Source organism: Embleya sp. NPDC055664 (assembly GCF_053618075.1).
This window is the reverse complement of sequence record NZ_JBSHGZ010000004.1, coordinates 167,493-225,163: the sequence shown is the minus strand read 5'-3', so window position 1 is coordinate 225,163 and position 57,671 is coordinate 167,493. Positions and strand designations below refer to the sequence as shown.

Below are 57,671 nucleotides of genomic sequence, written 5' to 3'. Positions count from 1 at the left end.
GGGGCTACAGGGTTCGGGTGGGGGGCATTCCGGAGTGGCCTGTGGGTGGGGTTTTGACGGCGAGGATTTGGTTCACGCCGATCCGGTTCTGTTCGAAGGCCAATGCCGAGGCGGCCATGTACAGGCGCCAGACGCGGGCTCTGCCCCGGGTGGTCAGGCGGGCTGCTTCGTCCTGGTTGGATTCGAGGTTGGTTACCCATGCGCGCAGCGTGGTTGCGTAGTGTTCGCGTAGGGCGTGTACGTCGCGGACTTCGAGGCCGGCCTCCTCCAGGACCGACACCGTGGTGCCGATCGGGGCCAGTTCGCCGTCGGGGAAGACGTAGCGGTCGATGAACTCGTCGACCTGGTAAGCCTCTTCGTTCGGCACCGGGCGGCGGGAGATCTGGTGGTTGAGCAACCGGCCGCCGGGGCGCAGGAGTTCGTACAGCGCGTCGGCGTAGGCGCGGAACTGCACGCGGCCCACGTGTTCGGCCATGCCGATCGAGGAGATCGCGTCGTAGGGGCCGTCGGCGTGCTCGCGGTAGTCCTGGATCCTGATCTCCACCCGCCCCGTCAGACCCGCCTCGGAGACACGTTTGCGGGCCAGGTCGGCCTGTTCGTGCGAGATGGTGATCCCGACCACCTGCACGCCGTAGTGCTCGGCGGCGTGCAGCGCCATCGAGCCCCACCCGCAGCCGACGTCGAGCAGCCGCATGCCGGGGCCGAGCGCGAGCTTGCGGCAGATCAGGTCCAGCTTCGCCCGCTGGGCGTCCTCCAACGTCGCGTCGGGGCGATCCCAATAGGCGCAGGAGTAGACCATCGACGGACCCAGGACCAGGGCGTAGAAGTCGTTGCCGACGTCGTAGTGGTGCCGGATCGCCTCCTGGTCGCGGCGCACGCTGTGCAGCACGCCCCGGCGGCGCCGGATCTCCTCGGCGGGCGCCGGCGGCGGCACCGGCAGGCCGGTCAGGGAGAGCATCGTGCCCAGCGGGCGGGCCGCGTCGCGCGCGGTACGCCCGGCCTCGCGCAGCCGGGCGGCGGGCCCGCGCGGGGCCGCCCCAAAGACGCCGGCCGGCGGCCCCGCCGGCACCGGCTCGTCGCGATTGAGCGCCAGTCCGGACAGCCGGGTCAGTGCGTCGTAGAGGTCACCGTCCACGTCGAGATCGCCCGACACCCAGCCGCGGGCGAAACCGAGTTCGCCCGGCGACCACATCAGTCGGCGCAGCGCGCGGCGATTGCGCACGACCAGCGCCGGACCGTCCGGCGGACCGGCCTCGCTGCCGTCCCAGGCCCGGATCCGGATCGGCGACGGGCGGCCGAGGACCTGCTGAGCCAGAGCGGCGAGGCGGTCGGCGGTGTGCGGCATGACGGATTCCTCCGCGGTGGTGGATCCCCGGACTCCCGAGCCGGGCGACACCGATGCCCCTACCCCACGCGCGCCACGCCTCGAACGGAATTGCTCCGTCCGGGCCGGCGAGCCGCCCCGGACGGAGCAGGACGGCCGCCGGCCCGACGAGACACGCGCTACGCCGAGGTCACAGCACCTTGGACAGGAACGCCTTCGTGCGCTCGTGTTGCGGGTTGGCCAGTACCTCGCGCGGATGACCCGCCTCGACGACCAACCCGTCGTCCATGAACACCAATGAGTCGCCCACCTCGCGGGCGAAGCCCATCTCGTGGGTGACCACGATCATCGTCATGCCGTCCTCGGCCAGCCCGCGCATGACCTCCAACACCTCGCCGACCAGTTCGGGGTCGAGCGCCGAGGTGGGCTCGTCGAAGAGCATCAGCTTGGGGTCCATCGCCAGTGCCCGGGCGATGGCCACCCGCTGCTGCTGGCCGCCGGACAACTGCGAGGGGTAGGCGTCGGCCTTGTCGGCCAGACCCACCCGCGCCAGCAGCTCGTGCGCGCGGGCTCGGGCCTCGGTCTTGCTTATGCCCTTGACCTGGGTGGGCGCCTCCATGATGTTGCCCGCGGCGGTCATGTGCGGGAACAGGTTGAAGCGCTGGAAGACCATGCCGATGTCGCGCCGCTTGAGCGCGACCTCGCTGTCCTTCAGCTCATAGAGCTTGCCGTCCTTCTCCCGGTAGCCGACGAGATGGCCGTCCACCCACAACCGCCCGGCGTTGACCTTCTCCAGGTGGTTGATGCAGCGCAGGAAGGTGGACTTGCCGGAGCCGGAGGGGCCGACGATGCACATGACCTCGCCGGTCGCGACCTCCAGGTCGATGCCCTTGAGCACTTCGAGCGGGCCGAACGACTTGCAGACGTCCTGGGCCCGGACCATCACCCGACCGGGCTCGGTCGGGCGGGGGGCGGGCTTGTCGAGATTGGTCGTCATCGGGTCTTGACCCCCGTGCGCCGGGTGCTGAACACATTGGCCATGATCCGCTGGAGCGGCGTGGGCGGCAAGGCTCGACTGGATCCACGAGCGAAGTAGCGCTCGAGGTAGTACTGGCCGATGCTGAACACCGTGGTCAGCAGCAGGTACCAGAAACATGCGGCGAAGAGAAGTTCCATCACCGCGAGGTTGTGCGTGTACACGTCCTTCGCCTTCTGCAGCACTTCGGGATAGACCACCGCGCTGGCGAGCGAGGACGTCTTGAGCATGTTGATGAACTCGTTGCCGGTCGGCGGCACGATCACCCGCATCGCCTGTGGCAGCACGATCCGGCGCAGGGTGCGGCCCTTGGACATGCCGAGCGCGTGCGCCGCCTCGGTCTGGCCCTCGTCCACCGACTGGATGCCGGAGCGCACGATCTCCGCCATGTAGGCGCCCTCGTTGATGCCGAGGCCGAGCAGCGCCGCCATGAACGGGGTGATCACGTCGTTGGTGTTCTGGCCGAGCATGGTCGGGAAGACCAGCGCGAGGTTGCCCCAGATGAGCAACTGCACCAGGACCGGGGTGCCGCGGAAGAACCAGATGTAGACCGAGGCGACGGTCGAGGTGACCGGGTTGCCGGACAGCCGCATGATCGCCGCCAGCACACCGAGGACGAGCCCGACCGCCATGGCCGCCAGGCTGATCAGCAGGGTGTTGCCGGCGCCCTTCATGATCTGGGCGTCGAACAGGTAGTCGCCGGTCACGTTCCAGTGGATCTTCGCGCCGGCGAACGCGTTGATCAGCAGGCCGACCAGGGCGAGGACCACGACGGCGGCGACCCAGCGGCCGTAGTGCGGTACGGGGATGGCCTTGATGGGCTCCCGCTTGACCGGCTGTTTGTCGGCAGGGGGTGTTGCGGGCGTGGTCACGGTCGGGTGACCTCCTCTTGGAGCACGAGTACGGACGCGGTCGGGCGGGCGCGGTTCGGGTCCGGCCCGGCCGCCGGGCGACGGCGCGGGCCGGACCCGGCGATCAGGAGGTGGCGCCGTTGATGGTGACCTCGGTGACGGCGCCGGCTTCGACCTTCCAGTTGGCCAGGATCTTGGCGTACTCGCCGTTCTTGATCAGTGCCTCCAGGGCCGACTTCAACGCCTGCTGGAGCTGCGTGTTGTCCTTGCCGACGCCGATGCCGTACAGGCCGGCGTCGATCTGGTCGCCGGTGACCTCGAAGTCCTTGCCGTCGCCGGAGGTCTGCGCGTTGTACGCGGCGACGGGGAAGTCGTTGAGGTCGGCCGCGGCGGCGCCGCTCTTCAGCTTCAGCAGGGCCTCGCCGTCGTGCTCGTACTTCTGGATGGTGATCGCGCCCTTGCCCGATTCCTCACACTTCTTGGACTGGGCGGCGGCGACGTCCTCGTTGGTGGTCGCCTGCTGGAGCGCGACGGTCTTCCCACACAGGTCGTCGAGCGACTTGATGTGCTGCGGGTTGCCCTTCTGCACCAGGATCGAGGTGCCCGCGCGGAAGTAGTCGACGAACGACAGGCCCTGGCCCTGGCGTTCCTTCTTGTCCGTCATCGCCGACATCACGATGTCGAAGCGCTTGGACGTGATGCCGGTGATCAGCGAGTCGAACTGCGAGTTCTTGTAGTCGTACTTGACGCCCAGCTGCTTGGCGAGCGCCGCGGCCAGCTCGGGGTCGACGCCGACCGCCTTGCCGTCCTTCATGAACTCGATGGGCGCGTAGGCGACCTCGGAGCCGATCGTGATCTTGCCGGACTTCTGGACGTCGGGCGGCAGCATCTTGAAGAACGGGGCGTTCTCGTCCTTCTTGCCGAGCGCGCTGTCGCCGCCGCCGTCGCCGCAGGCGGTCAACAGCATGGATCCCGCGATCAGGGTCGCGGCGGACGCGATCAGACGGCGGTGGGTGAAGCGACCGCTCATGTGCGGGTTCCTCCAGTGTGAGGGGACAGAGGTGCCGGCACGGCACGAGCTGGCTCGGGGTGACCGATCTGCGGGCGGTTTGGACTGATCCTGGATCGAGCTATGGGCATGAATGATTTCCTGATGCTCTGAGCGGGACAATGGGACAGATTGTTAAATACGAAGATCCAATTTGACAGACTGTCAAGCAGCGATCGCTCTATTTCATCCCATCAGCCCTTTTTCAGGGCATACCGAAACAGCTCTGGCGGGGACGGGTCTACGCGCATTGGCGTGATGATCGTCCGACGTCACGCGAACCGGCCCGTGCGATCCCGGTACCCCGGCGGAGCAGCAGCGCAACGTCGATCGCGGCGACCGCCACGGAGGACGCGAAGGGGATCCGGGGCCGCCGGCCGCCGAGCAGGGCGCCGGCCGCGGCGAGCGTGCCCGCGCCGAGCAGGGCGAGTCGGCCCGCGCGATCCGGCCGGCCGTACGCGAGCAGCGCGGTGGCGGCGAGGAGCGGCAGCGGGGTGAGCGCCCGCACCCCGGTCGAACCGAGCCGGTGCGGCAGGCCGTGCACCCCCGTCGCACGATCGCCGGCCAGGTCCGGCAGCGCGTCCGCCAGATGCGCCCCGCACCCCAGCAGCGCGGCGGCGCCGACGATCCACCAGGTGGGCCCGGGCCGGCCCGGCAGCCCGAACGCGACGAACGCCGGCAGGCTGCCGAATCCGATCGCGTACGGCACCCACGACCCGGCCGTGCCCTTGACCCCGAGGTCGTACGCCCAGGCCGCACCCACGCCGACCAGATGCGCGGTGCCGGCCGCGGGCCCGGACGCGTAGGACAGCGGAACGCACACCACGAGCGCGCGGCGGGCGGCGCGCGCCACCCGATCGGCCCCGACCAGGCCGGCCGCCACCGGCTTGCCGCCGCGCTCCGCCGCCCGGTCCCGTTCGGCGTCCACCGCGTCGTTGCACCAGCCGACCGACAACTGCCCGGCGAGTACGGCCGCGCCGACCAGTACGCAGCCGCGCGCGTCCCGGCCGGCGGCGCGGGCGAGCCCGGTGGTCAACGCGGTGACGGCGACGGTCGGGCCGGGGTGGCAGGCGAGCAGGAGGCCGACGACGGGGGTCCGTTCGGGGTGGTCAGGGGTGCCGGCGCGGCGGCGGGCGCGCAGACGGGCGAGGGGACGGCCGAGGGGGCGCGGGGTGGGGTGGTTCGGCGCTGCGGTGTCACTCACGTGGGTGTCCTTCGGGCGAGCAGGCGGTGGGACCGGACGGGTCGGAGCGCATGCGGGCGGCAACTACGGGCAAACGACGTGGGTTCCGTGTTCCCGCTGGGCACTGTTCCAGCGTTCCCTACCTCTCCCGCCTCCCGATACGTGCCTTTTCACCCGCTATTCCAGCCTCGCCCCCTAATCCAGCAGGGGAATCGCCATGACCCGCATCGCCGCCGTCCGTGGTGCACTGCCGCCGCACCGATACCCGCAGGCCGAGATCACCGACACGTTCGCGGCGCTGTGCCTGCCGACCGGCGCCGATCGGCGCGTACTCGACCGGGTGCACGCCAGTGCCCGGGTGGACACCCGCCATCTGGCGCTGCCGCTCGACCACTACGCCAAGTTGGCGAACTTCGGCGCGGCCAACGACGTCTGGCTGGAGGTCGCGGTCGACCTCGCCGCCGAGGCGATCGAGTCCGCGCTCGGCGCCGCCGGGTTCGGCGCGCGGGACGTGGACCTGATCCTGTTCACCACCGTGACCGGCCTGGCGGTGCCCTCCGTCGATGCGCGCCTGGTCGGCCGGCTCGGCCTGCGCGAGGACGTCAAACGGCTGCCGGTGTTCGGCCTGGGCTGCGTGGCGGGCGCGGCCGGGATCGCCCGATTGCACGACTACCTGCGCGATCGGCCCGACGAGGTCGCGGTGCTGGTTTCGGTCGAGTTGTGCTCGCTCACCCTCCAGCGCGACGACGCGTCGATGGCCAACGTGGTGGCGAGCGCGCTGTTCGGCGACGGCGCGGCGGCGGTGGTGGTCTGCGGGGACGACCGCGAGCCGGGACACGGGCGCGGGCCCAAGGTGATCGCCGCCCGCAGCCGGATGTACCCCGACTCGGAGCGGGTGATGGGCTGGGACGTGGGCGGCTCCGGCTTTCGGATCGTGCTCGGCGCCGACGTCCCGGAGATGGCCCGCACCCATCTCGGCGGCGACGTCCGGGACTTCCTCGCCGACCACGGCCTGACCACGGCCGACATCACCGCATGGGTGTGCCACCCCGGCGGCCCCAGGGTGCTGGAGGCAGTCGCCGAGACGCTGGACCTGCCCGCCGGCGCCCTCGACATGACCTGGCGCTCCCTGGCCGCGACCGGGAACCTGTCCTCGACGTCGGTGCTGCACGTGCTGCGCGACACGATCGCCGCTCGGCCAAAACCCGGGACCCCGGGCCTGATGATCGCGATGGGTCCCGGGTTCTGCTCCGAACTCGTCCTGGTGGAGTGGTAGGTCGCGATGTATTGGTATTTCGCCCTGGTCGGCCTGGTCGCCCTCGAACGGCTCGCCGAACTCGTGGTCGCGCGGCGCAACCTGGCCTGGAGCCTGGCTCGGGGCGGCGTGGTCAGCGGGCGGGGACACTATCCGCCGATGGTCGTGCTGCACGTGGGTCTGCTGGCCGCATGCGTACTCGAAGTCGGCCTGGCCGACCGGCCGTTCCTTCCCGCGCTCGGGTGGACCATGGTCGCGCTCACGGTGGCCGCGCAGGCGTTGCGCTGGTGGTGCATCACCGCGCTCGGGCCGCACTGGAATACCCAGGTCGTGGTCGTGCCCGGGTCGCCGCTGATCCGGCGCGGGCCGTATCGGCTCTCCTGGCTGCGCCACCCCAACTACGTCGCGGTGGCGGTCGAGGGCGCGGCGCTGCCCCTGGTGCACGGCGCCTGGATCACCGCGCTTGCCTTCACCACCCTCAACGCCGCGTTGATGGTGGTCCGGATCCGCTGCGAGTCGGCAGCGTTGTCGGCGGCGACCGCGTGATCGACCTGCTCGTCGCGGGTGGTGGGCCGGCGGGGTTGGCCACCGCGATCCACGGCGCGCTCGCGGGGCTGCGTGTGGTGGTGGTCGAACCGCGCCCGATGCCGGTGGACAAGGCGTGCGGCGAGGGGCTGATGCCGGCGGGGGTGGCCGCGCTCGCCGCGCTCGGGGTGGCGCCCGCCGGGCGGCCGTTGGCCGGGATTCGGTACGTGGACAGCCGGCACGCGGTGGAGGCGCGGTTCCGGGCCGGGCCGGGGCTCGGGGTGCGCCGGACCACGCTGCACGCGGCGCTGTACGAACGAGCCCTGGCCCTCGGCGTGGAGCACCGGATCGGCCGGGTCGGCGAGGTCCGCCAGGACGCGCACTCGGTGACCGCGGCCGGATCGACCGCACGCTGGCTCGCGGCGGCCGACGGCCTGCACTCGCCCGTGCGGGCCGCGCTCGGCCCCCCGCCGCGCGATCGGCGGGAGCGGCGGTACGGGCTGCGCCGGCACTACCGCATCGCGCCGTGGACCGATTTCGTCGAGGTGCACTGGTCGCCGCGCGGCGAGGCGTACGTGACTCCGGTCGGCCCGGACCTGGTGGGCGTCGCCATGCTCGGCCCGCGCGGTCGCACCTACGCCGACCACCTCGCCGCATTCCCGGCCCTGCGCGAACGGCTCGCGGACGCGGCGGGCGGCGAGGTACGCGGCGCGGGACCGCTGCGCCGGCGGGTGCGCAGCCGCGTTGCGGGCCGGGTGCTGCTCGTGGGCGACGCGGCCGGCTACACCGACGCGCTCACCGGCGAGGGCGTCGCGCTGGCCCTGGCCTCGGCCCGCGCCCTGGTCGCGGCCGTGCGGGCGGGCCGCCCCGAGCGCTACGAGCGCGACTGGCGCCGCCTCTCCCGCCGCCACCGCGTACTCACCGAAGCCCTCCTCACCGCCCGCGCCCACCCCCGAACCGCCCGCCTGATCGTCCCCGCCGCCCACCGCCTCCCCACCGCCTTCACCACAATCGTCAACGCCCTCGCCTGACCGGTCGGCGAGCAGGCCGAAACCGCGAGGCGCTGCCACCGTCCGCCGAGCGTTGGGTGCGGGGGCGGGCAGGGCTTTCCGGATTCGGGTTCGGCGTTGTTTGGGTGCGCGGTTACCCCGTTGCCGTTGCCAGGGCTCGGCACAGTGCTGTCAGGGCCGCCGGGTATGTGTGGTCCGGGGGTGTGGCGTAGCCGACTACCAGGCCGTCGCGGGCTGGGGAGTCGGTGTCGGGGTGGCGGAAGGTGGACAGGGCGTCCAGGGCCAGGCCCTCGCGTTCGGCCGCGGCGATGGCGGCCGGCTCGGTGCCGGGAGGTAGTTGCAGCACCGCGTGCAGGCCGGCGGCGATTCCCGTGGCGCTCACCTGCGGCGCGTGTTCGGCCAGCGCCGCCACCAGGTGGTCCCGGCGGGCCCGATAGCGCTGCCGCATCCGGCGGATGTGCCGGTCGTAGTGGCCGCCCTCGATGAAGTCGGCCAGCGTGAGCTGATCGGTGACCCCGGCCCACGCCTCGCGCTGCCCCTTCACCGCGAGCACGTCCTCGACCAGGTGCCCGGGCAACACCATCCAGCCGAGCCGAATCGCGGGGGACAGGCTCTTGCTCACCGAACCGACGTAGATCACCCGGTCCGGATCCATGCCCTGGACCGCGCCCACCGGCCGCCGGTCGTAGCGGAACTCCCCGTCGTAGTCGTCCTCCACCACGATCCCGCCGGCCGCCCGCGCCCAGTCGAGCGCGGCGACCCGACGCTCCGGCGGCAGCGGCCCGCCCGTGGGGAACTGGTGGGCCGGAGTGAGTACCGCCACCCGCGCCCGCGCCAACGCGGCCGACCCGGCCGTGTCGGCGCCGTGCTCGTCGATCGCCAGCGGCAACGTGCGCACCGACGCCGCGGCCAGGATGGAGCGATGGAAGGCGAGGCCGTACGCCTCCACCGCGGCCGGCCCCCGCAACACCCCGCCGAACAACAACCGCAACGCATGCGCGAACCCGGAGCAGACCACGATCCGGTCCGGATGGGTACGCACGCCCCGCACCCGCGCGAGGTAGTCCGCCAGCGCGGCCCGCAACTCCGGGCGCCCCTGCGGATCCCCGGGCCCGAACGCCTCGCTCGGCGCCGCGTTCAACGCCCGTCGCGCCGACGCCACCCACGCCGCGCGCGGGAAGGACGCCGCGTCGGGCTGCCCCTGGCGCAGGTTGTACGTCGGCCCCGCCGGATTCCCGGCGACCGGCCGCACCCTGGCCCGCCGGCGCGGCGCGGCCAACGGCTCGGCCCGCCGGGCCACCCGCGTCCCGGACCCCTGCCGCGCGGTCAACCAGCCCTCGGCGACCAACTCCGCGTACGCGTCGGCGACGGTGTTGCGCGCGATGCCCAGATCCGCCGCGAGCGAACGATACGGCGGCAACGGCGTGTCCGGCCCCAGCCGTCCGCTGCGGATCGCCTCCCGGATCGCCCGGATCAACCCGGCCCGCCGCCCGCCCGCCCCGGACACCTCCAGATGCAGATCCCGCCCGATCCACCGGGCCGGATCGTCCGCGATCGGCGTGCTCATGGCCTCATCGTATGCATCCCACGAACACCGCCCCCGCACCACCGCCACCCGCCGACGGGTAGCCCGGCCCGCCGGGCCCGCTATGGCTTGCGGGCGACCGCGCCGAGGACCAGGCGTTGGCTGACCGTGAGGTCGGCCTCGTCGACGGGCTCCTCCGGGCGCCACAGGTCGACGTACACCAGCCCCGGGTCGGCCGGCTCCAGGCCGTCGAGGTAGGCGGCGATCTCCGCGCGCTCGCGGAACCGGCCGCTCTTGTGCGAGCCCTGCATGACCCGCTCCATCTGCTCCGACTCCGGACCGCTGCGCAGGAAGTGGGTCAGGAACAGCCAACTCCCGGACGGCAGCGCGTCGAGATAGGTGCGCAGCAGGCCGGCCGGGTCCTCGTCGTCGTTGATGTGGTGGATGACGCCCAGCAACATCAGCGCGACCGGCCGATCGAAGTCGATCAGGCGCAACACCTCGGGGTTCTTCAGGATCGACCCGGGCTCACGCAGGTCGGCCGTGATCACCGTGGTCCGCTCGTTCTCGGCCAGCAGCGCACGACCGTGCGCGAGCACGATCGGGTCGTTGTCGACGTAGACCACGGTGCTGTCCGCCGCCACCGCCTGGGCGACCTGGTGGGTGTTCTGCGCGGTCGGCAACCCGGACCCGATGTCGAGGAACTGCCGGACACCCTGCTCGACCAGGAAGCGCACGCCCCGGTGCAGGATGCGCCGATGCGCACCGGCGTCGCGCGCGAGGTCGGGCGCCACCGCGATCAGCTTCCGGGCCACCTCGCGGTCGGCGGCGTAGTTGTCCTTGCCGCCGATCAGGAAGTCGTAGATGCGGGCGACGCTGGGCACGGTGACGTCGATGCCGGCCGGCGCGGGCGCGCCCTCCGGGTCGGTCGACCACAGTCGGGATTCCGCGTTCTCGGTCATGATCTCAACACCTCGTGGTCGCCGGAGGGGCCGAACGGCTCACCGCCGATGGTAGGCGGCGACCGGCGGGCTCTCGCGGTCGACTCCCTTGCCGCACGCGGGAGTTCGCGATCGGCGGAGGGGACGAGTCGGCCGATGTCCGCACTTTGCGGGATCGGCCGGGGTGTCGAGGTGGTGTTTCGGCGCGGGGATTGCGCCGGGTACGGACGGAGGGCGCCGCCGTGGCGGTCCGTCCGTACCCGGGGTCCTGCCTCTTAGTCCAGGTAGTCGCGCAGCACCTGGGAGCGGGACGGGTGGCGCAGCTTGGACATCGTCTTCGACTCGATCTGCCGGATGCGCTCGCGCGTCACCCCGTAGACCTTGCCGATCTCGTCCAGCGTCTTGGGCTGTCCGTCGGTGAGCCCGAAGCGCATCGAGATCACCCCGGCCTCGCGCTCGGCGAGGGTGTCCAGGACCGAGTGCAGCTGCTCCTGGAGCAGGGTGAAGCTGACCGCGTCGGCCGGTCGGATCGCCTCGGTGTCCTCGATCAGGTCACCGAATTCGCTGTCGCCCTCCTCGCCGAGGGGGGTGTGCAGCGAGATCGGCTCGCGCCCGTACTTCTGGACCTCGACGACCTTCTCCGGCGTCATGTCGAGTTCCTTGGCCAGCTCCTCCGGGGTGGGCTCGCGGCCCAGGTCCTGGAGCATCTGGCGCTGCACGCGGGCGAGCTTGTTGATCACCTCGACCATGTGGACCGGGATGCGGATCGTCCGCGCCTGGTCGGCCATGGCCCGGGTGATCGCCTGCCGGATCCACCAGGTGGCGTAGGTGGAGAACTTGAAGCCCTTCGTGTAGTCGAACTTCTCGACCGCACGAATGAGACCGACATTGCCCTCCTGGATCAGGTCCAGGAAGAGCATGCCGCGGCCGGTGTAGCGCTTGGCCAGCGAGACCACCAGGCGGAGGTTGGCCTCCAGGAGGTGGTTCTTGGCCCGCTTGCCGTCCTCGGCGACGAGTTCCAGCTCGTGCCGGAACTGCGGGGTCAGGCCGGGCTCGGTGTCCAGCTTCTCCAGCGCGAACAGGCCGGCCTCGATGCGCTTGGCGATCGACACCTCCTGCTCGGCGTTGAGCAGCGAGACCTTGCCGATCAGCCGCAGGTAGTCCTTGACCGGGTCCGCGGTGGCACCCGGCGTGGTGACCTGCTGCTGCGGGGCGTCGTCCTCATCGGTGGTGAGAACGAAACCGCTGGGCCCGACCTCGGGGGCCACGGCGTCGCCGGGCTCGTCGAACAGATCCTCTTCGACCAACGCCTCGTCGCCGTCCTTGGGGACACTCGGCTCGACGGGGGTCGTCTCGGTGGTGGTGGTGGACGTCGTCTTCTTGGCCGCGGTCTTCTTCTTGGCTGCGGCCTTCTTCGGCTTCGGAGCAGATTCCACGACGGACTCTCCCGATTCCGTTGCCGCGGGCGTGACTTGCGCGGGCAAGGTCTCTGTGTTCTTGACACGGGTTGAGCGCGTGGATAGCGTCTTCTTGACAGATCGCCGAGTTGTGGCTACGTCTCTCCGTTGGGTCTCTTTGACCGGGTTGACGGTCAACGTCACACCCGCCTCGTCAAGAACCTCGTTGAGGCTACGGAGGATGCTCTTCCACTGCGTCGCAGGGATGGCATCCGTTTCGAAGGCTCGGCGTATGTCCTCGCCGGTAATCGATCCTTCGGCACGGCCGCGCTCGATGAGCGCCACCAGAGATTCCGATTCGGCGATTCTGTTGGGAAGCGTGCTGGACGAGCTCGGGGTCACAAATAACCTCTCGGTTCACGCGGGCATGCTGCGGCGCCGCAACTACACCGAATCGATGACGGATCCGCGGGACCGGACCCGTCGGCGCTGCCGGCGCCACTCAAGGCATCGCTCCGATCGGTACAAGTGTTACGCCTCCACGAGGGTGACCTGGGTCACGTCGGTCCGCAGCGGCTTCGAGCGGTTGGTCCCCCAGTGTGCGGGACGGTCCGGTGATCTGCGTGATCGTGCCGATGGGCCCGGGTTTCCGGGCTCGGGCGCGGTCGCACACGCCTGCCGGGCCGGGGATCGGCGGCGACCGGATGCCGGTGGGACGAGACGGATGTTCGGGGAGGGTGGGGTCGGAGGGACAGGACAGGGACCGGTCGTCGGCGTCGGGGTCGCTCGGACGATCCCGAACCTGTCTTGAGAATGCCCGCCCTCGGGCGCGTTACGCCCGCGAAGTCGGGGGCCGCCGCCGGGCGTCGGGCTCCGGCGGGTGGGCCGGTGGGGGCCCGGGCCTGGGCGTGGCGGAATGCGGCGGCCGGACATTTTTGCGCGGCGCTGCGGCGGTAATGCGCGGGGTGGTGCGGGCCGCCGGGAATCGGGTGTCGGGCGGGATCGGTATTCATCGGCTGTTCGGGTGGTTACGGTTGCGCGCGATTGTTTTGCGGCGGGATGGATATCCGGTGCGCCGCGCCGGCGAAAGAGTGAATTCGGGCGGATGGTTTCGGCGGTCGATACCGAGCGTGCCGCTTTCGGATGCGATGGGTGAGCGCGGTGATTCGGCGGGCGGCACCGGGAATGCGGTCGGGTGATTGCGGGCCGGATTCTTTTGCCTTCTGCGGCGTCGCGGGCGGGACATCCGGCGGGGCGTCGGGAATTCGGTCAGGGGCGTGCGGGCGGGCCCGTCCGCGGTGTGTCGGACGGGCCCGGCGGGTGGGTGGTCGGGGGTCAGGGTGTCCAGGCGCCGGTGGGGGCGGCCGAGCGCACGAACTCGGTGAAGTCGCGGGCCGGGCGGCCCAGCACGCGCGGGACGCCGTCGGAGATCGCGGCCTCCAGGCCGCGGTGGATGCTGCCCAGGGCGGAGGTCCACATGGCCACCTCGACCTCGGGCACACCCTGGGCGATCAGGGCGGCGGCGTACTCGTCGGGGTCGGCGGCCACGTAGTCGGCCCGCCGACCGCCGGCGGCGGCGATCTCGGCCAGCGCGGCGTCGAAGGTCAGCGCCCGGGGGCCGGACAGTTCGTAGGTCTCGCCGTCGTGGCCGGGATCGAGCAGGGCGGCGGCGGCCACGGCGCCGATGTCCTCGGTGTCGACGAAGGACACCGCCGCGGTGCCGGTGGGCAGGACCAGCTCGCCCGCGCGGATGCCGTCGCGGAACAGGCCCTCGCTGAAGTTCTGCGCGAACCACCCCGGGCGCAGGATCGTCCACGCCGGGCCGGCGCCGCGCACGGCGGCCTCCAGGTCGAGTCGGGCCCGCGTGGCCGGATCGTCCGCGGCGAAGTAGCCGGGGGTGTCGACGCCCCGCGCGGAGAGCAGGACGATGCGCTCGACGCCGGCGGCGACCGCCCGACGCACGAAGGCGGGACCGGCCTCGGCGCCGTCCAGCGGGACCAGGTAGACGGCACGGACGCCGTCCAGGACCCGGTCCCAGGTGCTCTCGTCGGACCAGTCGAAGGGCACCTCGGTGGATCGGGAGGCGACCCGGACGTCGGCGCCCCGGGCGCGCAGGGCGGCGGCCACGCGGCTGCCGGTCTTGCCGGTGCCGCCCAGGACGAGGATCGGGTGCTGCGATGCGGGTCGGGTCGTGGTTGTCATGCGTCCAGCCTGCTTCGCGCGCCGCCCGGCAACCATGGGTGAGAAGCCGGGAAGCATGTGCGTGCGTCCGGACCTCGTCCGCCGCGCGGTTTCGCGGCGGGTTGGTACTACGCGGCGCGGTGGTGGGCGGTGCGGTGGGCCGACGGGCTCAGGCCGCGGACCCGTTTGAAGGCGGTGCTGAACGCGAACGCGTCCGCGTAGCCGACCCGGCGGGCCACGGCGGCGACCGTGGCGTCGGGTTCGGTGAGCAGTTCGGCGGCCAGGGCCATCCGCCACTCGGTCAGGTACGTGAGCGGGGGTTGGCCGACGCGGGCGGTGAAGCGTTCGGCGAGCGAGGTGCGGGACACGCCGGCCTCGGCGGCCAGGGCGGCGATCGTCCAGGGGCGGGCCGGGGCGTCGTGTACGGCGCGCAGGGCGGCGCCCACGATCGGATCGGCCAGGGCCAGGTACCACTGCGGGGCGTGCGCCTCGGGGAGGTCGAACCAGGCACGCAGCGTGCAGGCGAGCAACCAGTCGAGCAGGCGGTCGAGCACGACCTGTTGGCCCGGCCGGTCGGCGGCGACCTCGGCGGAGAGGAAGTCCAGGAGTTGATGGTCGCCGTCGGGGTCCGGCACCACCAGCAGGTCGGGCAGCGCGGTGGGCAGCCGGCGGCCGATGTCGGTGTGCGCGCGGTAGGCGCCCGAGATCAGCTCGGTCGGCGCGTCGGTGGCCGGGTCGGTGGGTGCGTCGGCAACGAAGGTGAACGGGGCCGGGCCGCGGACCACCGCGGTGTCGCCCGGGCGCAGCGGACGCGACGGGCCGCCCTCGGGCACGATGCGGCCGCCGCCGCGCACGAGTGCGCAGACGGTCAGCGGCGTGCGGCAGTCGAGCCGGACGGACCCCGCCGGGGGCACGATCCGCCGGTCGAACAGGGCCTCGTCAGCCCTGATCCCGCGCAGCAGGTCGGCCAATCCATCCATGGGAAGAGCCTAGCCGGCGGGGTGGGTGACCGGCGCCGGTGGGCGGGGGACGGGGCGGCGACCGTGGCGAAATTTGCCGTGAATCGGGATGAGTCGGGCTTCGGTGGGGTGTGCGATGTTGCTCATTCGTGCGTGAAACTGCTATCAAATGAATAGTTTCAAGCATGTGAGTGCAGCAGTGCGCAGCACTGCGCATCGTCCGAGCACCCCGGGAGCGCCATGACGACCGTCAGTCACACCTCCGCCGAGATCGCCACCCAGCCCGCTCTGTGGGCCCGCGCCGCCGCGCTCGCGGGGCAGTGCACGGGGCTGCCGAAGAGCGGCGAGCGGGTCGCGGTCGTCGGCTGCGGGACGTCGTGGTTCATCGCGCAGGCGTACGCGGTGTTGCGCGAGCGGGCCGGGCTCGGCGTCACCGACGCCTTCGCGGCCTCGGAGTTCCCCGGCGTACGGGACTACGACCGGGTGGTTGCGCTGAGCCGCTCGGGCACCACGACCGAGGTGTTGCGGTTGCTCGCGGAGGTGCGCGGCAAGGTCGCCACGACCGCGATCACCGGCCCGCCCGGCACGCCGATCACGACCGCGGCGGACGAGATCGTGATGCTCGACTTCGCCGACGAGCGTTCGGTCGTGCAGACCCGGTTCGCCACCACGGCGCTCGCGTTGTTCCGCGCGCATCTGGGCGAGGACCTGGCCGCGGCGGTGCGGGACGCGGAGACCGCCGTCGCCTGGGAGCCGGACGCGGCGTTCGTGGCCGCCGAGCAGTTCACCTTCCTCGGCTCGTCGTGGTCGGCGGGGCTGGCCGCCGAGGCCGCGCTGAAGATGCGCGAGGCGGCGGGGGCGTGGACGGAGAGCTACCCGGTGATGGAGTACCGGCACGGGCCGATCAGCATCGCCGCGCCGAACCGGGTCACGTGGGTGTTCGGTCCGGTGCCGGAGGGGCTGGCCGAGCAGGTCGCGGTCACCGGCGGCACCTTCGTGGCCGGCTCCCTCGACCCGATGGCCGAGCTGATCCGGGTACAAAAGCTCGCGGTCGCGATCGCGGAGAGCCGGGGGCTGAACCCGGACGAGCCGAGGCACCTCACCCGGTCCGTGGTGTTGGGCGCGTCGTGACGGACGTCGGGCGCGGGCCGGCGGGGCGGGCGTCGTGATCGTCACGGTGACGCCGAATCCGGCCTGGGATGTCACCTACCACCTGGAACGACTGGACCGGCACGGGGCGAACCGGCCGGCGTCGGTCGGCGGGCGGGCCGGCGGCAAGGGGATCAACGTCACGCGGGTGTTGCGCTCGCTCGGGGTCGCGGTCGTGGCGGTGGCGCCGCTGGGCGGGCCGACGGGCGAGCGAATACGGGCCGACCTGGCCGCCGCGGACATCGCGTTGACCTCGGTGCCGGTGGTGGGCGAGACGCGGTGCACCACGACGATCGTGGAGACCGCCTCGGGCGGCGCGACGTCGCTCAACGAACTCGGCCCCTCGCGGACCGCCGAGGAGTGGGCGCGGGTGGTCGCCGCGGCGGCCGAACTGCTGCCCGCCGCCTCGGCGTTGGTGCTCTCCGGAAGTCTGCCGCCGGGGGTGCCGGAGGGCGGTTACGCGGAGCTGGTCACCCGGGCGCGGGCGGCGGGCGTGCCGGTGTTGTTGGACGCCTCGGGGCCGGCGCTGCTCGCGGGGGTGGCGGCCGGGCCGGATGTGGTCAAGCCGAACGCGGACGAGTTGCGCGCGGCGACCGGGGAGAGTGATCCGCTGCGCGCGGTGGCCCGGTTGGCGGCGCGGACGGGGTCCGGCGGCGCGGTGGTCGCGTCGTTCGGTCCGGGCGGGATGTTGGCCGCCTCCGACGCCGGGTGGTGGCGGGCGGTGCCGCCGGAGTCGGTGCACGGCAACGCCACCGGCGCCGGGGACGCGGCGGTCGCGGCGCTGGCCCGGGGGCTGGCCGAGGGAGTGCCGTGGCCGGAGCGATTGCGCGACGCGGTGGCCCTGTCGGCGGCGGCGGTGGCCGCGCCGCTGGCCGGGGACGTGGACGGCGAGCTGTACCGGGCCTGGCGGCCTCGGGTGCGGGTGGACGCGGTGGCGCCGCCGGCGTAGGGCGCGGGCGGCGCGGTGGTGACGGTTGTGGTGCCGGGCGGGATCGTTCCAGAGGAGTTGTGCGATGGGCTTGACCTCGACGGGGATACTGACCGACGCGGCGCGGGCGGACGGGGTGGGGGTGGCCGCGTTCAACGTGATCACCCTCGAACACGCCGAGGCGGTGGTGACGGCCGCCGAGCGGGCCGGGCTGCCGGTGGTGGTGGCGATCAGCGAGAACGCGGTGAAGTTCCGGGGCGGGCGGCTGGGACCGCTCGCGGCCGCGTGCCGGGTGCTGGCGGAGGAGGCCGAGGTGCCGGTGGCACTGCACCTGGACCACGTCGAGTCGGTCGAGCTGCTGGCGGCGGCCGAGGGCACCGGGATCGGCTCGGTGATGTTCGACGCCTCGCGGCTCGGCTACGCGGACAACGTGGCGGCGACGGCCGACGCGGTGGCCTGGGCGCATGCTCGCGGCATCACCCTGGAGGCCGAACTCGGCGAGGTGGGCGGCAAGCCGGGCCATCCCGCGCTGGACGCACACGCGCCCGGGGCGCGCACGGATCCGGCCGAGGCGGCGGCATATGTACAGGCGACCGGGGTGGACGCGTTGGCCGTCGCGGTCGGCAGCAGCCACGCGATGCTCGATCGCACCGCCACGCTCGACCACGACCTGATCGCCCGGCTGCGCGAGGCGGTCGGCGTCCCGCTGGTGCTGCACGGCTCGTCGGGCGTGCCGGACGAGGAACTGCGGGCGGCGGTGTCGGCCGGGATGACCAAGATCAACGTCGGTACGGCGCTGAACATCGCCTACACCGGCACGCTGCGCGAGCACCTGGCGGCCACCCCCGGCAAGGCCGACCCGCGACCGGCGCTGTCCGCGTCGCGGGCGGCGATGGTCGACGCGGTCGGGGCCCTGCTGCGGGTGATCACCGCGAAGCGGTGAACCCGGCGGGTCGGGCCCGCCCGGTGCTCGTGCGGTGATCGAGCGCCGGGGGGCGGCCCGGCGCTCGCCGGGTCAGCCGAAGAGCCACGTGCTCAGCCGCGACCACCACGTGGTGGGCAGCGGCGGGAGCAGCGGCTCCGGCGGGCGGGTCGCCCGGTCGGGGCGGGCGGGGCGGACCCACTCGGCGGGTTCCACCAGGGGTACCGGGGTGAAATCGACCGGCAGCGAGGTCAGGTAGCGGGCCCAGGTGGCGGCGTGCCAGGCGGGCGGCTGGTCCGGGTGGGCCAGTCGGATGTCGGGCAGCCGGCTGTTGAGGGTGTCGATCGCGGTGTCGGTGATGGCCCGGCCGATGTCCTGTCCCGGGCACAGGTGCGCGCCGCCGCTGAACGCCAGGTGGGCCCGGTTGTGATGGACGGGCACGGTGAGGTCGGTACGGATCTGCGGGTCGACGTTGCCGGCCATCACGCCGAGCACCAGCAGGTCGCCGGCCCGGATCCGCCGCCCGCCCAGCTCGGTGTCGACCAGCGCCCAGCGACCCGGGATGACCCACAACGGTGGTTCGTCCCACAGGACCTGCTCGACGGCGTCGGGCAGGCTCAGCCGGGCGCCGGCCAGCGAGGCGGCGAACCGGTCGTCGGTGAGCACCACCCGCAGGGTGTTGGCGATCAGCGCGATGGTCAGTTCGTTGGCGGCGACCATCACGAGCCTGAGGTGGTGCAGGACCTCGTCCTCGGACAGCCGGTTCGGGTGCTCGATCAGCCAGGACGGGAAGTCGGCGGCCGGCTCGCGGCGTTTGCGGTCGGCCAGATCGCGCAGCGTCTGCAGGATGAACTCGTTGGATTCCAGGGCGCGTTCGCTCTGCATCATCAACTCGGCGCTGGCCTGCACCAGTTGCGGACCCATCTCGTCGGGCAGTCCGTACAGCTGCGCGATGACGAGCATCGGCAACTGCTGGGCGAACTGGGCGACCAGGTCGGCGTGGCCGTCGGCGGCGATCCGGTCGATCAGGTCGTGCGACAGGCGTTGCACGTGTTTGCGGATGCCGCGCCGGTCGAACCGGTCCAGACTCTCCGTGACCACCGAGCGCAACCGCTGGTGTTCGGCGCCGTCGCTGGAGACGCAGTCGGGGCGATACTCCATGATCGGCAGGATCGTCGCGTCCGGCGGGATCCGGCCCTCGCGCCAGTCGCGCCAGTTGCGCGCGTCCCGGGAGAACCGGCTCGGCGTGCGCATGACCTCGAGATTCTCCCGGTAGCCGAGCACCAGCCAACCGGGGAAATCGCCGTCGACCAGGATCGGGGCGACCGCCCCGTATTCGGCGCGCAGTCGTTCGTACGCGGCACCCGGATCCGCGATGGTCTCCGGACCGTACAACCGCGTGATGCCCTCGGTGGCCGTCGCGCCCGCGTGCGCGGGGCAACCGGGCGGCGGAACGGGGGGAGGAGCGGTCATGGCGTCTCCCGGTTCGTGGTGAGCGTGTGGAGGTATTGCATGAGCGCCATCAGCACATCCCGGCTGGAACCTCGGTCGCGAGCGTCGCAGTCGACCATCGGTACGGTGTCGTCGAGGTCGAGCGCGCCGCGCAGTTCGTCCATGGAGTAGATCGGCGACTCGGGGAACGTGTTGATCGCGACCACGAACGGCACGCCGCGATCCTCCAGGCGGCCCATCACGTCGAAGCACACCTCCAGACGCCGGGTGTCGACCAGCACCACGGCGCCCAGCGCCCCGTCGAACAGGCCGTTCCACAGGAACCAGAAGCGTTCCTGCCCGGGGGTGCCGAACAGGTAGAGCACCAGGCGCTCGTTGAGGCTGATCCGGCCGAAGTCCATCGCCACCGTCGTGGTGGTCTTGGCCTCGACGCCCGCGAGGTCGTCGATGCCGACGCCCGCCTGGGTCATCGTCTCCTCGGTGGTGAGGGGACGGATCTCGCTGACCGCGCCGACGAGGGTGGTCTTGCCGACCCCGAATCCGCCGACGATCACGACTTTGACCGCGGCGGCGGCCGTCGCGGGCAGCATGTCCTCGGGACGCGGCCCGACGAGGGTCTCAGAGCCGTTGTAGTCCATGCATCACCGCCTTGAGGAGATCGATGTCGGGCAACGACGCGGCCGGGATCGGGGCCCGGGCCTCCAACTCGCCCGCGGTCACCATGTCCGCGAGCACCAGGGTCAGGACGCTGGTGGGTAACCGCATGTGGGCGGAGATCTCCGCCATCGACAATGGTTGTTCGCACATCCGCACGATCGCGGCGGGCTCGGGGCCCATCCCGCGGGTGGGTGTGTGCTTGGCGACGAACAGCGTCACGAGGTCCAACCGGCCGGGGTCGTCCGGGTTCTCCCCGACCAGGTACAGCCGTTCGGGGTAGGGAACGCGCCGTGTGCGCCGCGGCACGGTCACGGGAAGGCCCCGTCGTGGCGTGGCGGACTGGTGAGGTGTTCGCCGATGCGGATCACCAGGTCGCGCATGCGGTGGCCGAGCAGGCCGGTGTCCACCTGTCCGTCGGCGAGCACCGCGAGGTAGGCGCCGGCGCCGGCGGCCATCATGTAGAAGTAGCCGCCGTTGACCTCGATCACCACCAGCCGCATCCGCCCGTCCCCCTTGGGGAATTCGGCGGCCACCGCGGCGGCCAGGCTCTGCAGGCCGGCGCACGCGGCGGCGAGCCGGTCGGCGGTGTCGGCGGCGGTGTTGTGCTGGGCCATCCGCAGGCCGTCGGCGGACAGCAGCACGATGTAGCGCGTGAAGGGCACGCTCTTCGCGAGGTCGGAGAGCATCCAGTCCATGTTGGGTCGGTACGCCGTCATCGGTATCCCCCGTCGTCCCACGAGTTTTCGCCCGCCTCGGATCGTCGTTCCTTGGGCGGCGGTTCGCCGTTGATGCCGCTGAGGAAGGCGTCCAGGCCCAGTCCCGGCGGGGTCTCGTCGACGCTCGGGGCGGCGGCGGGAGTCGTCGGCTTGGCCGCGCGGTGTCCGCGCGTGCCACCGGCGCGGGGCACCGTACCCAGGCCGCGTCGGCGGCGCTGGGGCAGACCGTTCGCGCCGAACTCGGTGTGCGCCGGCGTCTCGGTCATCAGGTCGTGCAGGGACGGGAGTTCGTCCAGGTGCGACAGATGCTCGGGCATCGGGTACATCGGCGGCACGTTCGCGGTGATCTGGTTCTGCGGGATGACCACGACGGCGCGCACGCCGCCGTAGGCCGACGGACGCAACATCACCTTGAAGTTGTAGGTGTGCGCGAGGCGGGCCACCACGGTCAGGCCCAGCCGGGGGGTCTCGCCCAGGTCGCCGAGGTTGAGCGCGTCGCCGTCCAGGGACAGGATGCGCTCGGCGCGGCGGCGGGCCTCCTCGCTCAGGCCGACGCCGGCGTCCTCGATCTCGACCGCGATGCCGCTCTGCACCTCGGTCGTGCTCAGGTGCACGGTGGTCGAGGGCGGCGAGTATCGGGTGGCGTTGTCGAGGAGTTCGGAGATCGCGTGGATCAGCGGTTCGACGTGCTGGGCGATCACCGCGACCTCGACGACCGACGACAGTTTGACCCGGCGGTAGTCGAGGATGCGCGACATCGCGCCGCGCAGCACGCTGTACATGCCGATGTCGGTCTCCCACTGGCGGCCCGGGCGGGCGCCGCCGAGCACCGCGATGCTGTCGGCCATGCGGCCGATCAGCGCGTTGCCGTGGTCGAGGTGGAGCAGGTCGCGGAAGACCACCGGGTCGTCGCCGTGCCGGTCCTCCATGTCCCGCATGTCCTGGGCCTGTTGGTGGATGGTGGCCTGGACGCGGCGGGCGATGTTGACGAACGCGCGCTGGGCGGACTCGCGCAGGTCCTCCTCGGCGCTGACGGTGTCGATCACCGAGCGGATCACGTTGCGGTGCGCGATGGCGAACTCGGTCGGCTCCTCGGGGTGCGGCGCGACCTTGCGCATCACCTCGGGCACCGGTTCGCCCATCTGCAGTCGGCCGATCGCCTCGGGCAACATCTCCTCGGAGAGCCGGATCATCTCCGACTCCTGCTCGGCGAGTCGGCGGCGCAGGCCGATCTGTTGCTGCTGGAGCCTGGTGTGCAGTTGTGCGATCGTGCGCCCGCGCCTGCCCGCCTCCGCGGCGCACACGGCGACGGCGACGGTCGCGAGTCCGCCGCACAGGGCCACCGCCGGGCGGGCCTGGTCGGAGACCGCGGCCACGGCCGCGGCCGCGCACACGGCTGTCACGAGGAAGGGGAGGATCCAGACGAGGGCCGGCCGTCGGCCTCCGGGGGACGATCCAGCGAGAACCATCGGCATCCTCGAAAAAGGTCGGAATCGAATCGTGCGGGTGTCCTGCGGACCGCTCGGCGGATCGGGCCGCCGATGGCAAGTTCTGGTGCGCTCGCGGCCGGTGCCGGTGCCCGAAGGGCGATCCGAGCCACCGTCGCGGGCGCCAGGCTACGCGGATGCTCGGGGCGGATCGGTTGTGTGGCCCACAAGCCCCTCGAACGGGTGAATCCGGTCCGAAGAGGCCATCGATCATCGCGGACGCGATAAGGAATCGCGGCCGATTCCCGTCGTCCGTCGGCCGGTTCACGACGGTGGGTGGCAGCTGGTTCGCGACCGCCGGCAGAGGTGGGTTCGCGATCGTGCGCGAGGGGCGCCCGACATGCCGCAGCCGACCCCGCCCGGGGACACGGGCGGGGTCGGCTGCGGTCGGGAACGGTGCGGCGTGCCGCGTTACTTCAGCGGCGCGGTCAGGGGTGTGCCGTCGGTGCGCTTGAGCAGGCAGGTCAGGTCCCGGTCGTGCTCATTGAGCCAGCTGCCGGACGTGGGTCGAAACGACAGCTTCGACAGCTCGATGGTGCTGTTGCGGCCGGCGGCGCCCGAGGTCAGCTCCGTGCACTTCGCGGTGATCTCGTCCTTGAACTTCATGCTCGTCGGAGGCAGCGAGTCGGGGATGGTGTACTCGCCCACCACCTCGGCGTCGTGCGGTGTGGTGCACGCGACGGTCAGGACGTCCTCGCCCTTTTGGTTGATGCAGTCGCCCTTGTGCAGCTTGACCATCTTGACCCGGCCCGGGCTGCTGATCGGGTTCGCGGTGCCGGCGGGCGGCCTGCTCGCCGACGGGTCGGTCTTCGCGGGCAGCGTCGGAGCCGGGGGCATCGTGATGATCGGGGGTTTGGACGCGGTCGCGGCCGGGGCGCTCTTGGTGTCCTTCTTGTCGTCGCTCTTGCCGAGGCAGCCGGACAGCAGCGTGGTGGCGACCAGGACGGCGGCCGCGGCGCCCGCGGAGCGCGTGTGGAGCAGGGACGGAACGCGCATGGAAGATCTGAGCCTCTCGCTGGGGATTCGCCCAGAGTCTTTCGGAGGCCGGCATTCCGGTCTTCAGGGGAGTCCCTTGTCTCCTGTGTCTCCTGTGGACGGGGTCAGCCGTCGACGGGCGGGTTCTTGCTGCGCCGGTAGTGCCGGGCCACGCGGGCGCGGTTGCCGCATCCCGCCGAGCACCATTCGCGGCGCGGGTTGTTCCGGACGAAGTGCAGGATGCAGCCCGGGCCGTGACAGGCCCGCAGTTCGGTGCGGTCCGGGCCGGTGAGCAGGTCGACGGTGGCGCCGGCCAGTTCGGCCAGGACCGCGGTGATCGGGTCGGCCTCGGTGCGGGTGACGGCGGTCGGCCAGGTGAGCTCGCGCCACTGCGGGGCGGCGCGGGTATAGGTGTTCAGCCGCTCGACGGTGTCGGCGGCCGGCACGGTGTCGGTCATCGCGGCGGTGAGCAGGGCGCCGACGCAGTCGCGCAGGTCGAGGGCGCGGGCCAGGTCGTGCGCGTCCACGGCGAGCAGCGCGGCCTCGGACGGCGGGTTGCCCAGGCGCGGTGCCATGTCGCGCAGCCAGGCGGCCAGGTGCGCGGGCTCGGCCAGCCCCTCGTGCGGCGTGCCCCGTACCGCGTAGCGCGTATTGGCCAGCTCCACCGGCAGCGGTTCGCCGAGCAGGGGGGCGCCGCCGGGGTCGAGGTCCGCGATTCGTGTGCTCACGAAACTAATGCTACCGGGTCACGATATCCATGTGGATGGTCGTGGGGGTTGGGGACGGGGACGGCCGCGGATCCGGGGATGTGACGAGGGAGACATTTGCGGGGAACGAGTTGCGGGCCGGGTTGGTTCCCCGGTCCGAGGGTGGGTTCGGGGGTGGATTTTTGTTCGGTTATACAGGGGTTTGTCGGGCCTGTTTCGGGCTCGCGGGCGACGGTTTCGACCCCTGGCGGGCCTCCCTGTGGGGGGTGGGGCCAGCCCTACCCACAGAGGGAAGTGAGCACCATGGGGAATGTGTTGCCGAATCCCTAGGTTGGATCTGTCGGACCGAGGGGGTCCGCAGGGGGCCGAGGAGAGTCACGTGAACAACCGCAGCCGGGTCGCAGGGCAGGACACCACCAACTCGACGGCCCCCGGCACGGTCGCCTCCTTCGTTCGATTCGTGGTCTTCGGCGGGGGTACGGGACTGGCCTCCAGTGCCGCGCTCGTCGCGCTGAACGGGACCCTGCCGCTCGTCGTCACCAACGCCGTGGTCACCGCGGCCGGCACCGTCCTCGCCACCGAACTGCACAGCCGGTTCTCCTTCCGCGCGGGTCGGGCAAACCTCAAGGCGCACGTCCAGGCGGGCGGTTCGGCCCTGGTGGCCTACCTGTTCACCACCGCCGCGATGCTCGGGCTGCATGCGGTCCAGGCGGCGCCGAGCATCATGGTCGAGCAGGCCACCTACCTCACCGCCTCCGGTGTGGCGGGTCTGGCCCGGTTCGTGTTCCTGCGGCTCGCGGTGTTCGCCCGCCCGAGGGGCGCGTCGACCGTCACCTCCACCACCCGCACCCGCGTGCTGGGTCGCGACGCGCTCGTCGCCGCCGCCTGACCGATACTTCTCGGGCCCGCCCCGACTCCCGCTGCGCGGGGGTCGAGGCGGGCCCTTCGGCGTGCGCCTACTCGGCGGGCAGTCCGGACTCGCGCAGTCGGCGTCGGTGCGGCGGGAGCAGCAGTACCTCCAGGGCGTCGGCGCACGCCTGGGCCCGGTCGCGGAACCACGGGATGCGCTCGTCGGTCATCACCGCGGGGGTGGAGCGCACGGCGAGCGCGGCGTGCGCGTGGCCGGCGCGGTTCAGGATCGGTACGGCCAGGGTGCGTACCCCCGGTACCGACTCGCCGTCGTTGAGCGCGTAACCGATCGCTCGCGCCGCGTCCAACTGGGCCTGCAGCGCGACCGGGTCCACGATCGTGCGGTCGGTCTGCGGGGCGAGCGGGAGCAGGGGGGCCAGGCCGCCGTCGGCCGGGTCGGCCCAGGCGAGCAGGACCTTGCCCAGCGCCGTCGAGTGCAGCGGTCGGCGCAGGCCCAGGCCGGTGCCGGGCTGGACCGAGCTGCCGACCAGGACCAGGGCGTGCCGGCCGCTGCGGATGGCCAGGTCGGACGTCGCCGACGTGCGTCGGGACAGCTGTTCCAACTCCGGGGCGGCGTGGTGCAGGCCGCGCTGGTGGTAAGCGAGCAGGCCCAACTCGGCGACCACGGGACCGAGGCGGTAGCGGCTGGTGCGGTCGTCCTGGTCCAGGAAGCCCGCGCCGACCAGGGTCCGGGCGAGCCGATGCGCGGTGGACACCGACAGGCCCAGGCGGCGGGCGATGTCCGATGCGCTCAGGTCGGTGCCGCCGGCCCGGAAGCAGTGCAGGATGCCGAGGGCGCGCTGTACGGCCTGGGCGCCGGAGGGGGCGGTCGCCGGGCGGGGCGGGTCGGCGGTGTGCGAAGCGTCCGGGGCGGCGGCCGGCTCGGGTGTGGCGACCGGTTTGTGCGTGCCGGTCGGCCCGGGTGTGCCGGCGGGCTCGTGCACCGGGATCTTCGGAGTCTTCACTGGCTTCCCCAACTCGCCGTTCGACAGGCGGTTTTCACCATACGGCAAGGGCGTGGACCACTCCGCGCCACGGGGCGCGTCGGAGAGCGACGAGACATCCCACATCGTGGGAAGGTTTGATCGGGTGGCGCGGATCGTGCCAGGATCCACCCCGATGCGCCATTCGGCGCACCCGTGCCGGACGAATGCCGTGAGGAGGCCCGCGTGTCCGCAGTCGCGTCGTACACCGCGCCGCTCGCCGGCGTCCGGGCGCTGCTCACCAGCCGCCGGCACATCGACCTCGCGCGCGTCTCCAGCGCCGGCTGTCGCTGACCCGACCCGCGTTTCCTCGGGGCTTCCGGCTCGTCTTCCTTGACGGGTCCCTGCCCGACCCGGTGATGCCTTCGGTCCGCCCCGGTTTCGACCCGCGCGTCGGGTAGGTCTCGCCGACCCCTGTGTTCCACCCCCTTCTTGCCTCTTCTTGCCTCTTCCTTGCCCGGACCGGTTCGGTCCCGGGTCGATCCGCGCCGTGTCGAACCGGGCGCGGGTCCCGTCGACGCCTCGAACGCGAACGGAAGTATTCCCATGACCGCCCTGACCGGCGCACGCCCCGACGAGCTGTGGTTCACCCGTTGTCCCGTCCCCACCGCCACCGGCATCGCGGCCGATCTGGGCCTGCTCGACGCCGAGTTCGCGGCCGAGGGGATCACCGTGCGGTCGCTTCAGGACGTCTCGGCCGATGTCGCCGCCGACCACCACTACACGCACGCGCTGCCCGGACTGTTCCGCGAGGGCGGCAACGTACCCGCGCTGTGGGCGCGTTCGCGCGGTGAGGAGACCCGGCTGGTCGGGCTCACCTGGATCGAGGAGCGCCAGGCGATCCTGGTCCGGGCGGAGAGCGGGATCGCCTCGCCGGAACAGTTGCGCGGACTGCGGCTGGCCGTGCCCCGGCACGACATCGCGATCGACTTCTGGCGGGCGATGGCCCTGCACGGCTTCGCCGGCGCGTTGTCCCTGGCCGGCGCCACCCTGGCCGACGCGCGCCCGGTCGAGGTGCCGGCGGCGCGTGGGGGCGGGCAGTGGGAGGCCGAATTGGCCGCGCTGAGCCGGGGCGTGGTGGACGCCGTCTACGTCAAGGGCGCGTTGGCCGTGGAGGCGGCCGTCCGGTACGGCGCGGTGGTCGCGGTGGACCTGGACGCGGTGCCGGACCGGGCGGTGCGGATCAACAACGGGACGCCGCGACCGATCACCGTGCACCGCGAACTGCTCGACCATCATCCGGAGTTGGTCGCCCGGTTCCTGGCGGTCCTGGTCGAGGCGGCCGACTGGGCGCCGGAGCATCCCGCCGAGGTGGCCCGGATCCTGGGCGCCGAGACCGGCGCCGGCGCGTTCGGGGTGGCCGGTGCGTACCGCGAACTCGGCCCGGACACGCTCCGGATCGACCTGTCCGCCGAACGCCTGGACCTGCTCGCCCGGCAGGAGCGGTTCCTGTTCGAACAGGGCTTTTTGGCCGGGCCGGTGGACGTACCGGCCTGGGCGGATCCCGAACCACTGCGGCTGGCCCGCGAACTCGCCGATGTCCGCGCTCGTGCCCGCGCCCGCGCCACGCACCCGAACGACCCCGCACCGTCTCGCATATCACCGCTGGAGGTTCCCCATGAGTAGCCGGCCCCCTCGCCGCACCCGACTGTTGTCCGCGGTCGCGCTCGCGACCGCGACGCTGATCGCGCTGACCGGCTGCGGCTCCTCCTCGAAGGACACCAAGGCGTCGGCGGCGAGCGGCGGCGGCAAGAGCGACATCACGCTGCGGATTCCCGACCCGGGCAACAACGGGGTACTGGCCCGGGGCAAGAAGGACGGCTCGCTGGACGCGGCTTTGGCCAAGGTCGGCGCCAAGGTCTCCTGGACCGGCAGCGCGGGCCCGTTCGCGCCGGCCGCCCAGGCGATCAACGCGGGACAACTCGACGTGGCGCTCGGCTCGATCACCTCCGCCGTGGCCGCACTCGGGCAGAAGCCGAGCTTCAAGCTGTTCGGCGCCACCGCCCCCGACCTGGCGGGCGAGGGCATCCTGGTGAAGAGCGACTCGAAGATCCACTCGATCCAGGACCTGGTCGGCAAGAAGGTGGCCTGCTCACAGGGCGGCACCAGCGAATACCTGCTGCTCGCCGCGCTCGAACAGGCGAAGATCCCGGCCGACAAGGTGGAGCGGGTCTATCTGCGGGCCGACCAGACCGCGCCGGTGTTCGCGGCCGGGCAGGTGGACGCCTGGGCGACCTGGGCCACCTACTCGGTACCGGCCCTGGCCTCGGGCAATGCCCGCTTCCTGGCCGACGGGCGCGCGCTGGGCTCGGACAACTACTCGGTCTGGGCGGTGCGCAACGCGTTCGCGGACAAGCATCCCGACGTGGTCAAGGCGTTCTACACCTACCTGCACGACGCCGGCACCAAGGAGATCGCCGACCCCGCCGCGTACATCAACGTCTTCACCGACTCCGGACCCACCGCCTACGGCGCCGAACCCAAGCGCATCCAGACCGACTTCACCCGGCAGGGGGCGACGGTGGAGCCGATCCGGCCCGCCGACGTGGAGCGCTTCGGCAAGGTGGCCCGGTTCTTCCAGGACCAGAAGGTCACCCAGACCCTCGTCGACGTCAAGCCACACCTGCTCGACGTCGAGACCCTCCCGGGGGCGACCGGATGAGCGCGCCCACGGTGATCGAGGCGCAACCCCGGGTGATCGAGGCCGAATCCCCCGAGCGTGAGTACCGCGGCCTGGTCGCCCCGCGTCCGCGCATTCCGCGACCGCGGCCGCGCTTTCTCAGCCCCGCGCTGCGCGCGATCGGACCGCTCGCGCTGATCGGCGGCTGGGCCTGGGCCTCGCACAGCGGGGCGCTCAGCCCCGATCTGCTCGGCTCGCCCGCCGACGTGGTGCACGCCGCGCGCGAGATGTGGGACAACGGGCAACTCCCCGACGCGTTGCGGGTGTCACTGGGTCGCGCCGGCCTGGGCCTGGTGTTCGGGCTGACCATCGGCCTGGCCCTGGGCGTGCTCACCGGCTTCTCCCGGCTCGGCGAGGAACTGCTCGACTCCTCCGTGCAGTTGCTTCGCACCGTGCCCTTCCTCGCGCTGGTCCCGCTGTTCATGGTCTGGTTCGGGATCGGCGAGTCGGCCCGGGTGATCCTGATCGCGGTGGCCACGGCGTTTCCGATGTACGTCTCCGCGTCCGGCGGGGTGCGCAACGTGGATCGCAAACTGGTCGAGGCGATGCGCAGCTTCGGTGTCGGTCGGCTCGCGCTGGTCCGCGAGGTGGTCCTGCCGGGCGCCTTGCCCGCGCTGCTCTCGGGGCTGCGCCTGTCCATGACGCTGAGCGTGATCGCGCTGATCGCGGCCGAGGAGATCAACTCCACGGCGGGGATCGGATATCTGATGAGCCAGGCGCAGAGCTTCTCCCGCACCGACATCCTCACCGTCTGCATCCTCGTCTACGCGATCCTGGGCCTGCTCGCCGACGTGATCGTGCGGATCCTGGAACGGGTGCTGATGCCGTGGCGCGGCCAGGGTCAGGGGGCCGGCCGATGAGCGCCGAGACCGCCGTGCATCTCGCGGGCCTGCGGCGGGTGTTCGGAACCCGGGCCGTGCTCGACGGCGTCGATCTGGACATCGCGCGGGGCGAGTTCGTCGCGCTGCTCGGCGCCAGCGGCACCGGCAAGACCACGCTGCTGCGCATCCTGGGCGCACTCGATCGGCACGACGGCGGCACGGTGCTGGTTCCGGAGGCTCGCACGATCGTTTTCCAGGAGCCGCGTCTGGTGCCCTCCAAGCGGGTGTTGGCCAATGTGGTGGTGGGGCTGCCGAGGGGGCGGGCCACCCGGGAGATCGGCCTGCGCGCGCTGACCGAGGTGGGCCTGGAAGGGCACGCCGCGGCCTGGCCCGCGACGTTGTCCGGCGGCGAGGCACAACGTGTGGCGCTGGCCCGGGCGTTGGTGCGCGAGCCGGAACTGCTGCTGCTCGACGAGCCGTTCGCGGCGCTGGACGCGCTGACCCGGATGCGCATGCAGGACCTGGTGGGCGAGCTGTGCCGGGTGCACCGGCCCGCCGTGCTGTTGGTCACGCACGACGTCGAGGAGGCGATCCGGCTCGCCGACCGGGTCGCGGTGCTGCGCGACGGCAATCTGGTCACCGACGAGATCGTCGCCGTGGACCGACCGCGCGACCCGACGGATCCGGCCTTTGCCGCGCTGCGGCGGCGGCTCCTGGCGGACCTGGGAGTCCGGGTCGCGGACGGGCCGGCCAAGGTGCCCGCCGCCCCGACGGTCCCTGCGGCTTCCCTCCTGGTCGCCACGACGCCGCCCACGGTCCCCTCGGCCTCCGTCACGGCCGCCCCGACCGCTTCCCCCACGACTTCCGCCACGACGTCCGCCACCGTCCCGTCCACGTCCGGAGTGATCTGAATGACCGTCACCATCGGTGTCCACGGCAGTAATCCGTCGTTGTACCTGCTCGCCCGACTGGGCATCCTCGAACGTGCCCTCGAACCGCTCGGCGAGACGGTGACCTGGTTGCCCGTGGAGGGCACCCGGGTGGGCGAACTGCTCGGCGCCGGCACGATCGACTTCGGCGGCACGGGGTCGACGCCGCCGATCGTCGGGCAGGCGCAGGGCCACGACCTCGTCTATGTCGCGGTGTCCGCGCCGCGGCCCGGCCACGGCGCGCTGTTGGTCGCGGACGAGGGCCCGGTGCGCACCACCGCGGATCTCAAGGGCGGCACGGTCGTGCTGAGCATCGGGTCGTGGCAGACCCACTTCGTGGCCAAGGCGTTGAACGACGTCGGCCTGTCCTACCGGGACGACATCACGCCGGTGCGGCCGGCGGCGGGCCAGGACCAGGCGGCGCGGCTGCGCGCCGGCGAGATCGCCGGGTGGGTCGCGCAGGGCCCCGAACTGGTCGCCGCGCGCCGCGAGTCGGGCCTTCGGGTGCTGCACCGCGTCGGCGACGTGATCACCGACCGCTCGGTGTTCTTCGCCCGCCGCGCGTTCGCCGAGGAGCGCTCGGAGGTGGTCGCGACGGTGGTGGCCGCGCTGCGCGAGGCCGACGCCTGGGCGGTGGCACATCCGGAGGAGGCGGCCGAACTGCACGCGGCCGAACTCCCGGGCACCCGGGCCGATTGGGCCGAGGCGCTGGCGGCGCTGCCGTGGCGGCTGGAGCCGATCCCGGAGTCGTTCATCGCCGAACAGCAGGAGGCCGCCGACATCTTCGCGACCAACGGGTTCATCGACCGCCCGATCACGGTGGCCGATGCCCAGGCGGCGGCGTTGTCCGCGCCGGTGGCCCGGGTGCTCGCGCCGGCGGACGGTGCGGGCCGATGAGTCCCGAGGTGTTGTGGTACGTGATCCCGCGCGAGGGACCGTATCCGTGGGAGCCCGCCGGGCGGCGGCCGGTGGACCTGGCCTACCTCCAACAACTGGGCGGCGCGGTCGATCGGTTGGGCTTCAGCGGGGCGCTGCTCGCGACGGATCTGTACGACGTGTGGTCGCTGGGCAGTGTGCTGGCCGCGGCGGCGCCGACGTTTCGGCCGCTGCTCGCGGTGCACCCCGGATTGATCGCGCCGACGTTGCTGGCGAAGATGGCGCTGAGCTTCGAGGCGCTGTTCGGCCCGGGGCGGTTGCGGTTCAACGTGGTCAACGGCTCGACCGAGGCACTGCGCGAGTACGGCCTGCATCTCGAACACGACGAGCGGTACGAACTCAGCGCCGAATACTGGGACATCGTCAAGCGACTCACCGCGGGCGAGGTCTTCGACCACAAGGGCACGTTCTACGACCTCAAGCAGGCCGGCGCCGGGCTGCGCGAGCTGCATCGGGACGGCGGGCACGTACCGCTGTGGTTCGGTGGCTCGTCCCCGGCCGGGATCGAGATGGCCGCCGAGCATGTCGACGTGTATCTGACCTGGGGCGAACCGCCGCACCAGCTCGCGGAGAAGCTGGCGAAGGTGCGCGAGCGGGCGGCGGCACACGGGCGTTCGTTGCGGATCGGGCTGCGGCTGCACCTGATCGTCCGGGAGCGCGAGGACGAGGCCTGGGCGGCGGCGGACCGGTTGCTGGAGGTGACCAGTCATGCGACGTACGCCCGGCAGCTGGGTCAGGCAGCCGATGCCGACGGGGTGGGCTGGGAACGGCAGTTCCGCCAGCACGGGGGCCGGGTTCCGGCGCGGGCCCGGGAGTTGGAGGTGTCGCCGAACCTGTGGCCCGGGATGGGCCTGTTCCGGCCGGGGCCCGGCACGGCCGTGGTCGGCAGTACGGCCCAGGTGATCGAGCGGTTGCAGGAGTTCGAGGCGCTGGGCGTGGATACCTTCATCCTCTCCGGCAATCCGCTCCTCGAGGAGGCGTATCGCATCGGCGAGACGGTGTTGCCCGCGCTCGGGGTGCGGCCCCGGGTGGGGTGAGCGGCGGCATCGATCGTGCGGGCCGGTGCGGCCGATCGCACCGGCCCGCCCCCGGGGGTTCAGGCCGCCTTGAGCGCGCCCCCGTCGACGAGGTGGTCCGTGCCGGTGACGCTGCCGGCGAGCGGGGAGGCCAGGTAGGCGACCGCGGTGGCCACCTCGGCCGGGTCGACGAAGCGGCCGGTGACCATGCCCGACGCGCCGGGCAGGGCGTCGAGCAGCTGCTCGTGGGACAGGCCCATGGACGCGGCCAGTTGGGCGCCGTAACCGTCCGGCGCCTCCCACATCGCGGTGCGCACCGGGCCGGGGGAGACCGTGTTGACCCGGACGCCGCGCGGGCCGAACTCCTCCGCGACGGCCTTGCCGAACGCGGTGAGCGCGGCCTTGGCGGTCGTGTACGGCACCGGCCCGCTGTGCGGCACCCGGCCGCCGAGCGAGGAGATGTTCACGATCGTGCCGCGCGTGTCGACCAACGCGGGCAGCGCGGCCCGGGTGGTGCGTACGCCGGCCAGGAAGTTCAGCTCGAACGAGGCGAGCCACTGCTCGTCGGTGAAGCTCAGGAAGCCGCCGGTCTGCGACTCGCCGCCGGCGTCGCCCCCGCCGACGTTGTTGACCAGGACGTCGAGCCGGCCGAACTCGGCGAGGGCCCGATCGACCAGGCGGCTCGGGCCGTCGGGTCGGGCCAGGTCGACGGCCATGGTCATGGCGCCGGTGGCGGCCAACTGCGGGGTGATCGTGCGGGACGCGGCCAGGACCCGGGCCCCTTCGGCGACGAGCGTGGACACGATGGCGAGCCCGATGCCGCGGCTCGCGCCGGTCACGAGGGCGACCTTGTCGGTGAGGCGCAGGTCCATGAGAACTCCTTGGTGGGCAGCCGGCGGCGATGGTTATCGACGACCGACGTGCTGCTTCGGTGATGCATTGAACCTAGAACATGCATCACTGGTGTTGCAAGTATGAGCCGACCGGCGTCGTTGCCGTACAGTTCGAAGGTGACTTCCCCAACTGATGGAACCGGTGGCCGAGCGCGACCGCTGCGCGCGGACGCGGAGCGGACCGTGCGCGCGATCCTGGAGGCCGCCGAGCGGGTCCTGAGCGCCAACCCCTCGGCCACGATGGAGCAGATCGCCGAGGCCGCCGGCGTCGCGCGGACCACCGTGCACCGGCGCTTCGCCACCCGCGAGGCGCTGATCGTGGCGATGACCCGGTGGGCCACACAGCAGTTCCACGACGCGGTGACGGCGGCGCGGCCGGACGCCACGCCGGCGGCGGTGGCGCTGTACCAGGTGACCGCGAACGTGTTGCGGGTCAAGATCGCGTGGGGCTTCGCGATGAACGCGCTGCGCACCGACGACCCCGAGGTCGCGCACCTGCACACCGACGTGCTCGATCGGTGCGATCGGCTCTTTCGCCGGGCACGCGAGAGCGGGCTGTTGCGTCCGGAGGTGGACCTCGACTGGACCCGACGCGTCTACTACGCGCTGATCCACGAGTCGGCGCAGGACGACCGGGGCGAGGACGCGGACGTGCTCGCGACCCGGATCGTGGACACCCTGCTGCGCGGATTCGGCGCCTCCGGCGGGCCCTCGACGCGATGAACCCGGGGTGAGCGCGGCGCGTGTACGGTGTGCCCGCCGGTCCCCGATCGAGAGGTTTGTCGTGACCCTGGCCGTGGCCCACCGAGGCGATCCCCGACGCTACCGGGAGAACACCCTGCCGTCGTTGTCGAGCGCGCTGGAGCGCGGGGCCGACCTGGTCGAGATCGACCTGGAGGTGACCCGGGACGGACACCTCGTACTGCTGCACGACGCGACGCTGCGCCGGTTGTGGTGGCGCAACGCGCGGGTGCGCGAGTTGACCCTGGCCGAGGTCCGGGAGATCGGCCGGCGCGGGAAGTATCGGGTGCCGAGCTTCGACGAGGCGTTGGACCTGATCAAGGGCGGCCCCGGCGGGCTGATGGTCGACTTCGGCGAGATCGAACTGGCCGGTCCCGCGACCGAGGCGGTCGCCCGGCACGGGCTGAACGAGCAGATCCTCTACGTCGGTGGACCGGTCGCGATGGGCATGGTCCGCGAGCATGCGCCCGAGGCCCACATCGGGCTCAGCGGCGACTCGTTCGCGCGAGTGCCGGGCGAGGACGTGCTGCGGACGCTCCGGCCGGAGTACATCAACCTGCGCTGGCGGGCGTACGACGCGGAGTCGGTGGCGCGCTGCCACGCGGACGGATACGGCGTGAGTGCCTGGACGGTGGACTCGCCCCGGGTGATGCGCAGGCTGTTGGACATGGGTGTGGACATGATCATCAGCAACCGGATCGGCCGGTTGCTCGACGTGGTGGCGGCACGGCGCGGCTGAGCGGTCGGCACGGCGGGGGCTCCGGCTCCGCCGTCGGCCGGACGAGGGTTCGGGTGTGGGTGATCGCCCCGGGGCGGCCGATCAACCGCGATCCGCGCCCGGTTGGGCCGGTGGGGCGGGGGTTGTCGCGGCGGTGGTGTAGAGGATCTCGCGGGCCTGCTCGGCGGCGAAGCTCGACAGCGACCGGCGATGACCGGGCGGGCCGCCGCCGCGGCCGGTCCTGTCCCGGGGCGGTCCACCACCGACACCACGTCGGGGTACGCCGCCCCGCGGGCGTTCGCCGGCCGCCTCGGCGAGGGATCTGCCCACGATGCGGCCGGCGGTAGCTGTGGTGGGAGTCCTGATTTGTAGGGTGTGCCGCATGACCCCGGGTATACCTGGCAGACGCGTGATCGACGGCCGCTTCGAGTTGCTGGAGCGGCTCGGTGGTGGCGGCATGGGCTTGGTCTGGCGGGCGCGCGACCTGGCGCTCGAGCGCGACGTCGCGCTCAAGGAGGTCCGGCCGCCCGACCCGGCACTCCTGGAGGACGATCCCACCGCCGCCCGGATGTTGCGCGAGCGGGTGTTGCGCGAGGCCAGGTCGCTGGCCCGGCTGAACCACCCGCACGTGGTGACGATCCATCACATCGTGGACGCCGCCGAGGTCCCGCACCCGTGGCTGGTGATGGAACTGGTCCCCGGCGGATCCCTGCACGACCGGCTGGCCAACGGACCGATCGCCCCGGCCGAGGCCGCCGCGATCGGTCGGGGCGTACTGTCCGCGCTGAGCGCCGCGCACGCGGCCGGGATCCACCACCGCGACGTGAAGCCGGGCAACGTACTGCTGCGCGCCGACGGCAGCCCGGTCCTGACCGACTTCGGCATCGCCGCGCTGCGCGAGTCGACCAGCCTGACCGCGACCGGGGACCTGATCGGCTCGCCCGAATACATCGCGCCGGAGCGCATTCGCGGCGAGGAGGACAACGCCGCGTCCGACCTGTGGTCGCTCGGGATGATGTTGTACGTGGCGGTGGAGGGGGAGCACCCGCTGCGCCGCGCGACCAGCCTGGCCACGCTCGCCGCGGTGCTCACCGAGACGGTGCCGGCGCCGGTCCGCGCGGGGGCCTTGCGGCCGGTGTTGGAAGCGCTGCTCGTGCGGGATCCGGCGGCCCGGCCGGACGCCGCGCAACTGGACGCGCTGCTCGCGGCGGCCGCGGGTGAGCCGGGGGCGCGGCCCTCGTCGCAGCACACGACCTCGGCGCTGCCGGTGGCCGACGCCCTGGCCTGGCAGCCGGGCGACCTCGGCGGTGGTCGGGCGGTCGACTCGGGGTCGGACTCCGGTTCAGGCTTCGATGCCGCGTTCGGGACCGATACCGGTTCGCGGTCCGGGCCCGTGTGGGCGGGAGCGGATCGGGTCGGGCCCGCATGGGCGGGGGCGGATCGGGTCGGCGCAGGACCGAACTCCGGTTCGTTTCAGGGGGCTTCGGCGGACTCCTCGGGCGAGGTGCCGGTCGGGTCGGCGGCGCCGGCCGGGTCGCCCGGAGGAGGCTCGCCGTACGGTTCGGCGTTTACCCCGGCGACGCCCGAGTCGGCCGCCCGGCAGCGGGCCCGGCGCAACCGGATCGTCGGTGGATCGGTGGTCGCCACGGCCCTGGTCGGCACGCTGGTCGCGGTGCTCCTGGTGTCCCAGCTCCGCGACTCGGGGTCGGACGCGGCCGGGGGCGGGGCCAAACCGGCGGCGACGGGACCGAACATGTCGCCGCAGACGTCCGGGAGTTCGTCGGACGAGCGGACCGAACCGGACGAGCGCGCGTCGCCGAGCGCTTCCGCCACCAAGCCCGCCGCGGACCCGGTGAACCTGATGACGCCGGCCGGCGTGCGCCGCGTCATCGACTCGATGAAGCCGGTCATCGGCGGGACCCGGGTCAAGTCCATCAACCTCTACGACGACTACGCGTCGATCGAGGCACCGGTGCCCGGCAACGCCCGTCTCCAGGACCGCTATTCCTACCGCAAGGGGGAGACCACGAAGGACACCGGTTCCGGTCGCACCGATCGTGACGACAAGACCATCGACCTCACGAAGGTCAACTGGGACGCGTTGCCGGCGCTGATGGCCAAGGCCGAGAAGGAACTCGGCATCACCACGCCGAAGAACCGCCACGTCAATGTGGACCTCGGGCTGATCGACCGGGTGGCGACGTTGAAGGTGTACGTCTCCGACGACTACGGTTCCGGCTATCTGCGGGCCGACCTGGACGGCAAGGTGCTCAAGATGTACCCGCGCTGAACCCCGCCCGTGCTATGAGGCCAACGACGTCGGCAGATCCGCGACCTCCAACGCGATCAGCTGGGCCGCGTCCGGGTGTTCGAGTTCGGCGACCCGGCCGGCCTGGCGCTCCGTCATCTCCTGGAACGCCTGGCGGGCCGAACGCCCGTTGCCGAAGCCACCACCCCGGGACATGCCGGCGAACAGCGCGAGCAGTTCGGTGCGTGCGGCGGGGGTGAGCTCGTAGCGGTGCCGTTCGGCCTGGTGCTCGACGATGGCCACCAACTGCTCGGCGTCGTAGTCCTCGAAGAGCAGCGTGCGGGTGAACCGCGACGCCAGGCCCGGGTTGGACGACACGAAGCGGTCCATGTCGTCGGGATATCCCGCCGCGATCACCACCACGTCGTCCCGGTGATCCTCCATCAGCTTCACCAACGTGGCGATCGCCTCGGAGCCGAAGTCGTTGCCGCCCGCGAGCGGGGAGAGCGAGTACGCCTCGTCGATGAACAACACGCCGCCGATCGCCCGATTGAACGCGGCGGCGGTCTTGGGCCCGGTGTGGCCCACGTATTCGCCGACCAGCGCACTGCGGTCGACCTCGACCAGATGCCCGTGGCCGAGCAGCCCGAGCGCCTTGAGCAGACGGCCGTACAGCCGGGCCACCGTGGTCTTGCCGGTGCCCGGGTTGCCCGCGAAGACCAGGTGCCGGCTCAGCGGCGGCGCGGGCAGCCCGGCCTCGACCCGCAACCGGACCGTCTGCATCAGCTTGGCCATCGACGCGACATCGCGCTTGACGCCGTCCAGGCCGACCAGTTCGCCGAGTTCGGCCAGCAGGTCGGTCAGCTTCTCCTCGACCACCTCGGGCCGATCCGGCTCCGGCGGTGCGGCGGCCGGGCCCGGCCCGACGCCCGCGATCGCCGCGGGGGCCGGTTGCGTGCCGGACACCACGCCGCCGAGCGCCGGATCGCAGTCGTCGAACACCGGCGCGGCCTCCGGGTCGGTGCTCAGGTCGTCCGTACAGTCGCGCAGCCGACAACGCCGGAACAGCGGATCCGCGCCGCCACCCACGTGCAGCGCGGCGTAGCCCGCGCCGACCACATCGCAGCCGGTGTAGGTGCCGCCGGCCTGCTCGGCCACGAACAGCCCGTTCTTGCCCGGGCGTTCGATCCGCACCCCGTGCACCGTCGGCCGGGCGCCGGTCCACACCACCAGCCCCGACCCGGTGCAGTCCTCGATCGAGCCGCCCGCCAACTCGGCCCGCGAATGCGCGTCGAACACGATGCCCGCCGCACCGGCGCCGGTGACCCGGTTGTCGGTCAACTCGGCGACACCCTCGCCGGTCACCTCGATCCCGGTGCGCCCGGCGGCGCGCACCGTACATCCCGACACCCGCGACCCGGTGGGCGATGCGATGCCGATCCCGGTCGTGGTGTCCGCGACCAGGCAGCCGGAGAGCGCGGCCGTGGAGCGGCCGGTGATCGCGATCCCGCTCATCGCGGCGGCGGAGACCGTGCAGTCGGTCAGCTCGACCCGAGCGGTGTCCGCGGTGTGCACGCCGTGTTCGGGAGTGCCCACCACCCGGCAGTCGGCCAGTTTGAGAACGGCTGTCCCGGCCGCGTGGATCGAGCCGAAACCGGAGTCGAGGATGCGGCAGTCGGTCAACTCGGCCGCCGCGTCCTCGGTGAGCAGCACCCCGTTGGTCGCCGAGCGGCGCACCGCGCAGCCCTGCGCGAGCACCCGTGCGCTGCCGTCGAGCACGATGCCGGCCGCGGCGGCGTCCAGGATCCGACAGTCGGTCAGTTCGGCCCGCGCGCTGCCGCCGAGCCGGATCCCGGCCGCGCCCGGCGCGCTGACCCGGCTCTCGCTCGCGGCGGCCGAGGAGGCGTCCTCGAGCAACAGGCCCACCCGCCCGCAGCCGTGCAACACCGAGTCGACCAGGCGCAATACGGCCCGGCCGCGCAGCCGGATCCCGGAACCGGAGGTGGCGTCCAGGCGCAGCCGGGCGATGCCGACCCGGGCGCTGCCGGAGACCACGATCCCGGTGCCCTCGATCGTGCCCACCTCGACGTCCTCCACCCGGGCCCGCGCATCGCCGGACACGTGCAGTCCCGCGAGCCGCGCGCCGGTCACGCGCGTGCCGGTGAGCAGCAGCGCCGAGGTGGTGCCGCCGGCGGTCGGCGGTGCGTCCAAGTCCGGGTCGGCGCCGTCGGATTCGTCCCGATCGGGCCCGCCGCGCACCTCGATCCGACCGCCCCGGACCGCGCAATCGGCCACGATCAGGCCCGCGCCCGGACCCACGCTGACCGCCGGCGCGTCGCCGCCCGCGCCCTGCACGGTCAGCCCGCGCACCGCGCAGTCCGCCGCGTCGACCGTGATCGCCGGCCCCTCGGCACTCGCGGTCAGCACCACCTCGCCCCCGCCCGGTTCCGGACACAGCGTCACCGACCGGGCCAGTACCAGGGACTCGGTGTAGTGGCCGGCCTCGATCAGGACGGTCGCCCCCGGCGAGGCGGCCCGTACCGCGTCCGCGATCCGGCGGTGCGCGCCCCGGCCCTTGGCAGCCACCCGCACGGGCGCCGGCCCGGCGCCGCCGGTGTGCCGCTCGACGCTCGACATCTGTGCGCTACGCACCTTCGCTACGCATCCTTCTGCTGGTACCAGGCCGGGTCGATCCCCGCGCGCACCTTGGGCAGCAACCACCCGTTGAACATCTTCTCGCCGATCTTGAATCCGATGTTGAGCAGGAACTCGCTGACGCCCTGGCGGTGGAAGAACCGACCGCCCGCGGCGTTGAGGAAGCCGATCCGGGCGAGCGAGGCACTGCCGGTGCTGACCACGCCGGACAACGAGGCGATCCCGCCGTCGCCCAGCGCCTCCCAGCCGGAGAGCTTGTGGGTGAGGCCGTCGGCGCCCTTGATGCCGAACACGCTCGCGTTGATGCTGCCGTTGATCAACCCGGCCAGCATGCCGACGCCGGCGCTGTAGCCGAAGTCGTAGGTGCCGCTGCGCCAGCGCACCGCGGTCTCGTTGCCCGCCCACTCGTTGGCCCACGTCTTGTCGTGGTTGCCCGGCCTGCGGTTCCAGTGCTTGCCGCCGTCGATGTTGCCGTAGCCGCTCTTGAGGTCGCCGAGCTTGCGGAAGCCGTCCCACTTGTTCTCGTGCACGAAGGCGCCCACACCGCCCTTGACCACGCCGCCGACCGCCGCGTTCAGCGCGGCCTTTTGCCAGTCGGTCTCGGTCAGGCTCTTGCCCTGCGCCCTGGCGTTGATGTCGGCGACGATGATGTTCGCGGCGAACTCGATGGCGAACTCCTGGGCGAACTCCAGCGCGAGCTTCTTGCCCAGGACCGTCCCCGCGCTCTGGTAGGCGGCTTCGGCCAGGTGGATCGAACCGGTGGTCGGGATGTCCGGGATGCCGGCGAGCGCGCTGCGGAATTGCGTGGCGTCGATGCCGCCCATGTCGCCCTTCCACGGCATGCGTTGCCCCTCGCGGACGCGCCGCACCCAGCCGCGCACCTCGGTCACCTGGCCGCGGAAGTCGTACTCGCTGCCGACCACGCGCCACCGGCCCAGCGAGTCGGTGGTGATCACCGCGCCGCCGTCGGTGCGTCGGGCCAGTAGGTTGCCGTGCTCGTCGTAGCGCCGCCACTGGCCGCGCCACGCGTCCCGTTCCAGGTAGTTCCCCTCGGGGGTGAGCGATCGGGTGCGCACTGCCGTGCCGTGGTCGAACTCCTTCCAGGTGGCGGTGTTCGGCGACGTGGCGCCGCCCGGCCCGTACTCGCGCACCCGCGCCGGCGCGTCGGTGATGTGCGGCGGGGTCTCGCGGATCACCAGCGTCTCGCCCGTGGTGGGCGCGAACCGGTCGCGGAAGAGCAGGTTTTTGCCGTCGAGCGGGGTCGCCTGCCAGCCGCCGGCGCCCTCGGCCGCCTTCGGGTTCCACCACACCCGCTCGTGGGTGCCCGTGCCCGGCTGGGGCATGATCGCGCCCGACCGGTCGAACTTCTGCCAGGTCCAGGTCTGGGTGCCCGGTGCCTGCCACGCGTCGACGTAGCGGCCGTCGTCGAGCATGCGTCGTTCGCGGACCAGGTTGTTGTGCGCGTCGAAGTCCCGGAACGAATCGTCGAACGGCAGCTTGGGGTCGTCCGAGCTGCGGAACAACACCCGCTTGCCGGACTCCTGCACCTGACCGGCGGCATCGAGGCGTTCCCACCGCCAGGTCTTCGCGGTCGACGAGCCGTGCGCGACGATCGTGATCTCATTGCCGGCGGCGAGCGTCCAGGTGTCCCGACGGCCGGCCACGTAGCCGTGGGCGTCGTACTCGACCCAGTTGCTGCGCGGGTTGGGGGCCACCGGGATCTCGGGGGCCGGGACCGGTGCGTCCGGGGTGCCGCGCACGGGCGATTCCGGCGAGGTGTAGTGCCGGATGTTGCCGTTCTCGAAGCCCTCGCGAACCATCTCCCAATGCGTGACGACGTCGTCGGCGTTCGTCACCGGTCGGAAGTCCTGCCAGTTCCGCCCGCCGGCATCCAGGCGATAGCCGATGACGTCGCCCTTGCTCCAGGGGATCGTTCCGGCGGGAGCGTTCGCGTGCGGCCGTACCGTGTCGCCGGCCTTGAGGGTCGAACCGTCGGCCAACTTGATCTGCGAACGGGCGAAGGTGCCGTCGGCGTGGATGTCGAAGGAACTGCCGTCGTCGCCGACGAAGCGGGTGCCGTTGCTGTGGACCACGGTGCCGTCCGCGCCGGCGACCGACTTCTCCCAGGTGAACACCTGGTAGCGGGTGTCGGAGGCGAGGAAGGCGTGGTTGCCGGCCGGGTTCGTCCAGTTGTGGGTCAGCCACTTGCGGGCCCAACTCGGCGGGCGCTGCTCGGAGACCCGGGTAGTGGTGAACGTCGAACCGTTCGTCTCCACCACGTGCTTCCCGGCCTCCTTGCCCTGCGGCGACAACTCGTCCCAGGACGCCTTGCGGAAACCGTCGGCGCCCAGCGGGTGTTCGAGGTAGTGCCGGGCGTGGTCGGTCCGGTGCACTTCTCCCCACTGCTTCTGGACCAGTTCGCCCGCGTGGTTGCCGGTCCCCGGGCCGTGTCGGTCGCTCCAGCCGCCGTCCCAGTGCGTGGTACGCGGACCGCTCGCCAACTCCTTGCCGGCGCCGTCGTAGCGGTGCCAGGTCCAGCCGTCGGTGCCCTTGACGCCGAGGGTGTGTCCGGCCCGGCCGTCGAACTTCTGGATGGTGTCCCGGAATTCGCGCACCGTGACGAAGTGCCGGTCGACGTCGGTGTAGCCGAAGCCGGACGTGTCGAACTTGCGCGAACCCTGGGCGAGGGGTGTGCCGTCGGCGCCCCACTCGATCCACTTGGTGCGGTGGCTGAAGGTGCCGAAGCCGCTGAGGTCGGTACGCCGGAACGCGTCGAGCGTGGTGCCGCCGGGCAACATCCGGCGCTCGAAGATCACCACCCGGTCCGGCGAATTCGACTTCAGCCGCAGTCCGCCGTTGGCCGCGCCGCTCATATCCACCGTGCCGTGCTGGAACTCGTTGTGGGTGAACGGGTTTCCGGGGGTATCGGGGTGGAACTCCTGGCGCCAGGTCGGCGTCGGGGTGCTGTGGTCGACGACGTACTGGTGTGGGGTCATCCGGCCGTCGTCCAGCACGTTGAAGCCCTCGCGGGTGACCGCGCCGTTCGTGCCGAACTCGTGGAACTCGCCGTGGCGCGGGGTGTTGGGGTGGACGATGTCGACCCGGTAGCCGGAGTGCGTGCCGTCGGCGGCGGTGAGGCGGGTGAGCCGCTGCTCCGCCGGGAGCGGGTTGCCGTGCAGGTCGGTGAGGGTGTCGCCGACCGCGAACGGGCCCTGGCCGGCGCGACCCAGCTTGGTGCCGTGCTCGAACGTGCCGTTGACGGTGTCGTGGCGGAACGAGTGGCCGGTGACCGGGTCGGTGACGCGGTAGCCGTTGTCGACGACGGTGATGGCGCGGTCGGTGACGCGGACGCCGTTCGCGTCGGTGAGCACCCGGCCGGCGCCCTCGCCGACCACGAAGCGGGCCTCGCCGGGGCCGCCGACGGCGATGCCGCGCTCGATGAACGCGCCGTCGGCACCGTGCAGGGTGGACACGTTCGTGCGGGTGTCGACGATCCGGAAGCCCTGGTCGGCGGTGAGTGTGGCGGTGTGGTGCGGCACCGGGGTGCCGAGCATGTCGGTGAGGTGGCGGTTCGGGCCCTCGCCGACCACGAAGCGGGGTTCGACGCCGCCGCCGAGGGCGATGCCGTGTTCGGCGGCCCAGCCGTTGGCGGAGTAGCGGGTGCTGTGGCCGCCGGCCGTCTCGGTGATCCGGTAGCCGCCGCCGCTGAGCGGGGTGACGCCGACGCCCACGACGGGGGTGCCGTGTACGTCGGTGAGCACGGGGCCGGCACCGCGGTCGACGATGAAGTGCGGCTCGCCCAGTTCGGTCAGGCCGAGTTCCCGTTCGATCGCGGTGCCGGTGCCGTCGTAGCGCACGGAGTGACCGGTGGCCGGGTCGGTGATGTGGTAGCCGTTGTCGAACTCGGTCAGTCTGCGGTCGGTGATCGGCTTGCCGTGTACGTCGGTGAGAACCGAGGGTCGGCCCTCGCGGAACACGACGAAGTGCGGATCGCCCGAGAATCCGGTGAGCACGACGCCGTGTTCGGCGATGCTGCCGTCGCCTCGGTAGCGGGTGGTCTGTCCGCTCAGGGGTTCGGTGATGCGGTAGCCGCCGCCGTTCACGGGGGTGACGTCGACGCCGGTGATCGGGTTGCCGTGCACGTCGGTGAGCACCGGGCCGTGTTCGCCGGGGACGACGAAGTGCGCGTCGCCGGCGGGGCCTTGGAGGGCGAGGCCGTCCTCGGCGATGGCGCCGTTGCCGTGGTAGCGGGTGCTTTGTCCGCTGGTGGGTTCGGTGATGCGGTAGCCGCCGCCGTTCACCGGGGTGACGTCGACGCCGGTGATCGGGTTGCCGTGGATGTCGGTGAGCACCGGGCCGTGTTCGCCGGGCACGAGGAAGTGCGCGTCGCCGGCGCCCTGGAGGGCGATGCCTTCGTCGGCCGCGGTGCCGTTGCCGTGGTAGCGGGTGCTCTGTCCGCTGGTGGGTTCGGTGATGCGGTAGCCGCCGCCGTCGGTCGCGGTGACGTGCACGTCGTCGATGCGGGTGCCGTGCAGGTCGGTCAGCACCGGACCCCGCTCGCCGGGGACGACGAAGTGCGGCTCGTCCAGACCGCGGAGGGCGAGGCCGTGTTCGACGACGCGGCCGTCCGTGCCGTATCGGATCGAGCCGCCGGTGGCCGGATCGGTCACCCGGTAGCCGTTCTCGAACGGGGTGAAGACGCGGTCGGTGATCGGCTTGCCGTGTGCGTTGGTCAGTATCGGCGGCCGGGCGTCGTTGCCGTGCACCACGAAGCGGGGCGCGCCGGCCCCGCCGAGGGCGATGCCCTGCTCGGCGACGGCGCCGTTGGTGCGGTAGCGGACGGTCTGCCCGCCGGTGGCGTCGGTGACCCGGTAGCCGCCGCGCACGACGGTGACGTCGAAGCCGAGGACCGGGTCCCCGTTCGCGTTGGTGAGGAACGGCCGGCCGCCGCCGTCGTCGACGACGAACCGGGGCTCACCCGGCGAGTGCAGCGCCAGCGCCTCGTCGACGAGGCGACCGTCGTGGGCGTAGCGAACGGAGTGGCCGGTGGCGGGATCGGTGATCCGATAGCCGCCGTGCACCGGCGTGCGCACGGTCGCACCGTCGAGGCCGGTGGAACCGGCGCCGACGTGCGAGGTGACGGTCGTGTTCGGCGGCGGCACGGCTCCCGCGGCCGACGTCGTCGCCAGCGTGTTGCCGCCGCCGAGGTCGTGGTGGGTGCCGCCGACCAGCCGCGGACGCTCCAGCAGGCTCTGCGCCTGGATCTGGGCCATGCCCTTGTCGATCCGGGCCGGGTCCACGCCCAGTGCGTCCAGCCGGGTGATCGCGGTCTCCACCTTCGCCGAGGCGGTCTGCACCGCGATCCCGGCGTCGCGTTCGTACACGGACGGCTTGGACGAGCCACCGGGGCGGACCTCCAGGTCGTGCAACACCTGCTGGGCCCGGCCCAGTTCGTTGCGCGCCGAGGTGAGGTCGCGCCAGGCCTCGATCCGCTCGGCCCGCAACGGGTCGTCGGCTTTGCCGAACAGCGCGCCGATCCGGTCCGCGTCGCGCTGCCACAGCTGTTCCAACCGGGCGCCGGTGAGCCGGTTGGGCGGGCCGGCCAGGTGGCCGCCGGGCGGCGGGGTCGGCGCGACGGCGACCCGGTTCGCGGTCGGCGTGCCGGGTCGCAACTCGCCGCCGCCGCCCGGGCCGTGCGGCGGCAGGGCGGTCGGCGCCGCACCGGCATGCGCGGGCCCGTCCGGGCGCGGCATCGGCTTCGGGCCGTGATCGAGCAGGTTGAGCGCGTTCCCGGCGTGGTCCGGGACCAGGGCCGTCGGCGGCGGGCCACCCGCGAGCGCCGTCGGGCTCGGCGCGGACAGGTTCGCCGTCGAGCCGAACCCGGTCGACTGCGACTCCACATGCGGAGCGGGGGCGCCGTGGCCGGGCAGACCCGGGCCCGACAGGCCGTGGCCGGCCAGGTTCGGCGCCGGCAGACTCGGCGCCGGCAGGCCGTGGTTCAGGCCGGCCGCGGGCAGGCTCGGCGCGGTCACATGGCCGGTCGGGGCGGGCAGGTGAGCGATACCGGCGCCGGCGCTCGGGGTGTTCCCGGTGATCAGCGACGGCACGCTCGGCCGGTGCCCGGCCCCGGTCTGGACCAGGTCGAGCGCGGTCAGCGTGGACAGGGACGGGGTGTGCGTGACGCCCGACAGCGTGGACGGGGTGGGCAGCGCGTGTACCGCGCCGGCCGCGCCGGTGGTCGGGGACAACTGCCCGATCGAGTGGAGCGCGTTCAGCTCCATCCGGCCGCTGTTCGCCGGCGTCGGCAGTTTGGCCCAGTCGCCGATCTGCACCATCTTCATGTCGCGCGCGCCGATGTCCAGGAGCGCGTCCATGCGGCGCACCGCGTCCGGCGCGAACTGCATTACCTCGCCGAGCGTGGTCGGGATGTGCAGGCCGGCGGGGGAGGTGACGGTCAGGTTCGTCGTCGGCAGGTCCAGCGCCTTCATCCGCAGCTCGTTCGCGCCGAACCCGGACCAGTCGCCGGCCCGGATCCGGGCCAGGTCGTTCACCGGCATCTCGGGCAGCGCGCCCAGGGGCGGTGTGGTCGGGAGCTGGCTCAGGCCGCGCCCGCCCGCGCCGAGCAGCGGCGAGGCGTAGCGGAACTTGCCGAGCACACCACGCTCGTAGAAGCCGATCTGCAACGCGCGCTTGAGCCCGAACCGGCTGATCTCGGCCGCGTCCACCGGCAGGATCAGCCGCAGCCACTTGGTGCCGCCGAGTTCGGACTTGAGGAACTTCCAGGTGCTGCCCGCGGCCCCCTTGATCGCCCCGGGGACGGCGCGGAACAGCGCCGGTATCGCCTTGAGGCCCGTGACCACCGCCAAGCCGCCCTTGACGACCATGCCGCCGACCCAGGACGGCATTTTCAGCGCCGCCGCGCCCACCCACAAGGCGCCCGTCTTGATCCAGCCACCCGCGAGCCGGGCGAAGTCCTTCAGGCCCGGGATGAACGCGAACGAGCGGAACGCGCCCGCGTTGAACGCGCCCTTGAGCGCGCCCCACGCGCCCTGCGCGAAGGGCTTGATGCCCTTGGTCCAGAGGAACTTCGCGCCGTCCTTGAACAGCTTGAACAGGTTCAGGCCCTTGGTGGTCGGCGCGATCATGCCCAGACCCGCCAGGAACAGGTCGAGCAACCCGGCCTTGCCGTTGGCGACGTCCACCGCGGTCTTGACGAACAGGACCAGGTTGATCCCGATCGCGAGCAGCGCGAGCGGGCCGCCGAGGAGCAGCGCGGGCAGGATCAGGATGATCGCCAGCCAGTTGAACGCCTCCCAGAACAGGTCGCAGTTCGACACCGGCTGCTTGATCCCGGTCGCAGCGGTGTTGAGCACCTTCGCGGCGGTCTCGGCCTGGGTGCGCTGGGCGGTCCCCGCGTTGCGCGCGGTCGTGCCGTACGTGGCGCGCTGGGGGTCCTCCAGGGGCAGGTCCCGGCCGTTCGCCAACGCCGTGTCGGCGACCCGCTGCTGGGTCTCCATCACGTCGACGTAGGTGTGCAGCGCCTTGGCCGAGTGCTCGAACGCGTCCGCGATGCTGGTCACGAACTCGCGGAGCGGGCCGCTGATCTTCTCCCGCAGCGCGTCGGCGGTCTGCCCGACGAACGCGCCGTTGCCCGTCTTGTCCAGGACCGAGTTCAACGCCTCGTCGATCTCGCGGGCGACCTTGCCCAGGCTCTCCATCGAGGTGATCAGCGTGCGCAGCCGAACGGGGTCGCCCGGGGTGGGATCGGTGCTCAGGCCGATCGCGTTCCAGTCGGTGGGGCGATTGCCCATGACCCGTCGTCTCCTCGCCGTGCTCGCCGGACCTCGCCGTGACCACGCCCGGGCCCACCGGACGGTTCATCGGATGACGTGTCGGGCCGCGATGAACCGGGTGGTGGGCTCGGGCGTGGTCACGGCGACGGATCCGGCCGAGGGATCCGCGATGCCCGACGGGAGCGGACGTGGTCGACTTCGCGCTGGACTACAGCACGCTGGCCGAGGCCAAGAAGGACATGTACGACCTGGCCGACCGCATCTCGCCCACGCTCAAGTCGAGCGACTTCGCGACCCTGGGCAAGGGCGGGTACACCGACGCCCAGGCGGTGTTCGGCGACCCGACCCTGACCGCCGCGTTCCGCAGCCTGTACCGGCTGTCCGCGGGGCCGATGACCCGCGCCGAGGACCTGCTGAAGAAGCTCGGCGACTGCTTCGGCAAGGTCGGCGACGCCTACTTCAACGCCGACGCGCAGATCACCGAGGGCCTGGGCGTGATGGGCGCCACGATGGGCCTGGCGGAGTGGCGCAACAAGGTCGCCGCCTGGAAGTACAAGCAGGAGCACCTGGACGAGTGCGCCAAGCCCGGACCCGACGGCACCTACCCGGAGTTCTGCAAGGCCACCGACCCCGGCGACAAACCGCCGCTGGACAAGGTGATCACCACGCCCAACGGCGGTCGGATCGAGACCCACCTGACCCTGGACGCGGACGGCAACGTGATCAAGGAGGAGACCAAGGTCGTCAGCAACGGCCAGACGTACACCTCGGTCACCACCTACGACTCGAGCCGGCTGAACTACACCACCGTGTCCACCGCGCCGGACGGCGGCGTGACCACCACCGAGACGCACCTGAACGCCAACGGGGGCGGCACGCAGAAGGTGGTCGACTCCGAAGGAAAGACGCACACCTACGCGCGCGCCGACGGCAAGCACGAATGGGTGGACACCACACCCAAGCCGCCGGAGAAGCCCGTCCCGCCGGGCGGTGGCGGCGGTGGTGGGCACATCCCGCGCCGCGACTGAGCCGCCGCCGTACACCCCATCGCCCGACAGTCCCCTGTAGCTCCCCGTAGTCCCCGTTCGTCGTACCCCCACGACGAGCCGATCTTCCCTGGAGGAACCATGCCCGATATCGCACTCGACTTCGGCCGCATCGACGAGGTCGCCGGCAAGCTGACCAAGGCGAAGGAGACCATCACGCCGATGATCAACACGCTGCTCTCCGACGTGAACGGGCTGCTGGACAACGGCATGGTCTTCAAGGAGTCGAGCCCGGCCATGCGTGAGGCCTACTCGAAGTTCAACACCAGCCTGACCGCCGCCGTCGACGGCATCCTGATCTTCTCCGAGATGTTCGCCAAGATCCGCACCCAGATGCACGAAATGGACGTGGAGATGGCGAAGAACCTGAAGAAGAGCTGAACCCTCGCCACACCGATTCGGGCCGCTTCCCTCGGGGGGAAGCGGCCCGAACTCGTATACCCGATGCGGAGGTTCGCCCGGTTATTCGGCCGACCGCAACACCGTCAGCGGCACCTGCACCGCCATCGGCGCGCCGCCCGGCCCCGCGGTCCACGCCCGCCCGGGCACGGGCGGCGCCGAGCGCACCACGTTCGTCGGCAGCCGTACGCCGATCATGTCGCCCTCCTGCATGTTCTTCGGCGCGAGCAGGACGCCGCTGCGGCTGCCGCGTCGGGCCGCGGTGAGCCAACTGCCCATCGCCACCTGGAGGGCGTCGTAGGACCCCGCGTACAACAGCCCCTGCCCCCGGTCGCGGCCGGCGACCGCCAGGTCGCGCAGGACCCGGTCGGCCGCGGGCATCCCGAGCAGTTCGGCGTCGTCCACGACCACCACGCGCGGACCGGACAACTCCTCCAGGGCCCGCTCGACCGCCTCGGCGGCGGGATCCTCCTCGGTCAGCAGCCGCACCTGGGGATGTTGCGCCAGCCCGCGCAGCGGCGACTCGCGCGGAGTGAGCACCACCAGCGACGTGCCGCCCGCGAGCAACGACACCGACAACGATGCGAGCGTGGTGCTGCGCCCGGTCCCGGCGGGGCCGATCACGCAGAACACCGACCTGGCGGCGAAGTCCGCCCCGATCGGCTCCGCGCTGTCGCCGCCGATGCCGAGCAGCCCCCACATCGGGCGGCGCACCTCGGCCGGCACCCGCTCGTACGCGGCGGCGAACTCGACCACACGCGGCAGCGTCGGGATCAGCACCGGCATCCGCTCGCGCGGCACCGAGGTGTCGCGCAGCGCCGCCGCCGTGCCGATCCGGCGCAGCGCCTCGGCCTGTTCCTGTCCGCTCGGATCGGGCGCGAGCAGCGCGACCTGACTCTCCGTCTGGGACAACACGTGCCAGCCGCGACCGGGCGAGATCACCGCCGGCACCTTGCGGATCGGCATGCCGGCCATCTGGTAGTCGCTGCGATCCGCCTGGCGCAGCAACAACTTGTGGTCGTTGTGCGCGGACAACCGCCCGCTCAGCAGCGCCCGTTCGGATGTCGCCACGATGTGGATGCCGGCCGCCGCGCCCTCGCGCAGCAGCCGCATCGTGTCGTCCACGAGCCGGCCGCCGTCGTGGTCGTCGAGCAGCGCGACCAGGGAGTCCCAGCCGTCGAGCAGGATCACGATGTGCGCGGGCCGCTCGGCCGCCGGCAGGATCCGGCGCAACTCCACCAATCCGGCGGCATTGTGCGCGCTGCACCGTTCCTGACGCTCGGTCAACTCGCGGACCAGGTAGCCCAACAGCCGCCCCATGCGCTCCATGTCGTGCCGCGAGACCACCGCGCCGCAGTGCGGCAGGGTCTCCAGCGCGGCCAGACCGCCGCCGCCCGCGTCGATCCCGTACAGGTGTACGTCGGCGCAACTCGCCGTGGCCGCCGCCGAACCCGCGAGGGTGCGCAACACCTGGGTGCGGCCCGAGCGCGGCGAGCCGATCACGTACAGGTGGCCGAACGTGGCCAGGTCCATCGTGGTCACCCGTTGCTCCTGGAGTTGCGGAACGTCCTCCAGGGCGTAGGGGATCGGTGGCGGGCAGGGGTCGGACGGATCGACGTCGGCCCGCTCCACCGGCGGCAGGTCGTCCACCAGCACCCGCTCCGCCAGGGGCGGCAACCACGGGCTGGGCAGCGGACGGTAGTCGGGGAGCGTCTCGGCCGCCTCGCGCAGCGCCAGGACCAGGGCGTTGAGGTCGGTCGGGTTGGGCGTGTCCGCGGTGTCCGGGCCCTCGTCGACCGTCGGCAGCGACGCGGGCCGGCCCAGGCCGGCCAGGGTCAGTTCGGTGGCGCGCACCGCGCGGGTCGGGCCGGTCTTCTCGGCGGCGCCGCCGGGGAGGGGCCGCTCGGCGCCCACCCACGCCGCCTGGAACGGCACGGCGGCGCCCGGCCCGGTGCGGATCAGCGCCCGGCCGGGCGTGCCGGCCGAGATGTGCACGGCCTCCATGGTGTCGATGATGTCCTGGCTCTCGCCCGCGTCGGTCACCCGCAGGGCGATCCGCAGGTTGGTGTTGGCGCGGATGTCGCCGGTGACCACGCCGGCGGGGCGCTGGGTGGCCAGCACCAGGTGGATCCCGAGTGAACGGCCGCGCTGGGCGATGTTGATCAGCCCGGCGACGAAGTCGGGCACCTCGCGGACGAGGGTGGCGAACTCGTCGATCACCAGGATCAGTCGGGGCAGCGGCGCCAGGGTGGGGTCGCCGGCGCGCTTGCCCCGGTATTCGGGGTGGTCCTTGGCGCCGACGTCGGCCAACAGCTGCTCGCGGCGCCGCAGTTCCGCCGCCAGCGACTCCAGTGCCCGGGTGGCCAGGTGCTCGTCGAGGTCGGTGACCATGCCGAGGGTGTGCGGGAGTTCGGCGCACTCGCTGAACGCGCTGCCGCCCTTGTAGTCGACGAGTACGAAGGTCAGCTCGTCCGGGCGGTTGGCCACCGCGAGCGCGGAGACGAAGCTCTGCAACAACTCGGACTTGCCGGAGCCGGTGGTGCCGGCGATCAGACCGTGCGGACCGTCGCGCACCAGGTCGATGCGCAGCGGCCCGTCGTAGCCGGCGCCCAGGGTGAAGGTGGTCGAGGCCGGGCGGCGGGCCCAACGGGCCACGAAGTCGGCCGCCTTCGGCGGTTCGGCGTCGACCAGGTCGAGCAGCTTGACGGTCTGCGGCAGGCCGCTGTCGTGCTCGGGACTGACATCGCGCAACGGCGCCAAAGCGCGGGCCAGTTGCTCGCACCACGCCGCGTCCACATGGTCGGCGCGCACGTCCGTCACATCGGGCAGTCCGGTCTGGCGCACGGTGAGGTGTCGGCCGGCGGCCAGCACGACGGCGGTGCACTCCTCCGGCAGCAGCCGCTCGCGTTCGTCCAGACAGACGCTGAACACCCGGGCCGCCGGGCCCTCGGTGAGCACCTGGACCATGCCGGGCACCTCGCGCAACTGCCGGGCGCCGTCGGCGATCACCAGGATGTCGGGGCCGCTGAACATGGCCTGGCCCATCGACGAGCCCATGCTGCGCTGTCGGCTCTGGATCTGCGCGACCAGTTCGGAGATGCGGTTGGCGGTGGACTCCGGGTCGGTGCCGAGCAGGGCGACGGGCGCGGCGGAGCGGGACTGCGGGCGCAGGTGCGGCAACCACCGTACCCAGGCCCAGTCGCCGGCCCGCTCGGGATCGGTCAGCACCACCACGCGCAGGTCGCGCGGGCTGTGCAGGACGGCGGACTGGATCACCAGCCAGCGGGCCAGCGCCTGGATCGGCTCGGTCGGGCCGGCCACGCCGAGCACCCCGTGGTCGGGGATCTCGACGCCGATGGGCGTGTCGGGCAACGTCCAACTCGCGGTGCGGTGATGCTCGTCCCGGGCCGGGTCCTCGACCTCCTTGACCGACGGCTGGTCGACCGTACCGATCCGCAGCACCAGGTGGTCGGCGTCACGGCGGCGCCGCTCCCACAACCGGCTGCCCGGTCCGGTCGCGATCAGCGCGACGGCGGCCGGGTCGGGGCCTACCTCGGCGCGGACGATGCGCTCGCGGCGCACGGCCGTGCGGATGTCGTCGTGCAACACGCGCAACCGGCGCCGGTACTGCACCCCGTCGAGCTGGTGCTTGACCCGATTGCTGCGGCGGCCGGAGACCCAGTTCGCGATCGCCATGAACGGGCTCATGATGCAGAAGATCAGATAGAAGTACGAGTGGAAGAACCCGACCATCGCCAGGCCCATCACCAGCGGGGCGATCATCACGAGCAGCGGGAACGGCACCCGGTTCGGCTCCAGCGGCGGCGAGGGCAGCCGGATCTTCTCCGCGTCCAGGTGCGGGGCGATCCGGGGCGGCCGGTTGTAGTCCAGGCCGATGCCGTCGTCGGAGGGCGTCACGTCGGCGTCCGCCTCGACCGGTCCGCACAGGCGCAGCAGCGACGGGCCGACGACCAGGTCGGACGCGTGCGGCCAGGGGGTGCCGGGCGGCGCCTCGGGGCGGAGCACCGGCTCCTTCGGCGGGGCGATCCGGGCGCTCTCCCGCTCGACCTTGCGGTCCGCCTCGCGCTCGTCCTCCAGGATGCGTTCCTCGTGCTTGCGGGGCAGCGCCGCGGCGGCGGTGATCGCGTCGGTGGGCGGCGGCGCCACCTCGCGGCCGTGCACCGCGCCGTCGTCGGGCCCGGTGCGATGCCAGTACGCCGAACCGTCCGGGCACACGGTCACCCACAGGCCCCGGGCCGGTACGCCGGACACCGGCAGCCGGATCGCGCAGCCCTCGTCGGCGCCGATCTCGTGGCTGCCCGGGCCCAGCGGCCAGACCCGGCCGGTGTATGGGCCGGACACCGCGTGCACCTGGACCAGGGTCTGCGGATCGAAGGGATGCCGGGGGGCGTGCACCCGGTCGGGCTCGGCGGGCGGGGCGCCCAGACCCAGGACCGTGGCCTCGCGGATCCCGGAGACGGTCAGCGGGGCCTGCGGGTCGAGCACGGTGTCGCCGAGGTAGAGCGACTGTCCGGTCGCCGGCGTCTCGCCGTCCAGGAACGCGCCCAGGTCGGCGGCGCCGGACCCGGAGGCGTCGTCGGCGGGTGCGGTCGGGCGGTGCACGGCGGTTGCGAGGTCCGCCACGATGCTCCCGGGCGGGAGGTCCAGGAGATGGTCGCGGCGCAGGCCGTCCGCGGCGTCCACGGTGGTGACGGTGAGTCTCACGTTCGTCGTGCTCCTGGGGGATGGGGGATGGGGGACGGGGTCGGGTCCGGCCGACCGGGGGTGTCGGCGGGGAGGTCGGCTTGGGGCGGCCGGGGCGGGGCCGGGGGGACGTGCCGGGATGTCGGCGCACGCCGGACGGGTGCCCGCCGACGTGTCCCGGGTCCCGCGTGGTGATGCTCGGCGGGGATCGAGGACACGCCCTTGGGCCGCCCATCCGGCGTGCGGGGACGCGGGTCACACGTCGATCGAGACGCCGCTCGGCTTGTCGGTGTCGGCGGGCTCGGTGAGGTCGTCGTGCGCGGCGGGCGGGACCTGCGCCGGGACCCGCGCCCGCGTCGTGGGGGGCGGCGCGGCCGGAGTCGGCTCGGGGTCGAGGTCCAGGTCCGGGTCGATCCCGGCCGGGGCCGGGTGTACCGCGTCCTCCGTGGACCACGGCGGCAGGCGCCACACCGTCGCGGCCACCGCGCGCGGCAGCGGGCGCGCGTCCACCCGCAGCGGCGTGCCGTGTACGAGCAGCGCGCCGTTCGGCGCGATCGCCAACAGCCGGGCATGGCCCCGGGGCTGACCCGTGGTCAGCACCGACACGGGCGAGGCGGCGGGCAGTTCGGGGGTGTCGGCGCAGGCCACCACCTGCGGGTAGCGGCGGGTCGCGGCGACCGTCGTGGCATGCGCGAACGCGTCGGTGGCGCTCGGGCCCGCGTAGCGCGGATGCACCCCGGCGGCGACGGTGACCGCGCCGGCCGGCAACCTGGCGTCGAGTTGGGCGGCCAGCGACTGTACGGTCGCCCGCGCGCCGCGCCGCTCGCCGGAGACCGCCAGCACGCGCGGTCCGGTCAGCAGGTCCAGGAAGACCACCGCCTCGTGCCGGGTGCCGATCGCGACCAGCAGCGGCGCGGGACCGGATCCGGGCTCCAGGTCGGCGCGGGCGATCCACCACAGACGGGGGTCGAGTTCGTCCACCGCCCACGGCTCGGCGGGCACGGGCAGGTCCGGGCCGCAGCCCACCAACACCCCCACCACGTCGCGCTCGACCAGCACGGCGTACGGGCGCGCGCTCGCGCTCACCTCGGCCGCCAGCATCGCCGCGTGCTCCGCGTCCCTCCAGGTGCCGGGCGCGCGCAGCGTGCGGACCAGGAGTCGGCGGCGCCGGCGGAACCGCACGAGGGCGGCGATCGGTTCGGCGAACGCGGCCACGGTGAGCGCGATTTCGCGGCGCAGCCGACGCCGGACGAAGCGCCAGCCGCCGCGCCGCATCGCGGCCCAGTGGGCCAGGGCGAACACGAGGACCAGGATCCCGGTCCAGCCGAGCAGGGTCATCACATCGTGTCCGGCGACCCGCATGGCGAGGTCCTCGGAGCCGGTCATCCGCTCTCCTCGATCGCGGCCGGCTCGCGCCGGATCGCCGCGATCCCGTGGTAGGTACGGGACTTGACCGTCCCGTGCGGTATCCCCAGGGCGCGCGCGACATCGGCGCCGCTGCGGTCGAGCAGGTGCACGTGCGCGACGGCCTCGCGGTGCGACGGCGCCAGTTGGCGCAACGCCCCCACCAGCACGCAACGATCGACCACCGATGCCGCCGGATCGGGCACCGTGGGCAGCCCGGTGAACTCGCTCGGGTCGATGCCCACCGGCAACGAACGATTGCGCCGTCGGGCGTCGACGGCCAGGTTGCGGGCCACCCGGAACAGCCACATGCGGATCGGGCGACCGTCCCAGTCCAGGCGGTCCGCGGCCTCCCAGGCCCGTAACAGCGTTTCCTGGACCACGTCTTCGACCGTGTGCAGATCCGCCCCCAGGATCCCGCTCACGTATCTGCGCAACGGCGTGCTCTCCGCCATCAGCAGGTCGATCCGCCGCTCGCGCTCGTAGGTCTCCCGGCCAGGCGACACGAAACTGGGCTCCTCGGAGGCTCGGCCGGCGTCCGTTCCGCCGGTCAAGATCACGATATGGAGCGGGAAACACCCTCGGCGGACCGGAAAATGAACAGCGGGCGATCTTCTGGCGGCCCCTCGGTGTCCCGGGTCGGTGCTACCCGAATCACGGGCGGTTCGGGTCCATTTGCGCGGCGTCGTAGCGCTCCCGGGCCCGGTCCACCTCGGGGATGTGCTCCTCCGCCCAGGTCTTGACCGCCTGCATGAGCGGCAGCAGGCTCGCGCCGAGCGGAGTCAGCGCGTAGTCGACGCGGACCGGGACGGACGGGGTGACGGTGCGTTCGACCAGTCCGTCGCGCTCCAGGTTGCGCAGGGTCTGGGTGAGCATCTTCTGGCTGACCCCGGCCACCCGTCGGGACAGGTCGCTGTAGCGCCGCGGGCCGTCGGCGAGCGCGTTGACGAGCAGGCTGACCCACTTGTCGCTGATCCCGTCCAGGAGCCGGCGGGCCGGGCAACTCGCCATGTACGCGTCGAACTCCGTACGGGCCTGGGCGCGGCGTTCGGCGGCGGTGCGGGTGGCCATGGCTCTCCTTCGGGTGGGATACGCACTTCCGGGTGGGTACTTCCTCTCGGAGAGTAGCTCTTCCTAGGTTGGCGGTCGAGGGGCCGGGAGTTCGGCCCGTGGCTGCGGAGAGTGTGGGAGTGGTGGGTCATGCGTGCGGTGATCGCTCGGTCCGGTGCGTCGGTGGTCGAGGTCGTGGACGGACCCGTGTGCGAGCCGGGGCCCGGTCGGGTGCGGATCCGGGTCGCGGCGGCGACGGTGAATCCGGTGGACCTGATGGTGGTGGAGGGCGCGCCGGTGCGGTACGGACTGGTGCGCGAGCGTGCGGTGTTCGGGCTGGGGTGGGACGTCGCGGGCGAGGTGGACGCGGTCGGGGCGGGCGTGACCGGGTTCGCGGTCGGCGACGCGGTGCTCGGGTTGCGCGACCGGTTGGACGTACGGACCGGTGCGCTGGCCGAGTTCGTGGTGCTGGACGCCGATGCGGTGGCGCCGCGGCCGGTCGAGCTGGATCCGGTGGCGGCGGCGACGATCCCGCTGAACGGCTCGACGGCGTGGCAGGGGCTCGACCTGCTCGGCGCGGCGGCGGGGGACACCCTGCTGGTCACCGGGGCGGCGGGCGGGGTCGGCGCGTTCGCGGTCGAACTGGCGGCGGCGCGCGGGGTACGAGTGGTCGCGGTCGCGGGAGCCGCCGACGAGGCGTCGGTGCGCGACCTCGGCGCGCGGTGGTTCGTCCCGCGCGGCGCCGACCTGGCGGACCGGATCCGGTCGCTGGTACCCGGCGGGGTGGACGCCGCGCTGGATGCGGCCATGCTCGGCCCGGACGCGCTGGACGCGGTGCGCGGCGGCGGGGCGTTCGTGGCGGTCAACGCGGGCGCGGCGCCGCCCGGGCTGCGCGGGATCCGGGTGCACCAGGTGTGGGTCCGCGCCGACGCCACCCGGTTGGCCGAACTCGCGACGGCGGCCGGCAAGGGCGAGTTGACACTACGCGTGGCCCGAACCTTCCCCTTCACAGACGCCCCCCGCGCCTTCGCCGCGGTGGCAGAGGGCGGCCTCCGAGGCCGGGTGGTCCTGGTGCCGTAGACCGAGGCGGCGCGAGGCCCGACCACCGAGCTCACCCCGGAAGCAACGCCGGACCGCGCCCGGCCAAGACGCCGAACCCGCGTGATGCGCCCCAAGGCAGACACCGGCCCCGGGCGAGGTGCCGGGCCTCGGGCGAGGTGCCGGGCTTCGGGCGGGCGCCGGCCTCGGGTGAGGTGCGGGGTTCGGTGAGGCGCCGGCCTCGGTGGGGGCATCGGCTTTCGGCGAGGTGGCGGGTCCGGGTGGGGTGAGGCGGGGTGCCGGGTGGAAGGAAGCGGGCGCCCCGACCGGCTTTCGGTCGGGGCGCCCCGGGGGCGGGGGGGGGCGTGTGTGGGTCCCGCCCGTTGGGGGGGCCGGGGTTGGGCGGCGGCGGCCGCGCGCCCCCCCGACTTGACCACGATCACCCCCCGGAAGGACCCGGGCGAGCCGCCGCCCCCGCAC

The 57,671-nt window shown here is 72.6% G+C and carries 45 protein-coding genes; 20 read left to right on the top strand and 25 right to left on the bottom strand.

The genetic code is table 11. From position 1 onward, the window contains the following. Positions 1–4: 4 nt before the first annotated feature. The 5 genes from ACWGR4_RS08845 to ACWGR4_RS08825 all read right to left on the bottom strand — a co-directional run bounded on the left by ACWGR4_RS08845 (position 5) and on the right by ACWGR4_RS08825 (position 5,463). Positions 5–1,345 (bottom strand): class I SAM-dependent methyltransferase, encoded by a 1,341-nt coding sequence (locus ACWGR4_RS08845; protein ID WP_452133103.1) that lies wholly within the window; start codon positions 1,343–1,345, stop codon positions 5–7. A gap of 169 nt (positions 1,346–1,514) precedes the next feature. Continuing rightward, positions 1,515–2,267 carry an amino acid ABC transporter ATP-binding protein gene (locus tag ACWGR4_RS08840; protein ID WP_379998684.1) on the bottom strand — a complete coding sequence of 251 codons (753 nt, stop codon included), beginning with the start codon at positions 2,265–2,267 and terminating at the stop codon, positions 1,515–1,517. A 50-nt stretch (positions 2,268–2,317) separates the two neighbouring features. Further along, complete coding sequence (locus ACWGR4_RS08835) at positions 2,318–3,232, bottom strand: amino acid ABC transporter permease (protein ID WP_452133104.1); 915 nt, start codon at positions 3,230–3,232, stop codon at positions 2,318–2,320. A 103-nt stretch (positions 3,233–3,335) separates the two neighbouring features. After that, the gene (locus ACWGR4_RS08830; RefSeq protein ID WP_379998131.1) at positions 3,336–4,241 is read right to left on the bottom strand and encodes an ABC transporter substrate-binding protein; all 906 of its coding nucleotides are present in this window, start codon (positions 4,239–4,241) and stop codon (positions 3,336–3,338) included. A 259-nt stretch (positions 4,242–4,500) separates the two neighbouring features. After that, on the bottom strand, positions 4,501–5,463 hold the full coding sequence (locus tag ACWGR4_RS08825; RefSeq protein WP_452133240.1) for a UbiA family prenyltransferase: 963 nt from the start codon (positions 5,461–5,463) through the stop codon (positions 4,501–4,503). A 196-nt stretch (positions 5,464–5,659) separates the two neighbouring features. On the opposite strand from ACWGR4_RS08825, the gene ACWGR4_RS08820 reads away from it, so the two are divergent. From ACWGR4_RS08820 to ACWGR4_RS08810, 3 genes are read left to right on the top strand one after another with little or no spacing between them, the layout of a single operon-like run. Further along, positions 5,660–6,718, top strand: a complete 1,059-nt coding sequence (locus ACWGR4_RS08820; protein ID WP_452133239.1) for a type III polyketide synthase — start codon at positions 5,660–5,662, stop codon at positions 6,716–6,718. Positions 6,719–6,724: 6 nt separating this feature from the next. Continuing rightward, positions 6,725–7,243: an isoprenylcysteine carboxyl methyltransferase family protein gene (locus tag ACWGR4_RS08815; RefSeq protein WP_452133238.1), complete on the top strand. Its 519-nt coding sequence runs from the start codon at positions 6,725–6,727 to the stop codon at positions 7,241–7,243. Next, complete coding sequence (locus tag ACWGR4_RS08810; protein WP_452133237.1) at positions 7,240–8,253, top strand: NAD(P)/FAD-dependent oxidoreductase; 1,014 nt, start codon at positions 7,240–7,242, stop codon at positions 8,251–8,253. The genes ACWGR4_RS08815 and ACWGR4_RS08810 overlap by 4 nt, the downstream gene beginning before the upstream one ends. Positions 8,254–8,365: 112 nt before the next feature. Here ACWGR4_RS08810 and pdxR read toward each other — a convergent pair whose 3' ends face one another. From pdxR to ACWGR4_RS08785, 5 genes are all read right to left on the bottom strand, one after another. Then, on the bottom strand, positions 8,366–9,799 hold the full coding sequence (pdxR, locus tag ACWGR4_RS08805; protein ID WP_452133236.1) for a MocR-like pyridoxine biosynthesis transcription factor PdxR: 1,434 nt from the start codon (positions 9,797–9,799) through the stop codon (positions 8,366–8,368). An 80-nt stretch (positions 9,800–9,879) separates the two neighbouring features. After that, entirely contained in the window at positions 9,880–10,719 is an 840-nt protein-coding gene (locus ACWGR4_RS08800) for an SAM-dependent methyltransferase (protein ID WP_452133235.1), read from the bottom strand. 254 nt (positions 10,720–10,973) lie between these two features. Then, a complete protein-coding gene (locus tag ACWGR4_RS08795; RefSeq protein ID WP_126635819.1) occupies positions 10,974–12,497 on the bottom strand; it encodes an RNA polymerase sigma factor in 1,524 nt (507 codons plus the stop codon). A gap of 933 nt (positions 12,498–13,430) precedes the next feature. Further along, a complete protein-coding gene (locus ACWGR4_RS08790; protein WP_452133234.1) occupies positions 13,431–14,297 on the bottom strand; it encodes an NmrA family NAD(P)-binding protein in 867 nt (288 codons plus the stop codon). Positions 14,298–14,404: 107 nt separating this feature from the next. Continuing rightward, positions 14,405–15,256 carry an AraC family transcriptional regulator gene (locus tag ACWGR4_RS08785; RefSeq protein ID WP_379998114.1) on the bottom strand — a complete coding sequence of 284 codons (852 nt, stop codon included), beginning with the start codon at positions 15,254–15,256 and terminating at the stop codon, positions 14,405–14,407. 219 nt (positions 15,257–15,475) lie between these two features. On the opposite strand from ACWGR4_RS08785, the gene ACWGR4_RS08780 reads away from it, so the two are divergent. The 3 genes from ACWGR4_RS08780 to ACWGR4_RS08770 all read left to right on the top strand — a co-directional run bounded on the left by ACWGR4_RS08780 (position 15,476) and on the right by ACWGR4_RS08770 (position 18,255). After that, a complete protein-coding gene (locus ACWGR4_RS08780; protein WP_452133233.1) occupies positions 15,476–16,366 on the top strand; it encodes an SIS domain-containing protein in 891 nt (296 codons plus the stop codon). Between the two features lie 34 nt (positions 16,367–16,400). Beyond that, positions 16,401–17,333, top strand: coding sequence for a 1-phosphofructokinase family hexose kinase (locus tag ACWGR4_RS08775; protein ID WP_452133232.1), 933 nt, complete (start codon positions 16,401–16,403; stop codon positions 17,331–17,333). 64 nt (positions 17,334–17,397) lie between these two features. Further along, positions 17,398–18,255: a class II fructose-bisphosphate aldolase gene (locus ACWGR4_RS08770; RefSeq protein WP_452133231.1), complete on the top strand. Its 858-nt coding sequence runs from the start codon at positions 17,398–17,400 to the stop codon at positions 18,253–18,255. Positions 18,256–18,327: 72 nt separating this feature from the next. Here ACWGR4_RS08770 and ACWGR4_RS08765 read toward each other — a convergent pair whose 3' ends face one another. From ACWGR4_RS08765 to ACWGR4_RS08735, 7 genes are all read right to left on the bottom strand, one after another. Further along, positions 18,328–19,707, bottom strand: a complete 1,380-nt coding sequence (locus tag ACWGR4_RS08765; RefSeq protein WP_452133230.1) for a cytochrome P450 — start codon at positions 19,705–19,707, stop codon at positions 18,328–18,330. After that, positions 19,704–20,324 carry a GTP-binding protein gene (locus ACWGR4_RS08760; protein ID WP_379998104.1) on the bottom strand — a complete coding sequence of 207 codons (621 nt, stop codon included), beginning with the start codon at positions 20,322–20,324 and terminating at the stop codon, positions 19,704–19,706. Before ACWGR4_RS08760 ends, ACWGR4_RS08765 begins: the two co-directional genes overlap by 4 nt. Then, complete coding sequence (locus ACWGR4_RS08755) at positions 20,305–20,655, bottom strand: DUF742 domain-containing protein (protein WP_379998102.1); 351 nt, start codon at positions 20,653–20,655, stop codon at positions 20,305–20,307. Before ACWGR4_RS08755 ends, ACWGR4_RS08760 begins: the two co-directional genes overlap by 20 nt. Continuing rightward, positions 20,652–21,059 (bottom strand): roadblock/LC7 domain-containing protein, encoded by a 408-nt coding sequence (locus ACWGR4_RS08750; protein WP_379998100.1) that lies wholly within the window; start codon positions 21,057–21,059, stop codon positions 20,652–20,654. The genes ACWGR4_RS08755 and ACWGR4_RS08750 overlap by 4 nt, the downstream gene beginning before the upstream one ends. Continuing rightward, the gene (locus tag ACWGR4_RS08745; protein ID WP_452133229.1) at positions 21,056–22,528 is read right to left on the bottom strand and encodes a sensor histidine kinase; all 1,473 of its coding nucleotides are present in this window, start codon (positions 22,526–22,528) and stop codon (positions 21,056–21,058) included. Before ACWGR4_RS08745 ends, ACWGR4_RS08750 begins: the two co-directional genes overlap by 4 nt. Positions 22,529–22,957: 429 nt before the next feature. Beyond that, positions 22,958–23,542: a septum formation family protein gene (locus ACWGR4_RS08740; RefSeq protein WP_452131690.1), complete on the bottom strand. Its 585-nt coding sequence runs from the start codon at positions 23,540–23,542 to the stop codon at positions 22,958–22,960. 104 nt (positions 23,543–23,646) lie between these two features. Then, on the bottom strand, positions 23,647–24,249 hold the full coding sequence (locus tag ACWGR4_RS08735; RefSeq protein WP_379998094.1) for a CGNR zinc finger domain-containing protein: 603 nt from the start codon (positions 24,247–24,249) through the stop codon (positions 23,647–23,649). A gap of 358 nt (positions 24,250–24,607) precedes the next feature. Between ACWGR4_RS08735 and ACWGR4_RS08730 the strand changes: the two genes are divergently transcribed. Then, entirely contained in the window at positions 24,608–25,117 is a 510-nt protein-coding gene (locus ACWGR4_RS08730; RefSeq protein WP_452131689.1) for a hypothetical protein, read from the top strand. 67 nt (positions 25,118–25,184) lie between these two features. Here ACWGR4_RS08730 and ACWGR4_RS08725 read toward each other — a convergent pair whose 3' ends face one another. Further along, positions 25,185–26,102 (bottom strand): IclR family transcriptional regulator, encoded by a 918-nt coding sequence (locus ACWGR4_RS08725; RefSeq protein WP_452131688.1) that lies wholly within the window; start codon positions 26,100–26,102, stop codon positions 25,185–25,187. A gap of 204 nt (positions 26,103–26,306) precedes the next feature. Here ACWGR4_RS08725 and ACWGR4_RS08720 point away from each other — a divergent pair, with 204 nt between their 5' ends. From ACWGR4_RS08720 to ACWGR4_RS08690, 7 genes are all read left to right on the top strand, one after another. Beyond that, positions 26,307–26,414 (top strand): putative leader peptide, encoded by a 108-nt coding sequence (locus ACWGR4_RS08720; protein WP_321170712.1) that lies wholly within the window; start codon positions 26,307–26,309, stop codon positions 26,412–26,414. Between the two features lie 252 nt (positions 26,415–26,666). Then, entirely contained in the window at positions 26,667–27,746 is a 1,080-nt protein-coding gene (locus ACWGR4_RS08715) for an ABC transporter substrate-binding protein (protein ID WP_452131687.1), read from the top strand. Continuing rightward, positions 27,739–28,782 carry an ABC transporter substrate-binding protein gene (locus ACWGR4_RS08710; protein WP_379998090.1) on the top strand — a complete coding sequence of 348 codons (1,044 nt, stop codon included), beginning with the start codon at positions 27,739–27,741 and terminating at the stop codon, positions 28,780–28,782. Before ACWGR4_RS08715 ends, ACWGR4_RS08710 begins: the two co-directional genes overlap by 8 nt. Then, the gene (locus ACWGR4_RS08705) at positions 28,779–29,660 is read left to right on the top strand and encodes an ABC transporter permease (protein WP_452131686.1); all 882 of its coding nucleotides are present in this window, start codon (positions 28,779–28,781) and stop codon (positions 29,658–29,660) included. The genes ACWGR4_RS08710 and ACWGR4_RS08705 overlap by 4 nt, the downstream gene beginning before the upstream one ends. Next, positions 29,657–30,532 carry an ABC transporter ATP-binding protein gene (locus ACWGR4_RS08700; protein ID WP_452131685.1) on the top strand — a complete coding sequence of 292 codons (876 nt, stop codon included), beginning with the start codon at positions 29,657–29,659 and terminating at the stop codon, positions 30,530–30,532. Before ACWGR4_RS08705 ends, ACWGR4_RS08700 begins: the two co-directional genes overlap by 4 nt. Next, on the top strand, positions 30,533–31,447 hold the full coding sequence (locus ACWGR4_RS08695; protein ID WP_452131684.1) for an ABC transporter substrate-binding protein: 915 nt from the start codon (positions 30,533–30,535) through the stop codon (positions 31,445–31,447). Next, on the top strand, positions 31,444–32,523 hold the full coding sequence (locus ACWGR4_RS08690; RefSeq protein ID WP_452131683.1) for an LLM class flavin-dependent oxidoreductase: 1,080 nt from the start codon (positions 31,444–31,446) through the stop codon (positions 32,521–32,523). Before ACWGR4_RS08695 ends, ACWGR4_RS08690 begins: the two co-directional genes overlap by 4 nt. A gap of 59 nt (positions 32,524–32,582) precedes the next feature. Here the strand turns inward: ACWGR4_RS08690 and ACWGR4_RS08685 are convergent, their stop codons facing one another. Further along, positions 32,583–33,374, bottom strand: a complete 792-nt coding sequence (locus ACWGR4_RS08685; RefSeq protein WP_452131682.1) for an SDR family NAD(P)-dependent oxidoreductase — start codon at positions 33,372–33,374, stop codon at positions 32,583–32,585. A 138-nt stretch (positions 33,375–33,512) separates the two neighbouring features. Between ACWGR4_RS08685 and ACWGR4_RS08680 the strand changes: the two genes are divergently transcribed. The 3 genes from ACWGR4_RS08680 (at position 33,513) to ACWGR4_RS08670 (ending at position 37,144) form a co-directional block, all read left to right on the top strand. After that, a complete protein-coding gene (locus ACWGR4_RS08680; protein WP_379998077.1) occupies positions 33,513–34,118 on the top strand; it encodes a TetR/AcrR family transcriptional regulator in 606 nt (201 codons plus the stop codon). Between the two features lie 61 nt (positions 34,119–34,179). After that, entirely contained in the window at positions 34,180–34,875 is a 696-nt protein-coding gene (locus tag ACWGR4_RS08675) for a glycerophosphodiester phosphodiesterase (RefSeq protein WP_379998075.1), read from the top strand. Positions 34,876–35,236: 361 nt separating this feature from the next. Next, positions 35,237–37,144: a serine/threonine-protein kinase gene (locus tag ACWGR4_RS08670; protein ID WP_452131681.1), complete on the top strand. Its 1,908-nt coding sequence runs from the start codon at positions 35,237–35,239 to the stop codon at positions 37,142–37,144. A gap of 12 nt (positions 37,145–37,156) precedes the next feature. On the opposite strand, the gene ACWGR4_RS08665 is transcribed toward ACWGR4_RS08670, so the two are convergent. Both ACWGR4_RS08665 and ACWGR4_RS08660 read right to left on the bottom strand, forming a co-directional pair. Beyond that, positions 37,157–39,754, bottom strand: a complete 2,598-nt coding sequence (locus ACWGR4_RS08665; RefSeq protein ID WP_452134191.1) for a right-handed parallel beta-helix repeat-containing protein — start codon at positions 39,752–39,754, stop codon at positions 37,157–37,159. Between the two features lie 5 nt (positions 39,755–39,759). Further along, entirely contained in the window at positions 39,760–47,568 is a 7,809-nt protein-coding gene (locus ACWGR4_RS08660) for a hypothetical protein (protein WP_452131680.1), read from the bottom strand. Positions 47,569–47,738: 170 nt separating this feature from the next. On the opposite strand from ACWGR4_RS08660, the gene ACWGR4_RS08655 reads away from it, so the two are divergent. Next, positions 47,739–48,578, top strand: coding sequence for a hypothetical protein (locus ACWGR4_RS08655; protein WP_379998067.1), 840 nt, complete (start codon positions 47,739–47,741; stop codon positions 48,576–48,578). 99 nt (positions 48,579–48,677) lie between these two features. Continuing rightward, entirely contained in the window at positions 48,678–48,977 is a 300-nt protein-coding gene (locus ACWGR4_RS08650; RefSeq protein WP_078978201.1) for a hypothetical protein, read from the top strand. Between the two features lie 81 nt (positions 48,978–49,058). On the opposite strand, the gene ACWGR4_RS08645 is transcribed toward ACWGR4_RS08650, so the two are convergent. From ACWGR4_RS08645 to ACWGR4_RS08630, 4 genes are all read right to left on the bottom strand, one after another. After that, the gene (locus ACWGR4_RS08645) at positions 49,059–53,720 is read right to left on the bottom strand and encodes an FtsK/SpoIIIE domain-containing protein (protein WP_452131679.1); all 4,662 of its coding nucleotides are present in this window, start codon (positions 53,718–53,720) and stop codon (positions 49,059–49,061) included. A 234-nt stretch (positions 53,721–53,954) separates the two neighbouring features. Continuing rightward, positions 53,955–55,085 (bottom strand): hypothetical protein, encoded by a 1,131-nt coding sequence (locus ACWGR4_RS08640; protein WP_452131678.1) that lies wholly within the window; start codon positions 55,083–55,085, stop codon positions 53,955–53,957. Next, positions 55,082–55,609: a sigma-70 family RNA polymerase sigma factor gene (locus ACWGR4_RS08635; protein ID WP_379998061.1), complete on the bottom strand. Its 528-nt coding sequence runs from the start codon at positions 55,607–55,609 to the stop codon at positions 55,082–55,084. Before ACWGR4_RS08635 ends, ACWGR4_RS08640 begins: the two co-directional genes overlap by 4 nt. A gap of 148 nt (positions 55,610–55,757) precedes the next feature. Continuing rightward, a complete protein-coding gene (locus ACWGR4_RS08630; RefSeq protein WP_452131677.1) occupies positions 55,758–56,174 on the bottom strand; it encodes a winged helix-turn-helix transcriptional regulator in 417 nt (138 codons plus the stop codon). A gap of 129 nt (positions 56,175–56,303) precedes the next feature. Between ACWGR4_RS08630 and ACWGR4_RS08625 the strand changes: the two genes are divergently transcribed. After that, complete coding sequence (locus ACWGR4_RS08625; RefSeq protein WP_452131676.1) at positions 56,304–57,233, top strand: NADP-dependent oxidoreductase; 930 nt, start codon at positions 56,304–56,306, stop codon at positions 57,231–57,233. Positions 57,234–57,671: the final 438 nt, after the last annotated feature.

Excerpts from the sequence above, each read along its gene's own strand:
- ACWGR4_RS08660 (WP_452131680.1), bottom strand. The coding sequence starts at position 47,568 with ATGGGCAATCGCCCCACCGACTGGAACGCGATCGGCCTGAGCACCGAT.
- ACWGR4_RS08830 (WP_379998131.1), bottom strand. The coding sequence starts at position 4,241 with ATGAGCGGTCGCTTCACCCACCGCCGTCTGATCGCGTCCGCCGCGACC.
- ACWGR4_RS08780 (WP_452133233.1), top strand. The coding sequence starts at position 15,476 with ATGACGACCGTCAGTCACACCTCCGCCGAGATCGCCACCCAGCCCGCT.
- ACWGR4_RS08785 (WP_379998114.1), bottom strand. The coding sequence starts at position 15,256 with ATGGATGGATTGGCCGACCTGCTGCGCGGGATCAGGGCTGACGAGGCC.
- ACWGR4_RS08690 (WP_452131683.1), top strand. The coding sequence starts at position 31,444 with ATGAGTCCCGAGGTGTTGTGGTACGTGATCCCGCGCGAGGGACCGTAT.
- ACWGR4_RS08740 (WP_452131690.1), bottom strand. The coding sequence starts at position 23,542 with ATGCGCGTTCCGTCCCTGCTCCACACGCGCTCCGCGGGCGCCGCGGCC.
- ACWGR4_RS08820 (WP_452133239.1), top strand. The coding sequence starts at position 5,660 with ATGACCCGCATCGCCGCCGTCCGTGGTGCACTGCCGCCGCACCGATAC.
- ACWGR4_RS08760 (WP_379998104.1), bottom strand. The coding sequence starts at position 20,324 with ATGGACTACAACGGCTCTGAGACCCTCGTCGGGCCGCGTCCCGAGGAC.
- ACWGR4_RS08770 (WP_452133231.1), top strand. The coding sequence starts at position 17,398 with ATGGGCTTGACCTCGACGGGGATACTGACCGACGCGGCGCGGGCGGAC.
- ACWGR4_RS08685 (WP_452131682.1), bottom strand. The coding sequence starts at position 33,374 with ATGGACCTGCGCCTCACCGACAAGGTCGCCCTCGTGACCGGCGCGAGC.
- ACWGR4_RS08840 (WP_379998684.1), bottom strand. The coding sequence starts at position 2,267 with ATGGTCCGGGCCCAGGACGTCTGCAAGTCGTTCGGCCCGCTCGAAGTG.
- ACWGR4_RS08715 (WP_452131687.1), top strand. The coding sequence starts at position 26,667 with ATGACCGCCCTGACCGGCGCACGCCCCGACGAGCTGTGGTTCACCCGT.
- ACWGR4_RS08700 (WP_452131685.1), top strand. The coding sequence starts at position 29,657 with ATGAGCGCCGAGACCGCCGTGCATCTCGCGGGCCTGCGGCGGGTGTTC.
- ACWGR4_RS08815 (WP_452133238.1), top strand. The coding sequence starts at position 6,725 with ATGTATTGGTATTTCGCCCTGGTCGGCCTGGTCGCCCTCGAACGGCTC.
- ACWGR4_RS08670 (WP_452131681.1), top strand. The coding sequence starts at position 35,237 with ATGACCCCGGGTATACCTGGCAGACGCGTGATCGACGGCCGCTTCGAG.
- ACWGR4_RS08765 (WP_452133230.1), bottom strand. The coding sequence starts at position 19,707 with ATGACCGCTCCTCCCCCCGTTCCGCCGCCCGGTTGCCCCGCGCACGCG.
- ACWGR4_RS08630 (WP_452131677.1), bottom strand. The coding sequence starts at position 56,174 with ATGGCCACCCGCACCGCCGCCGAACGCCGCGCCCAGGCCCGTACGGAG.
- ACWGR4_RS08640 (WP_452131678.1), bottom strand. The coding sequence starts at position 55,085 with ATGACCGGCTCCGAGGACCTCGCCATGCGGGTCGCCGGACACGATGTG.
- ACWGR4_RS08695 (WP_452131684.1), top strand. The coding sequence starts at position 30,533 with ATGACCGTCACCATCGGTGTCCACGGCAGTAATCCGTCGTTGTACCTG.
- ACWGR4_RS08845 (WP_452133103.1), bottom strand. The coding sequence starts at position 1,345 with ATGCCGCACACCGCCGACCGCCTCGCCGCTCTGGCTCAGCAGGTCCTC.
- ACWGR4_RS08800 (WP_452133235.1), bottom strand. The coding sequence starts at position 10,719 with ATGACCGAGAACGCGGAATCCCGACTGTGGTCGACCGACCCGGAGGGC.
- ACWGR4_RS08625 (WP_452131676.1), top strand. The coding sequence starts at position 56,304 with ATGCGTGCGGTGATCGCTCGGTCCGGTGCGTCGGTGGTCGAGGTCGTG.
- ACWGR4_RS08750 (WP_379998100.1), bottom strand. The coding sequence starts at position 21,059 with ATGACGGCGTACCGACCCAACATGGACTGGATGCTCTCCGACCTCGCG.
- ACWGR4_RS08790 (WP_452133234.1), bottom strand. The coding sequence starts at position 14,297 with ATGACAACCACGACCCGACCCGCATCGCAGCACCCGATCCTCGTCCTG.
- ACWGR4_RS08650 (WP_078978201.1), top strand. The coding sequence starts at position 48,678 with ATGCCCGATATCGCACTCGACTTCGGCCGCATCGACGAGGTCGCCGGC.
- ACWGR4_RS08745 (WP_452133229.1), bottom strand. The coding sequence starts at position 22,528 with ATGGTTCTCGCTGGATCGTCCCCCGGAGGCCGACGGCCGGCCCTCGTC.
- ACWGR4_RS08710 (WP_379998090.1), top strand. The coding sequence starts at position 27,739 with ATGAGTAGCCGGCCCCCTCGCCGCACCCGACTGTTGTCCGCGGTCGCG.
- pdxR (WP_452133236.1), bottom strand. The coding sequence starts at position 9,799 with ATGAGCACGCCGATCGCGGACGATCCGGCCCGGTGGATCGGGCGGGAT.
- ACWGR4_RS08705 (WP_452131686.1), top strand. The coding sequence starts at position 28,779 with ATGAGCGCGCCCACGGTGATCGAGGCGCAACCCCGGGTGATCGAGGCC.